Source organism: Corallococcus interemptor, from assembly GCF_003668875.1.
GTDB classification, from domain to species: Bacteria; Myxococcota; Myxococcia; order Myxococcales; family Myxococcaceae; genus Corallococcus; species Corallococcus interemptor.
Genome location: NZ_RAWM01000045.1, coordinates 1 through 57671, shown reverse-complemented (window position 1 = coordinate 57671; position 57671 = coordinate 1). Strand labels below are relative to the sequence as shown.

Sequence of the window (57671 nt, the reverse complement as noted above, 5' to 3'; positions counted from 1 at the left end):
GGCGCCGCCGCGTGGCTCGCCCGCAAGCCCATCGAGTCCTTCGACGCACCCTCCCGGCCGTTCATCCAGCTGGGCCTCGTGGGCGCCACGCTCATCATGGGCCTGGCCTCCCTGGCCGCGCGCATGGGCGCCCCGGCGGTGTGGCTCAACGCCCTGCCGTGCATCCTCTTCTTCCTGCTGTCGAGCAAGGCCACCGCCACGCCCCGGAAGGGCGGTGCGCTCGCCTTCGCCATCGCCGCGCCCCTGTTCCTCACGGCGATGTTCGCCATCCGGTTGCACCTGGCCCTGGGCGCCGCCGGCACCGCCGTTCCTCCTGGCACCTACGCGCCCTTCGCGGCGTTCCTGCTCGCCACCTGCCTGCGCTTCCGCACGCTCGATGAGAAGCGCGCCGCGGATCCGCTCGCGGTCCTCACCATCGCGCTCCAGGTGGCCTGCCTCGCGGGCGCCATCGTCGGCACCAAGCCCGCCTTCTTCTTCACCGCCGCCATCTTCACCGGCACGCTCGTGTCGCTGTCTCGCGGCCCGCTGAACCGCCTGCCGTGGCTCTACCCGGCGTACGCGGGCGCGTACTTCAGCTACGCGACCAGCGCGCAGCTGATTCCCCATGCGCTCACCCTGATCATCAATGCCATCAAGACGCGCATGGGCTACCCACCCTCGGCGCCGCTGCCCTTCCAGTACGGCGCGCTGACGGCCCTCCCGTTCGTGCTCGCGGGCCTGGTGCTCGCGTACTTCTCCCAGCGGCGCGGCGAGCGCACCGGTGACGCCCGCTCCCTGGGCATCGCGGATGTGCTGCTGCGCGCCACCACCTGGGCCGCGCCCGCGTTCGCGCTCTTCTCCCACCTGGGCCCTGACTCGCGGCCCTCCTTCCCCGCCACGCTCGCCCTGGCCGTGATGTCCCTGGGCGCGGGCCTGCTGTTCAAGCGCTTCCCGCTGTCCGCCGTGGGCTCGGTGCTCTTCGGCCTGCTGCCCTTCAGCGCCTTCCGCGTCTATGGCGCGGGCCCCGCGGCCGTCGTGTCCGGCGCCCTCGCCCTGGGCCTCGCGGTCCTCGTGTGGCGGCTCACGGACGAGCGCACGCGGCGCTTCATCTCCGCCGTGGTGGGCGTCATCGCGACGTGCGGGTTCGCCATCGCGCTCGGCACGACGCCTGTCACCGCACCCGTCGTGGGCATGACGCTGGGGGCCGCGGGCGTGCTGGTGGCCGCGTTCCAGTTGCGCGACGAGCGCTTCCTGGCCTACGGCGCCTTCCTCGCGGGCGCCATCCTGCCGAAGCTGGCCTCGGCGCATTCCTCGCAGGCGCTGGTCGCGGCGATGGTGGGCGGCTCGCTGGTGCTGGCGCTCCTGGGCGAGCGCGGTGGCCTGCTCAAGCGCTTCGGCGTGCCGGGCCTGCTGTACGCGGGGCTCGCGGTGCCGTGGGGCCTGATTGACATGACGTTCATGGGCCCCGTGTTCCTCACCGCCGCCGCGACGGTGGCGGTGGCCTCCCGCACCTTCCCGGGCGTGCGGCCGGTCGCGGTCGTGTTCGTGGGCCTCTCGCTGCTGCCGGACGTGCCCCACGTCTTCACGTCGTGGGGGCTGTCGCCGGGGCTGTCGCTGGTGCTGCTCGTCGCTGGTTCTCTGCTGGGCTCCGTCGTCGCCGCGCGCAAGGGCAGGAGCGCGAGCACCACCACCGCGGGCGTCCTCGCGCTCATCCTGCCGCTGGTGACGGTGGCGCTGGCTCCCCGGAGCGAGCAGTCCGTGTTCCTGCTGGGCGCGGCGCTGGCGGCGCTCCTCACCGCTCGCACGCTGCCCGTGACACTGGGCATGCTGCTGGCCACCCTCGAGGCGCTGGGGGCACTGCACGCGTCCGGCCCGCTGCCCCTGCTGGGGCTCGCCGCGTTCCTCAGCGTCCTGGCCCTGCTGGACGAAGTGCCCGCCGTGCGGCGCGTCGCCACGGGCGGCGAGTCCTTCGTCAGCGTCTCCACGCTGGGCGCGATGGCGGCGCTGGGGTTCGCCTCCTTCGCGTGGCACGAGCACGCGCTGTCCACCAGCGCCATTCCGCTCGCGCTCATCGGGCCCGTGCTGCTGCCGCTGTTGTGGACGCGCGCGCTGCGCCAGCCCTTCGTCGCGGCGCTGATGGTGCCCTACAGCGCGTTGACGCTGGCGGCCTGGAACCTGCCCGCATGGACCGCGCTGCTGCCGCTGCTGCCGCTGCTCGTGGTGCGCGCCGTGGAGCACGTGCCCGCCGTGGCCTCGCTGCTCTTGCGCTCGCAGGACGAAGGCCCGCGCCATGAGCTGTCCAAGTGGATGCAGGTGGCGGTCGCGTGCCTGGGCGGATTGGTGCTGCTGGTGCCGGAGTACCCGCTCAGCCAGCGCACGGCCCTCTTCTGCGCCATCGCGCTGGTGCTCATGACGGGCCCGCTGCCCTCCGTGCGCGTCATCGCCGCGTCGCTGCTGCTGCTGTTCATCCCGGAATCGCGGCCCTGGGCCACCGGCCTGCTGCTGGCCCTGGCGCTGGCGGAGCACCACGCGCCCCAGGCACTGGCGTCCTTCTTCCGCGGCCCACGTGACACGGCGCTGCGCGCCTCCGCCACGGGCTCGGCGCTGACCCTGGCGGCGCTGTCCACGCTGCTGTCGCCGACGCCGGGCGCGCTGACCGTGCTAGGCGCGGTGGTCCTGATGTCCGCGTTCCTGCTGTCGCAGCGCTGGCTGCTCACGGCGGCGGTGGCGGCGTTCGCGCTGGCGCCGCTGGGCCAGACGGCGGACCTGCCGGTGGGCACGTGGCGTCCGGAGGCCGGCGTGCTCGTCGCGGCCGTGGGCCTGGCCGCCGCGCTGCTGTCCGCGCTGTGCCAGTCCGGCGCCGTGCAGCGCAGGCTGACGGACGTCACCGCGCGCCTGACGCCCGGCATCGAGGGCACCTGGAGCGAGCCCCTGTGGGCCGGCGGCGCGGGCACCGTGGCGCTGCTCGTGGGCGTGCGGCTCCTGGACGCGGGCCCGGGTGCGCTGCCCCTGTCCGTGGCGCTCATCGCGGGCATCGCGTCGCTGACGCTGATGGTGACGCGCGAGCGCTGGATGGCGAATGCCGCCACGGCGCTGCTCGGCGCGGTGCTTGTCGCCGCCGTTCCTCCGCTGTGGGCTCCGGCGGTGCTGGCGGCCACGGGCCTGCTGCTGGCCGTCGTGGGCTTCGCGCTGGAGACGCGCGGCGTGGAGGTGGGCGCGGCGCTGCACCACAGTGGCGCGCTGCTGGCGCTGCTGTCGCTGGCGGGCCTGCGCTCGCTGAAGCACCCGGGCATGCCGCTGTGCGTGTTCTTCGCGTGGGTGACGGCGTGGGTGGTGGTGCTGCGCCGCCGCGACCGCGAGTGGATGGGGTGGCTGGCGTCGCTCTTCGCCGTGCACGCCTTCATCCTCCACTACGGCGCGACGCACTCCACCGGCCGGGGCGCGGAGTTCATCGTCCCGTACTTCGGCGCGGCGACGGCGCTGCTGGCCACGCTGGTGCTGTCCGTGGCGGGCAAGGCCGTGCGCGGGCGCATGGGGCGCGCGTTCTCCATCGTCGCGCTCACGGAGGTGCTGTTCGCGGTGCTGGCGGTGCGCCTGCCCGGCGGCGCGGCGCGCGAGGCGTGGGTGGCGTGCGGCGGGCTCGTGTTCCTGCTGTTCGCCCTGGTGCGCCACGCGGCGCGCGAGAAGGACGAAGGCGCAGCGTGGCTCGCGCAGGCGGTGGTGGCGGCGGGCTACTTCAGCGTGCGCTTCATCGGCCTGAACGCGAGCCCCGACGCCGCGGACAGCCTCGCGTCCATCTTCGGTGGCGCGGTCTTCATCGGCCTATACCTCTTCGTGCGGCGCGAGGGCTCGGGCCTGGAGGTCTTCCGCCGTCCCGCCGTGGCGGGCGCGTGGCTCTTCCCGCTGGCGGGCCTGTTGACGGTGCCGTGGAGCCAGCCCTCCGTGGCCATCGCGCTGCTCGTGGGCTACGCGGCGCACTTCGCGGCGCTGGGGGCGTTCACGAAGCAGCGGGGCGCGGCGTCCACGATGTCCGTCGCCGCGTTCAACACGGCGCTGTACCTCGTATGGCTGAGCACCGGCTCCGGCGAGCCGCAGTTCTACGTCATCCCCGCGGGCCTCTCCCTGCTCCTGCTCCTGCGCGTCTTCCGCAAGAGCCTGTCCCGGGACGCCTACGCGCAGCTGCGCGCCCTGGCGGTGACGGGCATCTACGTGGCCGGCGCGTGGAAGCCGCTGCTCTTCAACGACGGCGGGGCCATGCTCCTGTGCGTGTTCCTCTGCCTGGTGGGCGTGGGAGCGGGCATCGCGCTGCGGATCCGCTCCTACGTGTACCTGGGCTCGGCGTTCCTGGTGACGGCGGTGGCCGCCAACCTGGTGCGCTTCGGCATGCGCGACCACCGCATCGGCGCGCTCTTCCTGTCGCTCCTGGGCCTGGGGGTGGTGGGATTCATGGTGGTGCTCAGCGCCCACCGCGCCGCCCTGCTCCAGAAGTACTCCCGGGTGCGCGACCTGCTCGCGACCTGGGAGGGATGATCGCTGTTTGACGTAAAACGAATCCGGGGTTGAATGCGCACGCGTTCACCCCCGGAGGACTTGTTGCTGCTGCGCCGTTCGTCGCTCGTCACCCTGATGTCGCTGGGCTGTCTGGTGGGTTGTGCGCACGTCCCGGACGGCGCGCCCCGTATGGCGGTGGAACTCCCGAACGGGGCGCCTGTCACGCGGCCTGCCGTTGAAACAGCAAGCGTCGCGCAGGTGGGCGCGGCGGGCGCACTGGGCGTGAAGGCGGAAGCGCCTCCGCCGCTGGCCTTCGTGACGCCGGAGGGCAGCGAAGGGCTGGCGGCGCTGCTGGAGGCGGATCCGCATCCGATGCGGGAGGAGGCGGGCGTCATCGCGGCGGCGCTGGAGGCCGCGGCGCTGCTCACCGGGTCCTCGCAGGGGCCGGGCGGGTTCTGGGACGAGCTGCTTCCTCCGCCGTCGAAGCAGGCGCGCGGCATCGTGGCGCGCGCGGCGCAGCTGGTGGGCGCGCGGCGGTTGGACCGCTCGGTGCCCAATGACTGTTCGGGGCTGGTGCGGCTGGCGTACCTGCAGGCCGGCATCGACCTGGTGGCGCACGGCTTCCTCGCGGGCGAGAACGCGGTGACGGGCATCTTCCGTCGCGCGCAGGCGGCGGGCGCGGTGCACCGGCTGAACCCGCGTCCGGGCGACCTGGCGTTCTTCAAGGAGACGTACGACCGCAACCGCGACGGCAAGCGCAACGACGGCATGACGCACATCGCGGTGGTGGAGGCGGTGGCGCCGGACGGCACCGTGACGTTCATCCACCGAGGCGGCAAGGGCGTGGCGCGCAGCCGCATGAACCTGGCCTTCCCCACGGTGCACCGGCTGAACTCCGGTGCGCTGCTCAACGATTTCATCCGACCGGCGAGCAAGGGGATGCGCGCGTACCTCGCGGGCGAGCTGTTCGTCGCGTTCGCTTCACCTGGAGGTTTGTAGTCTCACGGCAGTCCGCCGCAATGGCTCGCACCGCGAGCGCGTTTGAATCCCTGCGCGGGTGTGGCGTCATCTCGCGCATGAGATTGCCCCTGCTCCTGGGAAGCCTGTTGCTGTCGTCCGGCTGCATCGTCGCGGAGACGCGTCCCTCGCATCCGCACCGGCCGCCCCCGAGGCCGCCGCCCTCGCGTCCCGTGGCGATGGGGTACGACGAAGCGGTGCGGCGCGGCTTCGACCAGTGCCGCGCGCGCGGCTACCGCTGCGAGTTGAAGGAGGCGCACCTCACCGGCAACGACGTGTGGAAGGTGAAGTTCCGCGTGGACGGCCGGGGTGAGAAGGGCCACCTGCACCTGGACTACGACGCCTACTCGCGCAACCTCATCAAGGTGAACGACAAGGTGAAGGACAAGGGCGGCCGGGGCTGGGACGGCGACGACTGGGACGGCCCGGGGCGTGGCAAGAAGAAGGGCCACGCGCGCCGGGACGACTGAGCTTCAGCGCGACGTCTGCTTCAGCAGGGCCTCGGTGTGGTCGAGCAGCTCCAGCCCACCGGGCTGCTCGTGACCGGGGATGATGATGCGAGCGTTGGGGAAGTGCTCGCGCTCGCGCTGGAGGCTTGAGGGCCACGCGGCGACATCCGCGTCCTCGAGGTTGCCCAGGCTCTTAGCGTGGGCGTCCTTGATGAAGCAGCCTCCATAGAGGATGCCCGACGCCGGGTGCATGACGACGAGGTTGTCGGGCGAGTGCCCCGCGCCGGGGAAGAACACCGACAGCGGCCCGAAGTCCTGCGCGTCCGACAGCCGCTTCGAGGGCACGGGGTTGCCCTGCTTGCTCGCACGCAGCGCGGTGTCTTCACGCGCGTGGACGGGGATGCCCTGCGCGTCGAGCGTGGGGATGCCGCCGGTCCGGTCCAGGTGGAAGTGCGTCACCACCGCTGCGCGCACGGGGTGGTGGAGTGTGTCGCGGGCCCAGGTGAGCAAGGCCTTGGAGTGCTCCGGAGTCCACCCGGTGTCGACGAGGATGGACGCGTCACCGTCCTCCACGAGGAGCCCGTTCGCGGTCACGCCCGCCCAGTCTCCGCCCGCTTCCGTGACATGCATCCACACGCCAGGCGCCAGGCGCCGCACCCGCACGTCCTTCGCGAGCACGAACTCCTCCTGGGATGGCGGAGGAGGCACGGAGGGAGCGGAGGCACAGGCCGTGAGGAGAAGCAGGAGGGCGGAGGTTCTGAGGGAAGTCATGGGGAGGGCGAGTGCAAGATGGATGCACGGCGGATCCGCGGCCCTCGTGACACACGCGCGTCCATGGAGCCACGTTACGGCGCGGTCTTCTTCTTCAGCTCTTCCAGGGCCCGGTTGAACGCCTGCGGGTTGCAGCCCTTGCCGCCGGGAGGATTCTCCGCCGCGCGCGTGAGGGCGGGCAGGGCGGCGGCGTCACCCAGGCTCGCCAGCCGCTGGGCTGCCTTCGTGCGCACGCCGCAGTCGCTGGACTCCAACGACCGGGAGTAGAGCCCCACCAGGTCCAGGCCCGCGGTGTCCTTCGCGTCCAGATAGCGCAGCGCGCCCCACTGCTTCACCGAGGGTGCTTCCCGGGCCAGCGACTCCAGACGGGAGCGCACCGTCGCGGGGGGCAGCGCCTCCAGGGCCCGGCGCGCGGAGAGGTCCTTCTCGTTGTTCCCGAAGTCCTCGGCCAGCCCGTCCATGAGTCGCGGCTCCGGTGCCTTCCGGCCCTCCTCGTCGAGGCCCAGGATGAGGCCGTGCTCCTCGTTGTGCCGGTTCAGCGCGTGCTTCACCACCGCGCGAAGCCGCGTCGCTTCCGCGTCGTTCGGCGCGTCGGGCGCCTCCAACCGCTGGAGCGCCTCCTTGGGCTTGTCGTCATCCAGCAGCCCGCGCGCCTGCACCAGCGGATCATTCGCGTGCACCATCCAGGCGCCACCCGCCAGCACCAGCGCCGCCAGAGCTCCCGCGGCGCCCGCCGCCACGCGCGGACGCTGCCGCAGGAACGCGATGCCCTGACTCGCCTTCGTGCGCAGGGCGTCCAGCGGTGAGGACTTCCCGGAGTCGGGGATGCCCAGCGCCGCGCCGAAGGGTGAGCCCTCCGTCGCGCGCGTCACCCGGTACAGCTGCACCTTCTCGTCGCGGCCGGGCAGGGGGATGGCGCCGCAGGGCTCGGCGGTGGCCTCGGCGCGGTTGCGCACCATGTTCACGGCTTCGGTGAAGGTCACCTCGTCCGCGGCGGCCACGTGCTCCACCGCCTTCACGACCTCCATCGGCTCGCCGAGCACCGAGTCGTTCGTCACCAGCACCTCGCCCGCGTGCAGGCACACGCGGACGTGGAGCTGCTGCTCCTCCGGCACCGTCTGGTTGTAGCGCCACAGCGCCTGCTGCATCGCCATGCCGCAGCGGATGGAGGCGGAAGGTGCGCGGAAGATGGCCAGCAGCGCATCGCCGCGCTTCTGCACCAGCTTCCCGTCGTACTCGCGCACCAGCGGCGTCAGCAGCCGGTCGTGCGTGTCCAGCATCCGCGCGTTCTCCTCGTGCGTCTGCCGGCTCATCCGGTCGGTGAAGCCCTGGATGTCGGTGAGCATCACCGTCACGTTCTGCGCCTTCGCCACCCCCGCGCCGCCCGTCACCGCCGGGCCACCCGTCAGCCGGACCGTGCCGAACGCCGCCGTGCCCGTGCGCGGCTGCGCCTGCACCGGAGGCGCCGTCACGGAAGGGACCACCGGCGCCGGCGCCACGCCGAACGCCGCCGTGCCCGAGCCCGGACCCGGGGGCGCGGGGTTCACACCGAACGCCGCCGTGCCTGAACCCGCGGGAGCCGCCGGGTCCACCCCGAAGGCCGCCGTGCCGTTGGAGGGCGTCGCGTTCGCATGGACGATGGGCGTGCCCTGGCTCGGCGTGAACGCCATCAGCGCCGCGTGCGCCAGGCCCAGCGCGTCCGCCAGCTCCTTCGCCGTCTGGAGCCGCTTCGCCGGGTCCTTGTCCAACAGCCGCATCACCAGCGCCAGCAGCCCCACGTAGCGCGACAGCTGCGGCGCCGCGCGGTCCAGCGGCAGCGGCGCGTGCGAGGCGTGCTGCGACAGGAAGTGGCGCGGCGTGGGGCCGTCGAACGGCAGCCGCCCGGACAGCACGCGGTAGGCCAGCACTCCAAAGGAGTACAGGTCGCTGCGCGTGTCCACCTTCGCGCCCACGGCCTGCTCCGGGGACAGGTACTCCGGCGTGCCCAGCACCACGCCCACCTGGCTGAGCGCGCTGCCCGCCTCCGGCTCCACCAGCCGCGCGATGCCGAAGTCCAACAGCCGCGCCTGTTCCCCGCGCGCGGACGGGGAGATGAGGACGTTCTCCGGCTTCAGGTCGCGGTGGATGATGCCCTTGTCGTGGATGGCCGCCAGGCCCTCCGCCAGCTGCTGGAGCAGCGCCAGCGCCCGGGGCGCGAGCAGCGGGCCGCCCTGGAGCGCGTCATAGAGGCTCTGCCCCTCCACGAACTCCATGACCAGGCACGCGGCGTCGCCGGACTGGCCGAAGTCCACGATGCGCACCACCGCCGGGTGCTCTACCGCCGAGAGGAGGCGGGCCTCGCGCTTGAAGCGCTCGGCCATGCCGGCCTGGGCGTGCAGGTCGTGGTGGAGGACCTTGATGGCGACCTTGCGGCCCAGGGAGACCTGTTCGCCCAGGTACACCTCACCCATGCCCCCGGAGCCCAGGGGCTTGAGAACCCGGAAACGACCATCGAGGACCAGTGCGTCGGGGGCCAGCACGGCGCGGCATATTGCACGGCTTCCCCATTGGGCGCATGACGTTCCTCCAGGACGGAATCGCCTGGACAACGCCTGGGTGCGCCGTGCCCCTCCGCCTGCCTCCCAGCCAAGGGTTTGCCTAAAAATTCCAGGGCTTAGGGGTCATGGTAGCCTCCCCACCCTCCACCGATGGCCACCGACAGCGAGTCCCCCAAGCCCGTCGCGCCCGCATCCGGCGCCGCCCCCGAGCTGCGCCTGCTGGATCGGCGTGCGTTCGTGGGCTTTCCGGCCTTGGAGGTCCAGCCCGGGCTGCGCATCGCCGACTTCGCGCTCCAGATTCCGGACGTCAGCTTCCCGTTCAACGTCAGCGCGGGCGCCACGCGCTACCAGCGCAAGAAGCTGCTCTTCGGCTTCCTGGAGCTGACGGTCGACGCGGACCTCGTCACGCGCAAGGTGGCGGAGCTGGCCGGGCGGCTCGCGGGCGTGGAGGAGCTGCGGCTGCACTTCCGCCCCGGCTACCTGGAGGGCCAGGGCCGGCTGCCCGCGCCGGAGCGCACGCCCTTCACCTTCAAAATCGCCTTCGACGCGGATGGGGACCGGCTGGCCGTCTACGTCTACGACGTGCGGCTGTATGGCTTCTCCGCCACGCCGTCGGTGCAGCTGCCGGGCCTGTTGTCGGAGGCCGTGGGCGCGCTGGGCCTCTTGCCGGACGTGGAGGTGCGCGGCGCCACCGGCTTCTCCACCCGCGTGCTGCCCGCGCTGTGTGAGCTGGCCGCGCTGAGCCGTGGCTACAAGGTGCCCACGCTGGACACCGCGCGCCTGTCCGCGGCGGAGGTCTCCAGCACGGGCCTGCGCCTGCGCTTCGCCGCCGGAGGGCTGCCCCCGCCCGCCGCGCCGGACGAGGAGCTGATGCTGGCGCTGGAGGGTGCCCGGGCCTTCGCGGACGCGGAAGGTCTGGTCGCGCAGGGACGGCTCGCGGAGGCGCGGCAGGCGTACCTCCAGGCCGGAGACGCGCAGGACGCGCACCCGTTCGCGGCGGAGCGGCTCTTGGCGCTGCTGGTCGCGGATCCGCAGGCGCACGACCTGGCCCTGGACGTGGCGGCCACGCTGTCGCGGCGTCGCGACCGCAGTCCTGCCGCGCTGTGGGGCGAGGCCGTGGTGCGCGAGCGCCGGGGCGAGGGTGCCCGCGCGGCCGAGCGTTACCTGGCGCTGTGCGCGCTGGCTCGGCGCACGTCGGAAGAGGCCGCCGCGTTCTTCGCCGCCGAGGCCGCCGCGCGCTCCTCGCGAGACACCGCGCCCCAGGTGGCGGTGAAGGCGCTGCATGAGCTGCTGGGCCTCAAGCCGGACCACCTGCCGTCGTTGAAGGCGCTGGCGCGCGCGTCGGACCAGGCTCGGGACCGGGCGGGCGCGGTGCGGGCGTACCGGCGGCTCGCGGCGCTGGCGCGCGATCCGTTGGAGGCCGCGGACGCGCACGTGCACCTGGCGCGGCTGTGCGCGCAGACGGAGGACGACATCGCGGGGGCCCGGCTGCACTGCGAGGCCGCGCTGCGCCTGTCGCCGGACCAGCCGGACGCGCTGCTGTTGCTCGGCGAGCTGTGCCACCGAGGTGGTGAGCACCTGCGCGCGCTGAAGGCGCTGGACCGGCTGCGCGAAGTGTCCATGGCGCGCCATGAGCTGGACCGCGTGGGACAGGCGGACCTGCTCGCGGGCCGCGTGTGGGAAGAGGGCCTGAAGCAGCCGGAGAACGCGCTGCTGCGCTACCGCGAGGCGGTGTCGCTGCTGCCCGGTGAGCCGGAGCCGCTGTTCGCCTCCGCGCGCGTGGCGGAAGGCCTGGGCCGGTTGCAGGAGGCCCTGAGCGGCTACCAGCAGGCGCTGGAGCTGGCGGGGCCGGCGCCGCGCTCGGAGAGCGTCCGTCACGCCGCGCACGAGAGCCACCACGCGCTGGCGCGGCTGTCGCGCACGAAGCTGGGCGACCCGGCGCGGGCGCGCGAGCACCTGGAAGCGGCGCTCGCGTTGGATCCGCGCGATGCCGTGGCGCTGGAGGAGCTGATTCCGTACTTCCGCGTCACCGGCCGCTCGCAGGAGCTGGCCGAGGCGCTGGAGAAGGCCGCCGCGCTCAAGGAGGAGCCGAAGGCCCGCGCCGCGCTGTGGGCCGAAGCCGGTGAGCTGTACCGGGGCAAGCTCCAGCAGGCGGACAAGGCCGACAAGCTGCTCACGCTCGCGCTGGAGGCGGACGGCGACCACCGGCCCGCGCTGGAGTCGTTGCTGGCGCTGGCCGAGGCCCGCCGCGACGGCGCGCAGCTCACCCGGTGCCTGGCGGCGCTGGCGCGGCTGACGACGGAGCCGAAGGAGCGGGCGCAGAAGTACCGCCGCCTCGCGGTGGCCGCGCGCGACCTGGCGTTCGACCTGGACCTCGCCGTGCACGCGCTGCAGGAGGTGCTGCGCGCGGAGCCGGACGACCTGCCGGCGCTGGGCGAACTGTGCGCGTTGCAGCGCAAGCGCTCCGACCTGGCGGGCCTGGCCACGGCGCTGGAGGACCGCGCGCGCGTGGCCGAGGCGCAGGGCGACAAGCGGCTGGCGGCGGCGGCGCTGCGCGAACTGGCCGGCGTGCTGGAGGCGCGGCTGGGTCGCGTGGGCGACGCGCTGGTGGCGCTGGAGAAGGCCGCGCGGCTGGCGCCGGACGCGGCGGTGCTGCTGGACCTGGCGGACCTGAGCCTGCGCTGCGAGCGGCCCGAGCACGCCCGGCGCGCGCTGGAGTCGCTGCTGGCCACGCTGCCGCGCACCGCGGCGCCGGAGAAGCTGGCGGACGTGCGCGCCCGGCTGGGCCGCGCGTGTGAACTGCTGGGCGACCGCGAGGGCGCCATCGCCGCGTACGCGCAGGCGTTCCCGCTGCGGCGGCTGGACGACGTGCTGGCCACGCGGCTGGAGGCCCTCTACACGGAGGCCGGCGAGACGCAGGCGCTGGCCGAGCTGTGGGCCACGCGCGCGCAGGCGCTGGCGGGCGCGGACCGGGCGGAGGAGGCGGCGCCGCTGTTCCTCCAGAGCGCTCGTGCCCTGCTGGAGCGTGGAGAGAAGGCCGCCGCGCTGATGCGCCTGGCCTCCGCGCTGGAGGCGAGCCCCGAGGGCCCGCTCGCCGCCGAGGTGCTGGAGGCGCTGGCCGAGCTGGAGCTGGAGCGCGGCGAGAAGCTGGAGGCGGCGCGGCTGTACGCGCGGCGGGCCACGCTGGTGCCGGATGCCCGGGCGGGCGCGAAGCTGCTCTTCCGCGCGTCGCTGCTGGCCGCGGGCACGAGCCGCGAGGAGGCCTTCCTCGCCGACGCGCTGGAGCGCGACGCGACGTTCGCGCCCGCGCGCATCCGCCGGGGTGAGCTGCGGCTGCCCACGGATGCCCGCGCCGCGCTGGAGGACTTCGAGGCGGTGCTGGGCCTGCCGCCCGCGGACGTGGATGCCCCGCGCGAAGCGGAGCGCGTGGCCCTCACGCGCAAGGCCGCCACCGCCGCCGTGCGCGCCAACCGCACGGACGCGGCGCGCCGGCTGCTCGCGGAGTTCTGCGCGCGCGTGCCGGAGGACCTGGACGCGCGGCTGGAGCTGGCCGCGCTGCACCGCAAGGCCGGCGCCCGCGAGGCCCTGGCGGACCTGCTGGTGGAGCTGTGGCCGCGCCTCTCCGGAGACGCCCGCCGTCAGGCCCGCCGCGAGCTGGCCGAGCTGTGCCTCGCCCTGGGCCGCGCGAGCGCGTCCGCGGATTCGCTGCGCAGCCTGCTGGCGGAGGAGCCGCAGGACGCGTGGGCGGCGCAGGCGCTGCTGGACCTGCTGCCTCCGCCCGGCACGGGCACGCCGGAAGAAGAGTCCGAACGGCTGGAGCTGCTGGGCACGCTGGTGTCCGCCGCGTCGGGTGAGGCTCGCGCCGAGCTGCTCGCGCGCCGGGCCACGCTGCACCGGAGCGCCGGCCGTATGGGGCCCGCGCGCGATGACTGCGCCCAGGCCGCGAAGCTGTCGCGCCGTCCCGCGCCGCTGCTCCTGATGCTGGCGGAGCTGGCGCGCGAGGCGTCGGATGCGCCCGCCGAGCTGGATGCGTGGCGCCGCGCCGTGGCCGCCGATGCCACCCTGGGCGCCCGCGCCCGGGAGCGGCTGCTGGCCCTGGCAACCGTGCTGCTGGAGAAGGACGAGCGCGCCTCCGCCGGGGATGCGCTGCGTGCCGCCATCGCGCTGGAGCTGCCCGCCGACGCGCGGTGCGATGCCTTCTTCCAGCTCGCGGAGCTGGCCCGCCGCGACGGCAAGCCCGCCGACGAAGCCGCCGCGCTGGCCGAGGCCGCGCGCCAGGGGCCCACCGCCCGCCGCGTGGAAGCGCTGCTCATGCGCGCCACGCTGCTCGAAGGGCAGGAGGACCGCGAGGCCGCCGCGAGCGACCTGGAGGCCGCGCTCTCCCTGGCGCCGCGCCACGAGGAAGCGACGCTCGCGTTGCAGCGCGTGCTGCGCGACCTGGAGGACTGGGCCCGGCTCGCGGAGTTGCTCGCCGCCGAGGCGCCCCACGCGCAGCCCGCCGCCGCCGCGTCGCTCTACTCGGAACTCGCGAGCCTCTACCTCGACCGGTTGGGGCAGGGCGCGCCCGCCGAGGCCGCGCTGCGACAGGCGCTGCGGCTGACCCCCGCGGACGCGTCGGTGCGCCGCCGGCTGGTGTCGCTGGTCGCTGACCGTGGCGAGCTGCTGGAGGCCGCGGGCCTGCTGGAGGCCGCGGCGGAGGACGCCGACGCCGCCGAGGCCGCTGCATTGCTGCGCGAGGGTGTCACCTACGCGCGGCAGGCCCAGGAGCTGGACCGGGCGCTGGCCCTGGCGCGTCGCGCGCATCAGCGCGTGCCCGCGAAGGGCGAGGACCTGGCCACGCTGGCGGACCTGCTCTACCTGCGCGGCGCGGTGCGCGAAGCCCTGCCGTTGCAGGAGGCCCTGGTCCAGGCGGCGGACTTCCGCGCGGCCCCGGAAGCGGCGGAGGCCACCAGCCTGCGCCTGGGCGACCTGGCCGAACAGTCCGGCGACGTGAAGCGCGCGGTGGCCGCGTACCGGTACCTGCTCACGCAGCGTCCGCTGTGCGAGCGCGCCGTGGAGCGGCTGTCCGCGCTGCTGGAGCGCGATGATCCGCGCGGTGCCTTCGAGGTGCGCGTCGCCCACGCGCGCGTGCTGGCGCCGTCCGAGGACACCGTCGCGCGGCTGGTGTCGCTGGCGGAGCGGGCGCGCGAGGCGCTGGCGGACGCGGCCATCGCCGCGTCGCTCCTGTCGCACGCGGCGCAGATGGCGAAGGAGCCCCTGCCGCTGCGCCGCCGGCTCGTCGCCCTCTACCGTGAGACGGGCCGCACGTCGGAGCTGCTGGCGGAGCTCCAGCCGGTGGCCGCGCTCAGCCTCGAAGCGGGAGACGTGGACGCCGCGCTCGCGGCCTGGGACGAAGAGTCCCGGCTCGCGGAGTCGCTGGGCCGCGCGGACGAAGCGCTGCGGGCGCTCGCGAACGCGCGGGACCTGCTCGCCGACGAGGAGCGCAACGCCGAGGCCGCCGCGTGCGAGCGCCGCCGCGCGGAGCTGCTGCGCGACGTGAAGCTGGACCTGAACGCGGCGGAGGCCTCGCTGGAGCGCGCCTTCGGATTGGCCGCGGAGCTGGACACCGCCCGCATGGGCGCGGCCCTGGCCGAGCGCCGCGACGACGCTGCCGCCGAGGCCCGGTGGTGGGAGCGCGGGCTGCCCCGGATGACGGGCACGCGCGAGGGCGCGGCGGTGCTGCTGCGCCTGGCCCGCCTGCACCTGGGCGAGCTCGCGGACGCGCCGAAGGCAGAGGGCTTCCTGCGCCAGGCCCTGCGTCAGGACCGCTGGCTGAAGGAAGCCGAGGACCTGCTCGCGGAGCTGCTGGAGCGCGACGGCCGGCTCGCGGAGCTGGCCGCCTGGTACGAGGAGTGCGCGGAGTCGGAGCTCGACGCCGACCGTCACGCGGCGCTGCTGTACCAGGCCGCGGTCCTCTACCGCGACCGCGCGAACAAGCCGGAGGCCGCCGCCGCCGCGCTCATCGCCGCGCGCGCCGCGAAGCCGGACGACCTCAACCTGACCGCGCAGGCCGCGGAGCTGCTGCACCAGGTGCGCCGCCCCGCGGACGCCGCGGAGTTCGACGCCATCCTGTTGGAGGCGGACCCCTTCCGCGAGCCCGTCTTCACGCGCCACCGCGCCTTCCTGGAGGAGAGCGGCGAGCGCCAGGCCCTGGCCGAGCTGATGCTCCGCCGCGCCGAGCGCCAGACGCCCGCCGAGGCCGCCGCGAGCTACCTGGCCGCCGCGAACGCCTTCCGCGAAGAGGGCGCCCGCGAGCGCGCCATCCTCTGCGAGGACCGCGCCTTCGAGCTGGACCCCGCCAACGCGGAGGCCTTCCAGCACGTGCGCGAGCGCGCCGCCGGAGACGTGCGCCGGCTGGCGGACCTGCTGGGTCAGCGCGCGGAGGCGGTGACCCCCGACGAAGCGCTGCCCCTGCTGCGTGAGCGGGCCCAGCGCCTGCTGGACGCGGGCGAAGCGCTCAAGGCCGCCGAGGCCTTCGACGACTACCTGGGCCGCGCGGGCGGCGACGTGGATGCGCTCTGCGCACGCGCGGAGCTGGCCGCCCAGGGCGGAGGCCCCGCCGCCGCGCAGCCGTACGACCGCCGGGTGCTGGCGCTGGGCGGTGACTCGCTGCCGGTGCCGGTGCGCGTGCGCACGTGGCTGCGTTTGGGCCATGCGTCGCTCGCGTCGGGCGCGTTCCACGACGCGGCGGATGCCTTTGAAGCCGTGGTGTCGCTGGAGCCAGAGGGCGCGCGCGGCGGTGAGGCGCTGTCGCTGCTCGCGGAGGTGCACTCGCGCACGGGCAACGGCCCTGGCCTGTACCGGGCGTCGTTGCAGCTGGCGCGCAGGGCCCAGGACGCGGCGACGGAAGAGGTGCTGCTGCGCCGCGCGGCCGACCTCTTCGATGATCCGCGCGAGGCCATCGACGCGCTGGTTCCGCTGGCCCGGCTGCGCCCGGCGGACGCGGGCGTCATCGACCGTGCGGTGGAGGGCCTGCGCGCCCTGGGCCGCCACGGCGACCTGCTGGGCATCTACGAAGCGGGCGCGGAGGCCGCGGGAGGCTCGCGCGCCGCGGAGCTGCTGCTCGCCGCCGCATCCGTGGCGAACGAGTCGCTGTCGGACGCGGACACGGCGTGGGCCCTCACGCGCCGCGCGGCGGAAGCGGATCCTGAGAACCCGGCCGCCCTGCGCGCGCTGGTGGACGGCCTGCGCGCGCGCAAGGAGTCCACGGAGCTGCTCGCCGCGCTGGAGCGGCTGATTCCGCTCACGGACGACGCGGACGAGTCCGCCGTCCTCCGGCTGGAGTGCGCGGCGCTGGCGAAGGACGCGGGCCGCGAGGACGCCGCGCGCGACGCGTTGGAGGCCGTGGTGGCGCGGGGCGCTTCCGGTGCTGGCTACGCCGACGCGCTGGAGGCCCTGGAGCCACTGCTCGGTGACGCGCACGCGCGCCGCGCGGAGGTCCGTGTGGCCCGCGCGGAGCTCGCGTCGGGCGAACAGCGCGTGTCCCTGCTGGTGGCCGCCGCGCGCGCCTTCGAGAAGGCCGGCCTGCTGGAAGACGCGCTGAAGGCCGCGAAGTCCGCCGTCGCCACGGAGCCGGATCTGCGCGCCGCGCTGCTCGTCGCGCACCTGCACCGTGCGTCCGGAGACGCGCCCCGCGCGGCCCGTGCGCTGCTCCAGGCGGCCCGGCTCGCCGCGCCGGAAGAGCGTCCGCCGCTGCTGCTGGAGGCCGCCGGCCTGTGGGAGAAGGCCGGAGAGATGGGCGAGGCGCTGGAGGTCGTCGAGCGCATCGCCACCGACGCACCGGAGATGCTGTCCGCGTCGGAGCTGGCCGAGCGCTTCGCCCGCCTGGGCGCCTTCGCGCGCGCGCTGGACGTGGGCTTCGCGCCCGCCATGGCCGCGGGCGAATACACCGACGCGCTGGCCATGGCCGCGCAGGCGGGCGACGTGCCCCGCACGCGCGTGGCCCTCTGGGCGCTGTGCGCGATGCCGGACGCGGACCCCGCCCACGCCGCCGCGCTGGCGGACGGGCTGCGCGAGGACGCGGAGTGGGAAGGCCTGCTGGAGCTGGCGGCCCTGTCCCACGAGCGCGACACCGCCTTCGCCGTGGCGCTGCGCGACGAGGTGCTGCGCGCGCGTCCCGCGCCGGTGCTCTCGCGCCTGCGGGCCCTGGCGGAGCTGACCGGGGAGCCCGGCCTCGCCGCGCGCCTGATGCTCCTGTTGCCGGAGCTGGGCCTGGAGCCGGAGTCCCTGGCCGAAGCGGTCCTCACCCAGGTGCGCGCGCTGCCGGAGCCCGCGCGGCTGGAGTCCCTGGCCTTCGCCGCGGACGGCTGGCCCGCGCGCCGCGAGGAGCTGCTGCGCGAGCGCTACACCCTGGAGCGCGAGCTGGGCCGCCTGGAGTCCGCCGAGCGCACGCTGGCGCTCATCGCCCAGGACACCCAGGACGCGAAGGCGCGCGCGCTGCTGCACCTGGAGCGCGGTGAGCTGCTGCAAGGCCCGCTGGCCCAGCCCGCCGAGGCGCGCGAGGCCTTCGAGGCAGCCCTCGCCGACGACGCGGACAGCCTGGCCGCCGTGCACGCGCTGCTCGCGCTGGTGGACGAGGCGCGCGAGTCCACGGTGTTCCTCACGCTGGCGGACACCCTCGCGAAGCTCGCGGGCGCGGACGCGTGGGCGCCGTACCGCGAGCGTCTGGCGGACGCCTACGAAGCGCAGCAGCGCTGGGCCGAAGCGGCCACGCAGCTGGAGCAGCTGCCGGACACGGACGAGCGTCTGTCCCGCCGCGTGAAGCTCGCGGAAGCGCGCGGCCTGGTGGGCGAAGCGCTGCGGCTGCGCGAGCGCCTGACGCAGGACCCGGCCGAGCTGGAGGTCATCCTGCGCGGCTACCTGGACGCGCAGCTCGTGGGCCCGGCGGTGCGCCTGGCGGAGCGGCTCGCGGACGCGCAGCAGCTGACGCCCGCGCTGACGCGCTGGGTGACCGAGCGCTTCTCTCCGACGCCGGACGGCGCGGTGCTCGCGGTGCGCTTCTGGCCCGCGCTCCTGCGTGAGAAGTGGCCGGACGTGGACGGCTGGACGCTCTACGCGGAGGCGCTGCACGCCCTGGGACGTCCGGAGGCGGAGCGCACGGATGGCATCGGCGCCGCGCTCGTGGGCAGCGACGCCCCCGCGCCGCGCGCTCCTGTCTCCAAGCTCGCGCGTCCCGAGCAGGACTTCCAGCACCCGGAGCCGGACGGTCTGGTGCCGGTGTCGGAAGCCAGCCTCGCGCGGCTGCACGTCGCGCTGAAGCCGGTGCTCGAAGCGCTGGGGGCCGAAGCCGTGCGCGTGTCCGTGGATCCGCGTGGCGGCGTGGAGGCGTACCTCACGTCGCCGGACGCGCTGGTGCTGGGCGCGGGCGCGCTCGGCTGCTTCGGCGCGGTGGAGCTGGGCTGGCTGTGCGCGCTGGCGCTGGCGCTGGGCTCGGAAGGCGTGGAGCTCACCCGTCCCGGCGCGGTGCTGGCGTGGGAGGACGCGGCGGTGGCGGCCTGGCGCGCGATGCCCGCGTCGCTGGCGGCGGGGCGCGTGCTGGCGCGGCTGGACTCGGACGTGCGCGGCGGTGACCCGGCGGGCGTGGATGTGGGCGCGGTGCTCTCCCGCAGCGAGGCCTTCCGCCAACTGGCCCTGGCTTCGCTGGACGCCTAACCTGGGGCGCGTCATGCACCTGAAGCGACTGGCAGTGGCGCTCTTCCCCGCGGCGGCCGTGGCCGTGGCGGTGGGCTGTTTCTCCGACCCTGTCTACCCGGGCAACCAGGTGATGGGGACGTTCCGCTTCCAGGCGAAGCTGGACGCGGCGCGCACCACGTGCGACGCGGGCTCGCGGGACTTCGCGCAGCTGGACGACGCGGGCAGCTTCTTCTTCGAGGGCACCTTCTCCCGCGACACCGACGCGGGCACGGGCTTCTTCACCGTGCAGGGCTTCTCCCGCGACGCCGGCTACACCGGCCAGAGCGTGTCCTCCACCCACCGCGCCATCGCGCGCCGCGACTCGTGCGGCACCGGCTGCGAGGACTCCGAAATCGAGGAGGCCATGAACGTCATGCTCCTGAGCGACAGCCAGGCGCGCAACGTGGCCCGCGACTGCAAGCGCCTGGACGGCGGCGTGCCGGAGGGGGACATCCCCGCGCCCACGGAGAACGGCTACGACGTGTCGCTCGCGTGCGGCACGCTCACGGACGTCTTCCTGCCCAGCAAGAGCGGGAGCGCGAGCTGTAAATGCAACCCGTCCACCTGCACCACCGTGTACACGGTGAGCGGCGACCGCATCGACTGAAACACCCGGGGCCTGGCTTCCGTCGTGTAACGTGCGCCGCCCCGAAGTGGAGGATGGAATGGCGAAGCGTGCGGTGGTGCTCCTGTCCGGAGGCCTGGACTCAACGACGTGCCTGGCGATGGCGAAGGCGGACGGCTTCGAGCCGGTGTGCCTGTCCATCGCCTACGGACAGCGCCACTTGGTGGAACTGGAGCGGGCCAGGAAGGTCGCCACCACCATGGGCGTGCGCGACGTGCGCGTGGTGACGGTGGACTTGAGGCAGGTGGGCGGCTCCGCCCTCACGGATGACATCCCGGTGCCCAAGGACCGCACCGAGGACGCCATGTCCCACGACGTCCCCGTCACCTACGTGCCCGCGCGCAACGCGCTGTTCCTCTCCATGGCGCTGGGGCTGGCGGAGGTGGTGGGCGCCACGGACCTGTACATCGGCGTCAACGCGGTGGACTACAGCGGCTACCCGGACTGCCGCCCGGAGTTCATCCGCTCCTTCGAGGCCATGGCCCAGCTGGCCACCAAGGCGGGCGTGGAGGGCGCGACCTTCAAGGTGCACGCGCCGCTGTCCGGCCTCACCAAGGCGCAGATCATCCAGGCCGGCGTGAAGCTGGGCGTGGACTACGGGATGACGCACTCCTGCTACGACCCGGACGCCCAGGGCCGCGCGTGTGGCCGCTGCGACAGCTGCCTCCTGCGTGCGAAGGGCTTCCAGGAGGCGGGCGTGCCGGACCCCACCGTGTACACGAACGGGGTGCGCTGATGCTCCCGGCCGCGGGCCTCACGCTGACCCTGGCACTGCTCGGAGGCGCGCCGAAGGCCGAGCTGGTGGACGCCACCACCGTCATCCCGGACCTGGTGCTGGACCTGCGCTACGCGACGAAGGACAACTTCCTCAAGCGGCAGGTGTACCCGGACGGCGCGCGGTGTCTGTTGTTGCCGGACTCGGTGAAGCGCCTGAAGCAGGCCGCGGACGTGCTGCGCCCCCAGGGCTACCGGCTGAAGGTCTACGACTGCTACCGCCCTCGCGCGGTGCAGTACGAGATGTGGAAGATATTGCCCAAGCCCGGCTACGTGGCGGACCCGCGCAAGGGCTCCAACCACAACCGGGGCGGGGCGGTGGACCTGACCCTGGTGACGAAGGACGGGGCGGAGGTGGAGATGCCCACCCCCTTCGACGACTTCACCTCCAAGGCGCACCACGGCTACACCGGCGGCACCCCCGCCTCGCGTGAGCACCGGGAGGTGCTGCGCAAGGCCATGGAGGGCGCCGGCTTCAAGCGCAACCGGATGGAGTGGTGGCATTACGACCTGCCCGGCGCTACGAAATTGCCGGTGCTGGATGTGCCCTTCACCCCCGAGGGGTGACGCCTGGTCGCCTGCCGGCCCAGTGGTTTCGCGCGGTTGCGTCAAGGACTGCGCGTAAGTGGGCGCGCGCGGGGAGTGCCTGCTATTCCTGGCGTCCCATGAGTCAATCGCTCGCGGCCGGCCTGGAAAACACGCTCATTTCTCCGAACTCGGGGGCGCAGCAACTGGCGCCCACGCTCGCGCCCGGTGGCGCCACGACCCAGCGGCGCAACACGGTGCTGCCGCGCGTGGAGTGGAAGGGCCAGCAGCCCAGCGTGATTCCGCTCCAGCGCGAGCGCTTCGAGGAGGTCCGCCCGCTGGGGCAGGGCGGCATGGGTGAGGTGGTGCTCATCCGCGACCACGACATCGAGCGGGAGGTCGCGCTCAAGCGGCTGCCTCCGGGCGCGGACCTGGACCGCGTGCTGCGCTTCGTGGAGGAGATCCGCACGGTGGGCATGCTGGACCACCCGAACATCGCGCCCGTGCACGACGTGGGCGTGGATGAGCAGGGCCGGTACTACTTCCTGATGAAGCACCTGAAGGGCGAGACGCTGGAGTCCATCATCGCCCGGCTGCGCCAATCGGAGCTGGACGCGCTGGTGCGCTATCCGTTCCAGGTGCGGGTGCAGATCTTCCTGGGCGTGCTGCACGCGGTGGCGTACGCGCACGGCAAGGGCTTCATCCACCGCGACCTGAAGCCCGCGAACATCATGGTGGGCCCCTTTGGTGAGGTGACGGTGCTGGACTGGGGCCTCGCGCGCCGCGTGGGTGCGTCCGCGTCCAGGGCGCTCCCGGCTGGCGCGCAGACGGACCTGCACTCGGCCCGGCCGCTGCACACGGAGCTGGGCTCCGTGGTGGGCACGCCGCTCTACATGTCCCCGGAGCAGGCGCGCGGCGAGCACGACACGATGGACGCGCGCAGCGACGTCTACAGCCTGTCCGTCCTCTTCCACGAACTCCTGTCGCTGACGCACTACCTGGAGGGCATCCAGTCCGTGCCGGACATCATGACGGCGGTGCAGACGCGCACGCTGGACATGGGGTCCATGCACAAGAACAGCGCGCAGGGCCCGGTGCCCGCGGAGCTGATGTGGTTCGTGAAGAAGGGGATGAGCAAGGACCCCAAGGACCGCTTCGAATCCGTGGACGACATGGTGAGCCAGCTCCACGCCGCGCTGGAGGGCCGCATCCACGTGCAGTGCCAGCGCACGATGCTGAAGAAGACCCTGCACCAGGGCCTGCGCATCGCGGACCGCAACCCCGTGGCGCTCACGGCGGCGGGCGTGGTGGGCGCGGGCCTGGTCATCGCGTCGGCGGTGAACCTGGGCCTGTCGCTCTTCGGCGCGCTGCTGCACTGAGGCGGACGCGGCGCTGGTGTGATGGAGTGGCGGCGTGCAACGCGTCCGTCGCCCCCTCATGGCCTTCGTCCTCATCCTTGGCATGCTGTACTTCGCGCTGTGCGCCATCGCCTTCGCCGCGCAGCGCTCGCTCATCTACCCCGCGCCCCGCACGGAGCCCGCGAGACTGCGGGACCAGCCCGGCTTCGGCGTGGTGCCGCTGGCCACCGGCCTGAACGTGGACCGCTTCTATCTGCCAGCGCCCCCGGGAGCGCCCACCGTGGTGCACTTCCACGGCAACGGCGAGCAGCTGCTGGGGCAGCGGGGCTTTGGCCAGGCGCTGGGAGACGTGGGGCTGGGCTTCCTCGCGGTGGAGTACCCGGGCTACGGCGCGTCGCCGGGCAGCCCGACGGAGGCGGGGCTGTACGCGTCCGCGGAGGCCGCGCTCCAGTTCCTGCGCGAGCAGGGCGTGAAGCCGGAGGACATCGTGCTCAGCGGGCGCAGCCTGGGCACCGGCGTCGCGGTGGAGATGGCCCGGCGCGGCTACGGCGCGCGCATGGTGCTGGTGTCCCCGTACACGTCCATGGTCGCCATGGGCCAGCGCACGCTGCCGTTCCTGCCCGCGTCGCTGCTGATGCGGGACCGGTACCCGTCGCTCGACAAGGCGAAGGACATCCCCATCCCCGTCCTCATCATCCACGGCGAAGAGGACGAGGTGGTCCCCGTGGACATGGGCCGCACGCTGGGCCAGCGCTTCCCGCATGCCCGCGTGGTGACCGTGCCGGGCGCCCACCACAACGACGTGCTGGAGGGGAACGGTCAGCAGGAGTTCGCGCGGCTGGCCACGTTCGCGCTCGACGGCACATGAACCACCGGGGAACCGTGTGACGTCCTGCGTCGCGTTCCCTTGCGCCTACCGTCGACCCCCGGATTATGCTCCGTGTCATCAACGCGATGTTTCATCGCGTCCTCACGCTCCCCCGAGGGATGGATGAACGTCGACCCGGTCCCCGCCGCGACCCTGTCCGAAGCGGCCCGTGAAATCGTCGAAGTGGGCCGCTTCCTGAGCGTGCGCAACTTCGTGCCCGCCACCAGCGGCAACTTCTCTCGCAGGCTGGATGCCCGCACCTGCGCCGTCACCCGCTCCGGCGTGGACAAGGGAGAGCTGGTGGAGGCGGACATCCTGGTCGCGGACATCCACGCGCCGCCGCCCAAGGGCTCCTCCGCGGAGACGCCGCTGCACCTGCAGCTGTACCGGGACTGCCCGGAGGCGCAGGCCGTGCTGCACACGCACTCCGTGGTGGCCGCGCTCCTGTCGAACCTGCGCCTGCCGGAAGGCGAGCTGGTGCTCCAGGACTTCGAACTGCTCAAGGCCCTGGGCGACACGCGCACGCACGAGACGGCGGTGTCCATCCCCATCTTCCCCAATGATCAGGACATCCCCCGGCTCGCGGAGAAGGTGACCGCGATGCTCGCGAAGCGCACGGACCTGGTCGCGTATCTCATTGCCGGCCACGGGCTTTACACCTGGGGCCGGAGCATGGCCGAGGCGCGCCGCCACGTGGTGGCGCTGGAACACCTGCTGACGTACGAACTCGAGAAGATGAAGGTGCGGCGATGAGCAAGCTGATTGTCTACAACGACCACCAGCCGGAGACGCCGCTGGGCGTCTACACCGAGCCCGAGGACATCCGTCGCGAGCTGAGGCCCGCGGGCGTGCGCTTCGAGCGCGTGAACGCGTCCGTGGACCTGCCGGACGGCGCGGGCCAGGAAGAGGTTCTCGCGGCCTACAAGCACATCGTGGACGCGGAGATGAAGGCCCACGGGTACAACACGGTGGACGTGGCGCGCATCAAGCCGGACGCCCCCAACGTGGAGGCGGCCCGCGCGAAGTTCCTCTCCGAGCACGCCCACACCGAGGACGAGTCGCGCATCATGGTGGAGGGCAGCGGCTGCTTCTACCTGCACGCGGGCGACAAGGTCTTCCAGGTGGAGTGCACGCGCGGCGACCTCATCAGCGTGCCGGAAGGCATGAAGCACTGGTTCGACATGGGGGAGAAGCCCCGCTTCGCCGCCATCCGCTTCTTCATCCGCCCGGACGGCTGGGTGGGCCACTTCACCGGCGAGACCATCGCCGAGCGCTTCCCGAAGTACGCGCCGTGAGTGCTCCCAAGGCCGTCGTCACGGACATCGAAGGCACCACCAGCTCCATCGCCTTCGTGAAGGACGTGCTCTTCCCCTTCGCCCGGAAGCACCTGGCAGAGTACGTCGCCACGCACGGCCAGGAGGCCGCCGTGCGCCAGTGCCTGTCTGACGCGCGCACGCTCGCGGGCGAGCCGGCACTGGGCGACGTGGGCACCGTGGCCCTGCTCCAGCGCTGGCTGGATGAAGACCGCAAGGCCACGCCCCTCAAGACACTCCAGGGGCTCATCTGGGCGGACGGCTACGCGCGCGGTGAGCTCAAAGGCCACGTCCACGCGGACGCGGCGAAGGCCCTGCGCGAATGGCACGCCAAGGGCCTGCGTTTGTATGTCTATTCCTCCGGCAGCATCGCCGCGCAGAAGCTGATCTTCGGCTACAGCGTGGAGGGGGACCTGACGCTGGTGTTCTCCGGCTACTTCGACACCACCACCGGGCCCAAGGTGGAGTCAGCGTCGTACACGAAGATTGCCCAGGCGCTGGAGCTTGCGCCCGGTGACATCCTGTTCCTCTCCGACAACACGGCGGAGCTGGACGCGGCGAAGCAGGCGGGCCTGCGCACCGCGGCCCTGGACCGGGGCGAGGTGGCCCTGCCGCCGGGCCACGGGCACCCGGTGTTCCATGACTTCACGTCGCTGAATCCGTTCGCGCACGTGTCCTGAAATCCCTAGCGGAGTCTCCCCATGTCGAGTTCCAACAAGCCCGTGCTGGGCATCATCGGCGGCAGCGGCCTGTATCAGATTGACGGCCTGACGGACGTGTCGTGGCGCCGGGTGTCGTCGCCCTTCGGCGAGACGTCGGACGAGTTCTGCTTCGGCCGCATCGGCGACCAGCCGGTGGTGTTCCTGCCGCGCCACGGCCGGGGGCACAAGATTCCGCCGTCGGAGCTGAACTTCCGCGCCAACATCGACGCGCTCAAGCGCAGCGGCGTCACGGACATCCTCTCCGTCTCCGCGGTGGGCAGCCTGCGCGAGGACCTGCCGCCGGGCACCTTCGTGGTGGTGGATCAGTTCGTGGACCGCACGTTCGCGCGCACGAAGAGCTTCTTCTCGCAGGGGCTGGTGGCGCACGTGTCCATGGCGAAGCCCACGTGCTCGCGCCTGGGCGACGCGGTGATGGCCGCGTGCGAGGGCCTGGACCTCAAGGTCGTGCGCGGCGGCACGTACCTGGTGATGGAGGGCCCGCAGTTCTCCACGCTGGCGGAGAGCAAGCTGTACCGGCAGTGGGGCTGCGACGTGATTGGCATGACCAACATGCCGGAGGCCAAGCTCGCCCGTGAAGCGGAGATCTGCTACGCGAGCGTGTCGATGGTCACGGATTACGACTGCTGGCATCCGGACCACGACGCGGTGACGGTGGACCAGGTGGTCGCGGTGCTGCTGGGCAACGCGGGCAAGGCGCGCGGGCTGGTGAAGAACATCGCGCCGCTCGTGAGCCAGCACTCGGCCCTGTGCAAGGCCGGCTGCCAGACGGCGCTGGAGCACGCCATCATGACGTCGCCCGACGCGCGCGACCCGGCCATGGTGGAGAAGCTCTCCGCGGTGGCGGGCCGCGTCCTCAAGCGCTGAACGCACGGAACAAGGAAGACACGGCGATGAAAGTCCAAGGCGTTCCGATGCGCTCCATCTGGGTCGAGTCCGACGGCTGGAGCGTCGGCGTCATCGACCAGACGCGCCTGCCGCACGCGTTCGTGAAGGTGAAGCTGTCCACGGCGGATGAGGCGGGCCACGCCATCCGCAGCATGCTGGTGCGCGGCGCGCCGCTCATCGGCGCCACGGCGGCGTACGGCGTGTGCCTGGCCATGCGGCAGGACGCGTCCGATGGCGCGCTGGAGAAGGCGCTGACCATGCTCCGGGCCACGCGGCCCACGGCGGTGAACCTGCACTGGGCGCTGGACGGGATGCGCCAGGTGCTCGCGCCGCTGAAGCCCTCCGAGCGCGTGGCGGCGGCCTACAAACAGGCGGCGGCGCTGTGCGACGAGGACGTGGCCATCAACCGCGCCATCGGCGAGCACGCGCTCAAGCTGTTCCAGGAGGCGTGGGACAAGAAGGGCCGCAAGGGGCGGCTCAACGTCCTCACCCACTGCAACGCCGGCTGGCTGGCCACGGTGGACTGGGGCACGGCGCTGGCGCCCATGTACCTGGCGCACGACGCGGGCCTGCCGCTGCACGTCTGGGTGGATGAGACGCGCCCTCGCAACCAGGGCGCGGTGCTGACGGCGTGGGAGCTGGGACAGCACGGCGTCCCGCACACCGTCATCGCGGACAACGTCGGCGGCCACCTGATGCAGCACGGGGAGGTGGACCTGTGCATCGTCGGCACGGACCGCACGACCGCGCGCGGGGACGTGGCGAACAAGATTGGCACGTACCTCAAGGCGCTGGCCGCGAAGGACAACGGCGTGCCTTTCTATGTCGCGTTGCCTTCGCCCACCATCGACTGGACCCTCCAGGACGGCGTGAAGGAGATCCCCATCGAGCAGCGCGAAGGCACGGAGCTCAGCGACGTGACGGGCCGGCTGCCTTCGGGGGACATCGCCACGGTGCGGATTACGCCGCCGGGCAGCCCCGCCGCGAACTACGCCTTCGACGTGACGCCCGCGCGGCTCGTGACGGCGCTCATCACGGAGCGCGGCGTGTGTCCGGCCACGGAGGAGGGGATGCTGTCGCTCTTCCCGGAGCGGCGCGCCCCGCGGAGCGCGGCGAAGTGAGCGGAGCCGGAGGCCACCAGGCGCTGCGCGAGGCGATGGTGGCCACCGCGCGGCGGATGAACACGTCCGGGCTGAACCAGGGCACGTCCGGCAACCTGAGCCAGCGCGTGGAGGGCGGCTTCCTCCTCACGCCGTCCGGGATGAACTACGAGACGATGACGCCGGAGGACCTGGTCCTCATGCGCTTCGACGGCTCGCACCAGGGCTCCCGCAGGCCGTCCACCGAGTGGCAGCTGCACCGGGACATCCTCCAGGCCCGGCCGGAGGTGGGCGCGGTGCTGCACGCGCACAGCATGTTCAGCACCACGCTGGCGTGCCTGCGCCGGGGCATCCCCGCGTTCCACTACATGGTGTCCGCCGCGGGCGGCACGGACATCCGGTGCGCGGAGTACGCGACGTTCGGCACGCCGGAGCTGGCGCGGCACATGATGGTGGCCCTGGAGGGCCGCAAGGCGTGCCTGCTGGCCAACCACGGCATGGTGGCCGTGGGCGCGGACCTGCCAGCGGCCTGGAAGCTGGCGGTGGAGGTGGAGACGCTGGCCGCCATGTACTGGCGGGCGCTCCAGATTGGGGAGCCCGTGGTGCTGGACGACGCCGAGATGGAGCGCGTCTTCCAGCAATTCCGGGGGTATGGGCAGTAGGAAGTGCGTCGCGCACACGTTCCTGCATGATTCCGTGGGTCCCTGCCTCTAAGTCGGGAAGGGGCGGCCCGGGTGGGTCATCCCCGGTCCTCAGGAGGAGTCGGCATGCGGTGGGTTCTCGGGTGCATGGTGATGATGGCACTGGGATGTGCCTCGCTCATGCCGGCGGGGCGCGAGCCCACGGACCCCCGGCTGAAGGACGCGCTCCAGGCCTTCGAGCAGGCCGCGACGCTCTACGACGAGGGCCGGTACGCCGAGGCCCTGGCGCCCGGTGAGCAGGCCCTGGCGCTGCGGGAGGCCGTGCTCGGGGCGTCGCACCCGGACGTCGCCTACTGCCTGAACCTGCTGGGAGAGCTGTACCGGCTCCAGGGGGACCTGGCCCGGGCGGGCGTCCTCCACGAGCGCGCGCTGGCCATCCGGGAAGCGGTGGTGAACGACGACGCGGCGAAGAACGTCACGGTGGCCCGGCTGCTCGGCTTCGCCGCTTCACCCATGATGGAGCCGGACCGGCAGGCCGGCGGTTTCTACGACCACGGACACGCGCTGTCCCGCCGGACGAACAACCTGTTCAGCATGGACAAGCGCCGCCGCATGGGCGCGTTCGCCAGCCAGGAAGCGGTCCTCAGCGAGAACCAGTCCGCCTACGCCGAGTCCCTCAACAACCTGGCCAACCTCTACCAGCAGCAGGGGCTCTACAGCCGCGCGGAGCCGCTCTACTCGCGCGCGTTGGATCTGCGGGAGACGGTGCTCGGCAAGCATCACCTGACCGTCGCGGACTCGCTCAACAACCTGGCGCTGCTCTACCGGGAGCAGGGGCTCTACCACCGGGCGGAGCCGCTCTACGTGCGGGCGCTCGGCCTGCGGGAGTCCGCGCTGGGCAAGGAGGATCCGCTGATCGCGGACACGCTGGACACGCTGGCCACGCTCTACCAGGACCAGGGGCAGTACGGCCGCGCGGAGCCGCTGGGCCTGCGCGCGCTGTCCATCCGCGAGTCCGCGCTGGGCAGGACGCACCCGCTGGTGGCGGACTCGCTCAACAACCTGGCCAATCTCTATCAGGACCAGGGGCTGTATGACCGGGCGGAGCCCCTGTACGCGCGCGCGCTCGCCATCCGGGAGGCGGCGTCCACCCCGAGCGCGTCGGACCTGGCCACCGCGCTCAACAACCTGGCCACGCTCTACCAGGCGCAGGGGAAGTACGCGCGGGCGGAGCCGCTGTACGCGCGGGCGCTGGGCCTCTGGGAGAAGGCTTTCGGCAAGAAGCATCCGCACGTGGCCGCGCTGCTCAACAACCTGGCCACGCTGTACCGGAAGCAGGGGCGGTACGGCCAGGCGGAGGTGCTGTATGCGCGCGCGCTGTCCATCTGGGAGGCCGTGCTGGGCCACAACCACCCGGACGTCGCGGGGTCGCTCAACAACCTGGCCAACCTCTACCGGGACCAGGGGAAGTACAGCGAGGCGGAGCCGCTGTACGCGCGCGCGCTGGCCATCCGGGAGGCCGTGCTGGGCAGGAACCATCCGGACCTCGCGACGTCGCTCAACAACCTGGCGCTCCTGCGTCTGGCGCAGCACCGCGTGGACGAAGCGGTGCCCCTGTTCACGCGGGCCTTCGGCGTGTCCGAGCAGCGCCTGCGCCGCGAGGCGCTCGAGTTCTCCGAGGCGCGGCTGTCCAGCTTCCTCCAGCACCTGCGCGCGGACGAGGAGCAGCTCTACGCGCTCGTGCGAGCGCACCCGGACTCCGCGGACATCCGGCGGTTGGCCTTGAGCGCCGCGCTGCTGCTCAAGGGCCGCTCCGTGGAGGAGACCGCGGACATCTCGCGCGCGGTCTACCGGAGCCTGGGCGCGGAGGAGCGCGGCACCTTCGAGCAGCTGCGCAAGCTGCGCACCCAGCTGGCCAGCCTCTCGCTGCACGGGCCCGGCGCGCTCACGCCCTCCGCGTATCAGCAGCAGCTCATGGCGCTGACGGCGCAGGGCGACGCGCTGGAGGCGACGCTCGCCAGCCGCTCCGCGCCGCTGCGCGCGTTGGCCGCGCTGCCCTCGCCGGATGACATCGTCGGCCGTGTCGCCAAGGCCCTGCCGGGCGACGGCGCCCTGGTGGAGTTCATCACCTACGAGGACCGTCCGTTGGTGCCGGGGACCCGTGAGCCCCAGCTGCGGTGTCTGGCGTTGGTGCTGCTGCCGCGCGGGGACATCCGCGCGTTGGACCTGGGGCCCGCGGCGCCCATCGAAGCGGCGGCCTCCAGCCTGCGGGACGCGCTGGCCCGCCGGGACGCGGCTTTCGAGGACCCGGCCCAGGCGCTCTACCGGCTCGCCTTCCAGCCGCTGCTGCCGCTGTTGGGGAAGGCCCGCCGGCTCTTCCTCTCACCGGATGGTCAGCTGGCGCTGGTGCCCTTCGCGGCGCTGCACGACGGGAAGCAGTACCTGGTGGACGCCTACGACTTCACCTACGTCACCTCCGGCAAGGACCTGCTGCCGCGTCCCCAGCAACCGGCGCCCGCGTCCTCGGTGGTGGTGCTGGCGGATCCGGCCTTCAACACGGGCATGCAGGCCACCACGGGAAGCGCGCCCGTGGTGGCTGAGCGTTCACCTTCGCCTTCCCTGCGGCGCGAGGACCTGGTGGCGCGCGACTGGGCGCCGGTTCCGCTGCCGGGCTCGCGCGAGGAGGCGGAGGCCATCCAGCGGCTGTTCCCGCAGGCGCAGCTGTTCCTGGGGTCGAAGGCGACGAAGGACCGGCTGCTGCACCTGCGCACGCCGGGCATCCTGCACCTGGCGACGCACGGCTTCTTCCTGGAGGACGCCGCCGCGCCGGAGAACACGCGGGCGGTCGCGACCTTCGGAGCGCTGGGAGAGGATCCGCAGGCCGCGCGTCCGCCGGATCCGCTGCTGCGCTCCGGCCTGTTGCTGGCGGGGGAGACGGCGAAGACGAGCGCGTCCGACAGCACGCTGGTGACGGCGCTGGAGCTGGCGGGCCTGGACCTGTGGGGCACGCAGCTGGTGGTCCTGTCCGCATGTGACACGGGCCGTGGCGCGGTCCGCCGGGGCCAGGGCGTCTACGGTCTGCGCCGGGCCTTCCTGGTGGCGGGGGCGGAGACGGTGGTGATGAGCCTCTGGAAGGTGGACGACGCGACGACGCGCACGTTGATGGAGACCTACTACCGCCACCTGCTCGGAGGCGAAGGCCTGGCCACGGCGCTGCGCGAAGCGATGCGGGAGCTGCGCAAGGCACAGCCCCATCCGCACTACTGGGCGCCCTTCATCGCCATGGGGCGCGACACGCCGCTGCGGCTGCTGGATCAGGCCGGCGGAGGGTAGATGTCCTCGAGGATTCCGGAGCGCTCGGGGTACAGCTGCTCGAACGCGGCCAGCGCCTCCGGGCCGCCGTCGAGCGCGCGCATGTACTCGGACCAGGCCTCCGCGAAGTCCTCCGTGTAGACGCCGGAGTCGTTGAAGCTGTCCTCCGTGTAGTCGTTGAGGTGGTTGCCGTCCGCCGCGGCGGCCTCCGCCCAGCCTTCGGGGATGGGAGGGGGCTCGCCCCTGAGCCTCTCGAAGAAGCCGGACAGGAAGCTGTCGTTGGCATCCTCCACCTGGCGGCCGATGAGGTGGCCAATCTCGTGATGGAAGATGTCGTCCGTCACGGTGGCTTCGCCGTCATAGAACGTGATGGTGCCGTCTCCAGCCCGCGCGGCGGCGTTGTCCGGATCCGGATCCTTCTTGATGACGACGCGCTCGAGCGAGCCCCGCAGGTCCTCCGGCGTCTCGCTGTACGAATCGACGAGCTGGCTCAGCACGTTCGCCGCGTCCACGTCACCGCCCCGCTCGATGGAGACGGTGAACGTGTCGTCACCGACGCGCACGGCGTAGATGTCGTTGTCGCCGAAGGGCACGGGCACGGGCGTGATGGAGACCTGCTCCGTCTTCCCGTCCGTGTTGGTGAAGGGCACCGTGTTGCCCGTCTCCAGGGCCTCCGTCACGGCGGCGCGGCGGGGGTTGATGAGCTTCCCGAGGTCGCCGGGCCCCAGGGGCGGAAGCGGGGGCAGGAGGGGCTTCGCGGGCCGGACCGACTCGAAGCCGCTGGCGCCCTGGAACGCGCGCACCGCCGTGTTCTGGATGGGAGCCTTCGTCGGGAGCGCGGCGGGGACCACGGGCTTCGGGGCCGGAGCCAGCGTGAGGGGGCGGGACAGAAGCTTCGTGAGCATGGGGCAGTCTCCTTGCCCCCCTGTACGAAATGCTCCCGGACCCGGTTACACCCTCAGGCGCTTCGCAGCGTGAGCAGGGTCACCTCGGGCGGGACGCCGATGCGGAAGGGGAGCCAGTGCCCCGTGCCGCCGGAGACGTAGAGGTGGCTGTCGCGGAAGCGGTAGCGGCCCAGCATGTGCTTGAAGGCGAAGCCGAACAGCGGCACTCCCAGGAAGGCCACCTGTCCGCCGTGCGTGTGGCCCGCGAGCGTGAGGCGCGCGCCGCGCTCGGCGGCGTAGGGGAAGAAGTCCGGGTGGTGGGAGAGGCAGAGCACCACGTCGTCCGGGTGTCCGTCCTTGAAGGCCATCTCCGCGGAGTGCTGCCAGCGCCGGTCGCGTCCAGCGCGGCTGGGACCGGACATGGGGAAGTCCACGCCCACCACGCGCACGCGCTGACCGCCGTGCTCCAGCACGTGGGTTTCATCCACCAGCAGCCGGACCGGAGCGCCGCGCTCGGCCAGCTGCGCGTAGCCGCCCAGGACTTCCTCCAGCCCGCGCCAGTGCTCATGGTTGCCGAGCACCGCGAGCATGCCGTGGCGGGCCGTCGTGGAGGCCAGCGCGGCCATGGTCTCATCGATTTGATTCACGTCGTCGATGAGGTCCCCGGTCATCACCTGGAGGTCCACGCCGGCGGTGTTCATCACCTCCACGGCGCCGCGCAGGTACTCGGGCGAGATGAACGGGCCCACGTGCACGTCGGTGATCTGCCCGATGCGGAAGCCGTCGAGCGCGGCGGGGAGGCCGCGCAGCTTCACCTCCACCTCGCGCACGGTGAAGCCCAGGCTGCCGTTCACGACGCCCACGGCGCTGGTGCCCATGGCGAGGATGGGCATGGCCTGACCGGCCTTCATCAAGAGGTCCCGGCGTCCCAGGTCCACACCCGGAGGCGCGGCCTGCTGACGGCGTTCCCTGCGCAGCTTGAGGATGAGGAACGGAGGGCCCATCAGCATCACCATCAGCGCGGCGATGCTCCACACGACGGCGAACAGCTTCACCGGCACGAGCAGCGGAGGCGTGTGATGCAGGCCGTAGCCGGTGACGGCGGGCACGGTCCACGCAGCGAACGCGAAGACGGACAGGCCCACCAACACGCCATGGCGCCAGCCCCGGGTGACGGCGGGCAACAGCCTGCGCAGCACGAGATACGCGCCCAGGTAGACGAACAGCAGGACCAGCAGCCTTCCCATGGTGTGCGCGCTCTCGGTGTCGTGAGGAGCCCCCAGGATAACGGACCCCCTGACCGCGCGCCGTGTCCCGGCACCGGGCTGCTCGCCTCCTGGGCTTCACGGAACTTAACGTGTAATAGCCGCAAAATGAGACGAACCTCCGGAGCCGGTCTCCGCGTCGTGTGCCTGTGGCTGGCGTTGTTGCTGGGGTGTGCCTCCGCACCCGTGCGAACGGAGTGTGAGGCCAGCCACGAGGACCAGTGCCTCACGCAAGTCTGCGAGGACGACGTCTGCGCGCTGTTCCGGTGCGAGGACCTGGCACCCAAGCGCATCGTGCGGACGCGAGGGGCGATGCCCGTGGCGCCCATCTTCGTTGCGCCCGGCAGCGGGCCGCAGCGGACGTGGGGAAGTGCGCAGGGCCTGCCAGGCGATGCCGTGCCCGTCATGGTCTTCCGCTGGCACCGGCGGGAGAAGCTGCCCAGCGAGCTGCGCCGCGAAAAGGCGCTACAAGAGTGGTCGAAGCGGCCGAAGGAGCGGCACCACATCTTCCCTCAGGCGTTCAAGAAGCACTTCGAGGACAAGGGGATTGAGATCCACAAGTACGTCTTGATGATCGATGCGGAAGTTCACGCACGCATCCATCGTGGCGCGTTGGGCGGACCCTGGAATCGAGATTGGAATACCTTCATCGAACTTCAAGGAGTCGAGGCTGACATTCCGGATCATTTCGAGCACGCCGCATGGATGATTCGAAAATATGAACTTTTCGGTCTTCCGATGACGTATTGGCAGCAGGTCGACCTGCTGCCCGTGCCCTTCGAGGATTGAGCCATGCGCTATTTCGAAGTTCGTGGCCCGCCTGACGGTGTGGAACCGCAATGGAGCGGTGAGTACCGGGCCGAGCACCGATGGCACCTGTCCGGCGTTGACTGTCCCAGGTTCGGCCCCTGGGCATGGATGGATGCCTTTCCATCCGTGGACCTCTCCTCTTTGCAGGAACCGGTGCTGGCCGAGTCCAAGGGGCCTATGTCCGTCGCGGAGTACAGCCGGCTGGTGGCTCTCATTCGCCCCTTTGTTCCTCCTGAGCTTCCCATCAGAGCAGGGGGCTCGTTCGGGCCCATGGTTGGAACGGCAAGAGGAAGGTTCGGTCCGATCACCTGCTGGCCCACATGGCGGGTGCTCCTCCGCGAGGACGCGGTGGACCTGCTCAAGGCCGAAGGACTGCGGGGCATCATCGCGGTCCGCATGGAACTCCGGTCCCGCCGCAGCACGATGCCCGCGCTCTACGAACTCGAAGCCCGGCCCCTGGCCCGGCTGCATCCCGACTGCATCGGCGAATTCAAGACGCCCGCGTGTGAGCTCTGCGGCAAGCCGGAGTCGTTCTCCCTGCCGCCGAAGCGCTGGCTGCTGCGGTCTTCGATTCCGGAAGGGCTCGATGTCTTCGGCATCGACGGAGCCAACCCGCGCGTCGTCAGCGAGCGCTTCGTCGAAACCGTGCAGCGCCTGGGCCCCAGCGACGTGCACTACCGCGAGCTTCCCGCCGCCGACTGATTACATCCCTCCACCCGGGCTCGCGAGCCGCAGGTGTGAGTGCAGCGTCTCCGCTCGCAGGTACAGGAACTGCGCATCCCCGAAGGCCAGCGCGTCCCCGTCCGTGAGCATCCGCTCCTCGCCTTCGCCCAGCGCCGCGGCGTTCAGCCAGGTTCCGTTCATGGACCCCAGGTCCTTCACGGAGCACGTGCCCTGCGCCGCGTTCCAGCGCAAGAGCGCGTGCTGCTTCGACACGGACGGGTCATGCACCATCAACGCGCACCCCTCCGTCCGCCCCACCCGCAGCTCCTGCCCGTCCCGCTCCGGCCCCAGGAAGTGGACCTCCAGCGAGTCGAACGCCTGGAGCATGACGAGCAGCCGGTCCACCAACCGCGACCGGTGCGCCATGCCCACCGTGCGCGCCTCCGCCAGCCGCAGCGCCACCTGCTGGAACACCGGCTCCGGTGGCTGCTGGATCAACACCACCGGTCCGGAGGCTTGCAGGAACGCGTGCACGGGCGCGTACGCGAACGGGCGGAGCTGTTGAACGGAAGGCATCACGCCCCCACGTTACCCCCAGCCCCGCCGGTGCGCGAGCCGCCGCACTCCCAGTGTCGGGTGCACGGCGATTCCATCCATCACTTCAGGACGCGACAGACGCCTTCATCAAGTGGTCGCCGTAGTCCTCCCTCAGCTTCATCTTCAGGAACTTCCCCGTCGACGTGCGCGGAATCTGCTGCACGAAGAGGATGTCATCCGGCAGCCACCACTTCGCGAACTGCTTCTCCAGGTGCGCCGTCAGCTCCGCCTTCGTCGCCTGCTGTCCCGGCTTGAACACCACCGCCGCCAGCGGGCGCTCGTCCCACTTCGGATGCCGCCCCGCGAACACGGCAGCCTCCAGCACGGACGGATGCGCCATCAGCGCGTTCTCCAGCGCCACGGAGCTGATCCACTCGCCGCCGGACTTGATGACGTCCTTGCTGCGGTCGGTGATGTGCAGGTAGCCCGCCGGGTCGATGGTCACCACGTCGCCCGTCTTGAACCAGCCATCCTTCGTGAACCGGTCCTTGCCCTCGTCGCCGTAGTACGACGCCGCCACCATGGGTCCGCGCACCTCCAGCTCGCCCATGGCCTTGCCATCCCAGGGAAGAATCTCCCCCGTGTCGCTCACGTGGCGCGTCTCCACGAACGGCACCGAGTACCCCTGCGACGCGTACGCATCCAGCTGCGTCTCCGGCGACGCCGTGTGCAGGTCTCCCTTGAGCCGCGCGAGCGTGCCCACCGGGTTCATCTCCGTCATGCCCCACGCGTGCAGCACGTTCTGCCCGTGGCGCTTGCGGAAGCCGTCAATCAGCGCCGGCGGCGCCGCGGAGCCGCCAATCACCATGTGCCGCATCCGGCCCAGGTCCCACTTGCCCGGCTCGCGGTCCAGCTGCGCCAGGATGCCCAGCCAGATGGTGGGCACGCCGCCCGCCACCGTGACCTTCTCGTTCTGCATCAGCTCCAAGAGCGACTGCGGATCCAGGTGCGGCCCGGGCAGCACCTGCTTCGCCCCCGTCAAGAGCGCGTCGAACGGCAGGCCCCACGCCGCCGCGTGGAACATGGGCACCACCGCCAGCACCGTGTCGGACTCCTTCAGCCCCAGCACCTCCGGCAGACAGCACACCAGCGTGTGCAACACGATGGAGCGGTGGCTGAAGAGCACGCCCTTCGGGTTGCCCGTCGTGCCGGACGTGTAGCAGAGCATCGCCGCGCTGTTCTCATCCAGGCGCGGGAACTCGAACGCGGGCGGCTCCGCCGCCAGCAGCTTCTCGTAGTCCAGCCGCCCCTCCGGCACCGGCCCGTCATCCGGGATGACGATGACGTGCTTGAGGCTCCCGGCGGCCTTCTCGAACTTCTCCACCAGCGGCAACAGCGAGCGGTCCACCACGATGACCGTGTCCTCCGCGTGGCGCGCGATGTAGCCCAGGTCGTTGGGGTGCAGCCGCAGGTTGAGCGTGTGCATCACCGCGCCCATCGCCGGCACGCCGAAGTACACCTCCAGGTGCTGGTGGTGGTTCCAGCTCAACGACGCCACGCGGTCCCCGGGCTTCACCCCCAGCCGCGTGAGCGCGTTCGCCAATTGGCAGACACGTTTGTGGAAGTCCGCGTACGTGTAGCGGTGCAGGGACTTGTCCGGCTTGCGGCTGACGATCTCCTGCGCGCCGTAATAGGAGCGCGCGCGCTCCAGGAAGTGCGTCAGGGTGAGCGGGAAGTCCATCATGCGACCGGTGAGCATCGACACCATCCCTTCGGGAGAGGGGGAAGGGCCGGATGCTAGCGGATGCACGGCGCCATGCCCGCCACTCGCGGTGGGGGCAGGCATGGCGCACTACGTCAATGTCAGCCGAAGAAAACCTGCGCGACCTTGAAGAACTCCTCGGGGACGCGCTTGAGCTCGCGGGTGGCCTCGGCCAGCTCCTCGCTGACGATTTCGTTGCCGCGCAGGGCGGCCATCTTGCCGAACTCGCCGCGAGCGACCATGTCGCACGCATGCACGCCAAACCGGGTGGCGAGCACGCGGTCGTGCGCCGTGGGGGCGCCGCCGCGCTGGATGTGGCCGAGCACGGAGACGCGCGTCTCGAAGCCGGTGCGCCGCTCAATCTCCGCGGCGACGATGTTGCCCACGCCGCCCAGGCGCGGCCGGCCCGCTTCGTCCAGCGCGCCCGTGGTGACCAGCTGCTCGTTCTGCTCCGCGGACAGCTTGATGCGCGTGCCCTCCGCCACCACCACGATGGAGAAGGTGCGCCCGCCCGCGTTGCGGCGCACCAGGTGCTGCGCGACGGCCTCCAGGTCCGCGGGAATCTCCGGGACGAGGATGACGTCCGCGCCGCCCGCGATGCCCGCGTAGGTGGCGATCCAGCCAACGTGCCGGCCCATCACTTCACAGACGATGACGCGCTTGTGGGACTCGGCGGTGGAGTGCAGCCGGTCCACGGCCTCCGTGGCGATGTGGACCGCGGTGTCGAAGCCGAAGGTGAAGTCCGTGCCGTTGAGGTCGTTGTCGATGGTTTTGGGCACGCCGACGATGCGCAGCCCCTCCTGGGACATGCGCGTGGCGGCGGACAGGGTGCCCTCGCCGCCAATGGCGATGACGGCGTGGATGCCGTTGCGCTCGATGGCGCGCTTCACGCGCTCCAGGCCGTTCTCCACCTTGAACGGGTTGACGCGTGAGGTGCCCAGGATGGTGCCACCCCGGTGGAGGATGCCGGAGGTGGTCTCCCGCGTGAGGCGGAAGTGGTTGTCGTCCAGCAGGCCCTTCCATCCATCACGCAGGCCCATCATCTCGAAGCCGTGCTCGCTGGCACGGCGGACGATGGCGCGGATGACCGCATTGAGGCCGGGGCAATCACCCCCGCCGGTGAGCACGGCGACTTTCATGTGACAGGTTCTAGCGCGACCCGGCCTCCGCGCGTGAGAACGGATTGCAGGGAACGCCCGGGGGACAACCTTCCCGGTCCCCAGGCGTGCGGGGGACCAGGGCTGTCAATCGCGGGCGCTGTTCACGTGTAATTCCCGGAGGCGGGCGTCATGCCGCGCGGCGCCACGTACGCAGGGGCTGGGGGGCTGAGCGGCCGGGGCAGGGCGGCATATGCTGGCCGGCCCATGAACCTACGGGTGTTCCAGACGGAACAGGAGGCGGCCTCCTCCTGCGCGGCGCGCATCGCCGAGGCCGTGCGTCACTCACCGGAGCTGGTGCTGGGGCTCGTCACGGGGCGCTCGCCGCTCAACGTGTACCGGAACCTGGTGGAGCTGGCGGGCCGGGGGGCGCTGGACCTGTCGCGGGCGACCACGTTCAACGTGGACGAGTTCCTGGGGCTGCCACCGGAGGACGCGGGCAGCTTCCGCGCGTACATGGACCGGCACCTGTTCCGGCATGTGAATCTGTCAACGGAGCGGATCCACTTCTTCGACGGGTGCGCGCCGGACGCGGAGGCGGAATGCGCGCGCTATGACGCGGCGCTCGCGGCGGCCGGGGGGCTGGACCTGCTGCTGCTGGGCGTGGGGCCCAACGGGCACATCGCGTTCAACGAACCCGGCGAGGTGCTGACCGCGACGAGCCACCGCGCGCGCCTGTCGCGGGAGACGCGGCTGTCGCACGTGATGGCCTTTGGGGATGATCCGTCCAAGGTGCCCATGGCGGCGCTGACGCTGGGCATGGCGGCGGTGCTCCAGGCGCGCAAGGTGGTGGTGCTGGCCTTCGGCGTGAACAAGGCCGCGGCGGTGACGGAGATGGTGCACGGGCCGCTCACGCCCCGGTGCCCCGCGTCGTTCCTCCAGCTCCACCGCGACGCGGAGCTGTGGCTGGACACCGGCGCGGCCAGCGGCCTTCAAGGGCGCAGGCTGGTGGACGCCCGGGGTGCCTGACCCCATGTGACTTGATTGGCGAGCCTCGCGGGGGGCTTGCTGCTGGCGGCCGGACGGGACGCGGGCTTCGCGGGGGCTTTCGCCTTCGGTGCGGCGGCCGGGCGCTTCGCCGCGACGGGCGCCTTGGGCTTCGTGTGCTCATAGGCCGCGAGCACCTTGGCCACGTAGAACTCCGTCTCCCCGTTGTGCGGCACGCGCCCGTTCACCGACCCGGGCCCCGCGTTGTACGCGGCCACGGCCAGCCGCACGTCGCGGAAGCGGCGCAGCTGTTCGGCCAGGTAGCGGCCGCTCCCGTCCACGGTCGTCGCAGGGTCGAAGGGGTCCTCCACCCGCATCAGCGCCGCGGTGTCCGGCATGAGCTGCCCGGGCCCCATGGCCCCCGCGGGGGAGATGCGGTGCACCCGCGTCTCCGACTCCACCTGGATGAGCGCCCTCAGGAGCCCCGGCGGAATCCCGTGGCGGCGCTCCGCGTCCGCGATGAGCGGCTCCAGCGGCGGATGGTCATCCAGCACGCACGCGGGCCGGTGCGCCACGTAGGCCCCCAGGGCGCGCGCCTTCGTCTGGAGGAAGGAGAAGGACAGGGGCGACACCTGCGTCTCGCCCAGCCAGGCCACGCCCAGGTTGAGCAGCACCACGGGCACCAGCGCGCACGGCACCAGCCACGCCCATCCCGGAATCTCGATGCCGCCCGCGGCCCGCTTGCGTCCCACCCTCCCCACTTAAGGGCGCTCCGGGTCCCCGTCCAGCTTCCGGCCCGTCCCGGCGTCCTTCCGCCGGGACGGGGGAGACTTCTTCAGAACAGCAGGCCGAAGTAGTTGGCGCTCGCCTTGGCGCCCACGCAGACCTGGACGTCCGCGGTCCACGCCTGCGTGGGGGGCGCCCCCGTGGCCTGGAAGCGGAACTCCAGCTCCTCCTGCCTGGCCAGGTCCAGCACGTCCACCGGGCCGCTGCTGGTGAGCTCCAGCGTGTTCGTGGGGCTCCCGCTGCCGGTGCGCCGGAACTCGCCCAGCACCACGTACTCCAGGGAGCCCGGCTTGCGCACGGCGAGGCTGGCGCGCTCGATGCCGCTGATGTCCGTGCTGGCGGTGGCGTTGAAGAGCTTCAGCCGCAGCTCCGTCTCCACGTCGGCGTCCTCGGGCAGCGCGCTGGCGAAGTCACCCAGCGGAATCGTGAAGGACTGCTCCACGGACCCGGCGATGGGCGGCGAGGCGGGGAAGGACAGGTCGTTCTCGGTCTTGCAGATGCGCTCGGCCTCCACCTCGACGGTGAAGAGCGAATCACAGCCCGTGCCCATCAGGGCCACGGCGCCAGCGAGCAGGAGGGTGCGGAAGGATTGCGTTCGCATGGTGGATGGGGCTCCTGGCTCAGAAGAAGTAGACGATGAAGCCCAGCTTCACCGACGGGATGGTGGCGCGCACGTGCAGCGGTCCGGACGTGACGCTGTCGTCGCCGGAGGCGTCCTGGATGAGCGGCGTGGGGTCCGGCACGGTCATCGCCACGTAGCTCAGGCCCACGTTGAGGAAGAAGCTGAAGCGGCTCTTCGTGCCCACCTCCAGGCCCAGGCTGCCCGTCACGTAGTTGTAGGTGACGTCGCGGATGGCCTCCGACGCGGCGCTCGGCTCACGGCCCAGCCAGTCCAGCACCTCGCTGTACTCCGAACCGAAGTAGTGCCCGGCCTCCGCGTTGATGGACGGCGCGATGAAGGTGTCCATGGGCAGGATGCTCAGGCCACCGCGCACGCCGACGCTGAGCGTGTTCGTGGTGGGGCCCGCGTGCAGCCGCAGCCAGTTCGTGGGGCGCACCACCGCGGACAGGCCGATGCCGTGCGGCGCGCCCGCGTCCAGCAAGAGGCCCACCTTGTGGGGCGCGTCGTCCTGGGCGAGCGCCGGGGTGGCGGTGCCCAACACCGCCAGGCACCCCAGGGCGATGCCCGAGGAGAGAAGAGAAGGGTGTCGTCGTCTCAAGGAAGAGGAGTCCATCGTCATGACGAAAGTTCCACGGTGAATGCCGGCCCAGCGGCCATTCTTCGCGGAAGGCGAGGGGGAAATGAAGCGGTTCACGCAAAACCCGTACGGGCTTTCCGGGATGCCGCGACACACGGTGAGACGACTGCCCGGTTCCCGACACGCTGCGTGGTCCATCGTGACCTGGAAATGCGTGCAATCCCTGTCAAATCACTGACGTCCTGTTCAATCCACTGGGTGATGTGCAGCCAAAACCACCCATGCGAGCGTATGATGGAGAGACACGGCGGCATGGCGTCGCGGGCCGGGAACCGGGGGGCCAAGGATGCTCGACGAAGTCGATCTGCGCATGAAAGCGTGGGTGGGACGCATTGCCACGGATGCGCCCGTGTACCTGGGCGTGCCTGACCGTGAGTCCCTGGAAAAGGGTGTCTGTCTTTACCTCCTGGAGCTGGGGCCCGCGCCCCTGACCCGGGCGGGGAAGCGGGCCGGCCTGCAGTTCACCGTCTGCTATCTGGTGACGGTGGGCGCGGAGACGCCCGAGCGCGCGCACCGGCTCCTGGGAGACCTGGTCTTCGCGGCCATGAGCGACAAGGAATTGGAGGTGGACCTGAGCCCGGTGCCAGCGGCGCTGTGGGCGGGTCTTCGCTCGGTGCCGCGGCCCGCGTTCCGGCTGCGGGTGCAGGTGCGCAAGGAGCAACCCCTGGCGGAGGTGCGGTGTCTGTCATTGGTGGGCGGGGCGTCCAGGCAGACCCCCCTGCTGGGGCAGGTGGTGGGCCCCGGTGACGTGCCCATCCCGGACGCGTGGGTGGCGCTGCCCGCGCTGCACCTGAGCACGCGCACGGACGCGCAGGGGCACTTCCACTTCCCCCGTCCGGCGCACGGAGAGACGTTGGGCCGGCTGGAGGTGCGCGCGGAAGGGGAGCTGCTGTCGGTGGAGTCGGAGGGGCTGGCCACGGGGACCTCGCCGTGGATCATCCGGATGCCGGTGAAGGAGGAGTGACGATGGGCGCGGGTCCGCCAGCCGAGGCCGTGCAGGCGCGGCCTCGCGAGCGGCGGCACCTGGCCTGGGTGCTGTCCCTGGCCCGGTGGGTGAAGACCTGGGCGGAGCGGGTGCTGGCGGAGCACGCCGCCGCGGTGGCGAAGGCAGCGGTGGTGCCGGGCGGCGCGCGGGTGCTCTCGCTGCCCCTGCGCGAGCCGGCCGTGGTGCTGCTGCCGGTGCCCCTGTGGCCTCCCAGGGAGGCGCCCGTGATTCCGGAGGCGCCCACGCCCCGCTTGAACACGCTGCGGTGCATTCCAAGCGAGGGGGACGTGCCGGAGGCGGAGCCCGGCATGGCGCCCCGGGTGCCCTTCGGGTTCGGCCCGGAGGACCTGCTCCCCGTGGAGCCGGGGGCGGTGGTGGCCCCGCCGCCCTCGCTCGCGCTGCTGCTCCAGTCCGCCGCGCTGCCGGACAAGGACCCTCCGGCGCGGGCGGTGACCTCGTTTCCCAGGGACCCGGCCCGGGAGCTCATCGTGCTCCTGAAGGAATCGCTGCAGACGCCGGCCCCGCCCTCCGTGCCCTGGTCGGAGCCGGTGCCCTCCTCGCTGGGAGAGCCCGCCGACGCGGAGGAGATGCTGCGCCAGTGCGAGCGGTTGGAGCTGGAGCCGCCGGTGGAGTAGCCAGGGGGCTATGCTGCCCGGCGAGATGGCCGAGCGGTCACGTCCCAGCGCCGTGCTTCCAGACCTCACGGGGGCGGACGTCGCGCGCCAGCTGGAGGGCCGCGCGGAGACGCTCGCCGCGGCTCGGCGGCCGCACGCGGAATTGGAGATGGTGCTGTCCGGACGGCGGTGGCGGCGCGCGCTGCTCCGGCGTCCGGAGCTGGTGCCCGCGCTCGTGGCCGGAGCGCAGGCGGTGCGGGAGGCGCTGGAGCGCGTCCAACGCCGGGCGGCGCAGGAGGCCTGGCCGGACGACCTGCCCGTGTGGAAGGAGGCCCGGGAGCTGTCCGCGCGCCGCGAGCGGCTGACGCGGCTGGCCCGGCGCAGGCTGGACGTGTTGACGGTGGCGCCGGAGGGCCTGTCGCTGGAGGACGCGCTGACGCGGCTGGATGCGCTGGTGCGCCAGAAGATGGCCTGGACCCTGAAGCCGGGCGAGGTGCTCGTCTTCGATGACGACACCCCGCGAAGCTCGGACTCGAGCCTCGTGCCCAGGGCCCTGAAGCAGGAGGTGTCACCCCGGCTGATGTTCTCCTGGGGCGGGCTGACCGCGCTGTGCTTCCTGCTGTTGCTCGTCGCTCCCAAATCAATGGAGGTCCCGCTGGTGGCCGGCCTGGTGACGGGGACCGTGGGCCTCCTGTTCTCACAGGTCCTGCGCGGGGGCCGGCTCCGGCTCACCAGCGAGCGGCTCATCTGGGCGCCGCTGTTCGGCGAGCCGCAGGAGGTGCGGCTGGGCTCCATCCCCCCGGACGGCTTCCGGCTGGAGCAGGACGTGGACCTCCAGGTGGAGGGAGACCGGCGGCTCCATGCGCGCTCCGTGCGCGGAGCCACGGAGATCGCGCTGCTCGTGGAGCTGCACCGCCAGCCGCCGCTGCGTGGCGCGGCCCGGGCGGGCGTGCGGCTGGACTCCGTGGCGGTGTTCCCCGCGAAGCTGGGCTCGCGGCAGGGCTTCTGTGTGCTGGGGCCCCAGGGACTCTCCTTCATCCCGGAGGGGAGGGGCCCCCAGGCCCTGACGGCCGTCACCGGCAGGCCGACGGCGCTGCGTGGCTTCGAGTCCGACCGGGTGCTGGACGCGCTGCGCTGGCTGCCGGAGGCGGAGTTCGACGCCTGCGTGACGCGCGTCGTGGAGGCCACCGGAGGCACGGCCTGGGCCCGCCTGGACGCGCGCTACGTCCCGGGCCCGCCGGTGTGGCAGCGCATCGCCATCCAGCACGGAGGCCAGACGCTGACCGGCCGCGTGCGGTGGGACCAGCAGGATGCCGCCGAACGGCTCCTGCGCGACTGGCCCCGCTGAAAGGCGTTTCCAACCAGGCAGCGTCCTTCGCTGCGTACACACAGGGCTCCAACCCCCGTTCCCCGAGAGACATCATGAAAGCCAGACACCCGGACGTGCGCCGGTTCTTCCAGCGCACCGCGTCCGCCGCGACGCTGTTGTTGGGCCTTGCCATGGGCAGCCCGTCCCAGGCGCAGCACTTCACCGTCTTTGAAAGTGGCCAGGTGCGTCCCCTGGCCCTGTCCCCCAACGGCCAGTGGCTCTACGCCGTCAACACGCCCGACAACCGGTTGGAGATCTTCCAGGTGGGCAGCAGCGGCCTCACGCACAAGGGCTCCGTGCCCGTGGGCCTGGAGCCGGTGGCCGTCGCCGCGCGCACCAACAACGAGGTCTGGGTGGTCAACCACCTGTCCGACAGCGTCAGCATCGTGAAGGTGGACGCGAACGGGCAGGGCGGCAGCGTGAGCCGGACGCTGCTCGTGGGGGATGAGCCCCGCGACATCGTCTTCGCGGGCACGGGCAGGAAGCGCGCGTTCATCACCGCCGCGCACCGGGGACAGAACACCGGGTTCGACCCGCGGCTGACCACGCCGGGCGTGGGCCGCGCGGACGTCTGGGTGTTCGACTCGGACAACCTGGGCACGACGCTGGGCGGCACGCCGCTCACGCGCCTCGGGCTGTTCGGTGACACGCCTCGCGCGCTCACGGCTACTCCGGACGGCAGCCGGGTGTACGCGGCGGCGTTCCACTCCGGCAACCGCACCACCGTGGTCCACGAGAGCCTGGTGCCCAACGGCGGCGAGTCCGTGGGCGGCGTCCCCGGCCCCAACGTGAACCACCAGGGCATCCCCGCCCCGGAGGTCTCCGTCATCGTGAAGTACAACGGCCAGGATTGGGTGGACGTGCTCAACCGCCCGTGGACGGATTACGTCCGCTTCTCGCTGCCGGACAAGGACGTGTTCGCCATCTCCGCCAACGCGAACCCGCCCGTGCAGGTGTCCGGCGCGGCGGGCACCTACGCGGGCGTGGGCACCATCCTGTTCAACATGGCCGTCAACCCGGTGAGCGGGAAGGTCTACGTGAGCAACACCGAAGCGCGGAACGACCTGCGCTTCGAGGGCCCCGGCACCCTGACGGGCAACACCCTGCGAGGCCACCTGCACGAGAGCCGCATCACCGTGCTGGGCGGCCCCAGCGCCCCCACCGTCACGCCCCGCCACCTCAACACGCACATCAACTACGCGGCCTGCTGCGCGCCCACGCCCAACGCGGAGAGCGAGAAGAGCCTCGCGCAGCCCACGGGCATGGCCGTGACGTCCGACGGCGCCACGCTGTACGTCGCCGCGTTCGGTTCATCCAAGCTGGGCGTGTACGCGACGTCGCAGCTGGAGGCCGGCACCTTCACGCCCTCCACCGCGAACCAGGTGACGCTGACGGGCGGCGGGCCCACCGGCCTGGTGCTGGATGAGGCCCGGGGCCGCGCGTACGTGCTGACCCGCTTCGACAACGCCATCTCCGTGGTGGACACCGCGACGAAGACGGAGGTCGCGCACCTGCCCATGTTCAACCCGGAGCCGGCCAGCGTGGTGCAGGGGCGTCCGTTCCTCTACGACGCGCGCAACAGCTCCAGCCACGGTGACTCGTCCTGCGGCAGCTGCCACATCTTCGGCGACTTCGACAGCACCACGTGGGACCTGGGCAACCCGGATGGTGACGTGAAGGTGAGCTACAACCCGGTGGTGCCGGTGCTGCCGGAGTTCGGCACGGACCCCACGTTCGGGCAGGACACGTCCTTCCATCCGCTGAAGGGCCCGCTGTCCACGCAGAGCCTGCGCGGCATGGCCAACCAGGGCCCCATGCACTGGCGCGGCGACCGCACGGGGGGCGACAGCGCTCCCAGCGTGCAGCCCAACGGCGGCACGTTCGACGAGGTCGCGGCGTTCAAGCAGTTCAACCCCGCGTTCAAGGACCTGCTGGGCCGCAGCTCGCAGCTGACGGAGGCGGAGATGCAGAAGTTCTCCGACTTCATCCTCCAGGTCGTCTATCCGCCCAACCCCATCCGCAAGCTGGACAACTCGCTCACGGCTTCGCAGCAGGCGGGCAAGGACTTCTTCACGAACACCACGAGCTTCTTCCAGGGCTCGTGCGAGTCCTGCCACCGCGTGGACGTGAACGCGAACCCGGGCGAGGGCCCCTTCAAGGGCTTCTTCGGCACGGACGGCCGCAGCTCGTTCGACGCGGAGCCGCTGTTCCCCAAGGTCCCGCACCTGCGGAACATGTACCAGAAGGTCGGCATGTTCGGAGCGGCCTTCCCCTTCGGCAACACGCCGGCGGATCCGTTCCTGGGGGACCAGGTGCGCGGCACGGGCTTCAACAGCGACGGCGCCATCCCGACGCTGTTCCTCTTCAACAGCGGCTTCGACTTCCACCCCGTCTTCAACCAGGTGGGCATCCCGGACACGCCGGCGGGCTTCCAGGCGAAGAAGGACATGGAGGAGTACATGTTCGCCTTCGAGACCAACCTGGCGCCCATCGTCGGCCAGCAGGTGACGCTCACCGCGACGAACGCGGCGGTGGTGGGCTCGCGCATCGGCCTGTTGATGGCGCGCGCGGACGCGGGCGAGTGCGACCTGGTGGCGAAGGGCCGCGCGGGCACGACGGAGATGGGCTTCCGCTACCTGGGCAGCGGGCAGTTCAAGGCGGACCGTGCGGCGCTGCCGCTGGTGCCGTCCGCGTCGCTGCGCTCGGGCGTGGCCGCGAGCCAGGGCGTGCTGACGTACACGTGCACGCCGCCGGGCTCCGGTCAGCGCGTGGGCATCGACCGGGACCTGGACGGGTTCCTGGACGGGGATGAGCGCGCCGCGGGCACGAATCCGGCGGACCCCGCGAGTCATCCGTAGCAAAGCAAGACATCGGAGGGGCGCTTCGTGATGTCGCCGGGGAGCTCAAGGGCTTCTCGCGACTTCACGAAGCGCCGCGGCTCCCGGACGCCACGCATGGCACGAACGTCCAGGGGTGGCGCTGACACCGCCTGGGGATGGGCTGGGCCTTTCAAAAACACGTCATGGGAATAACTCCGGACGCGGACGTAACAGCAGGGCAACGCCCACCCTTTGAGAGGTTTCACAACATGATGAAGCGACTGTCCCTGTTCGCGGCACTGACCCTCCTGTTGACGACCCCGGGCTGCGGCCCCGCCGATGAGGTGGGTTCCGAATCCGGGTTCGGGCTCGCGCAGGTGGAGCAGGAGGCGACGCAATCCGCGGGCACCACGTCGGAGGAGCTGCCGCCCATCAACTGTCCCAGCAGGATGGTGGCCTACCAGTTCGGGTGCAGTGGCACCGGCTGCGACAACGTGTCGATGGGCTGCCGGGACATTCCCAGCAGCGCCGGGGTGGGCGTCACGAGCTGGACGCAGGCGTTCTCCGAAGAGACCCAGACACCCACCGTCTGCCCTACAGGCTACTGGGTGACAGGCGTGTCCTGCACGGGAGGCTTCTGCGACAACGTCTCGTTGCAGTGCACGCGTATCACCGGGCCCACCGCGGTGGACTGCTTCTGGTCTGGCTGGATCTCCGACGAGACCGCCCCCTTCCAGGCTCCCGAGAACTACTTCATCCGGGGCGCGAAGTGCCGGGGCTGGTACTGCGACGACATGAGCTTCCAGTACTGCAGAATGGGCTGATTCCCGGCGGACCCAGCCCAACGCCATCGCGCGAGCAGCGACGCAGGCGGCCCGGGCCCCCGTGGCCCGGGCCGTCCGTCGTCAGATACAGTTCCGCCTGAAACGCCATGGCCTACCGTGAACTTGCAGCCGCGCTGAGCGTGAGTGCCCTTGTGGGGCTCGCGCTTTCCATCCCACTCGCATCGCTCGCGGTGACTCCAGGCGTGTCGCCCCTCGCTTGCGTGGGCTTCGCGCTCGGCGCAGGGGCCTCGCTCGCGGTCGTGGGGTTCGCGGCGTGGCGTGACACAGGCCTTTTCTGCAAGCACATGTGCATCGCGAGTCTTTTCGCGCTGGGGGCCTGCGGGTTCGGCTGGCTCATTTCGGATGCTGGCGAAAAGCCGGTCCTCGCCACCGCGATAACCGGGGCGGTGATTGTTTTGCTCCTCGTCGCTCAAGAGGCGTTACGGCGGCGCAGTGGGCCGGTGCCTCACATCCTCCTGTCCCAGCCGCAGGCAGGACAGGTCTTGGAGTACGAGGGCATTCATCTCGCCTTCACGCAAACGCCTGTCCTGAGCTCCGGGCGGAGCAGCCGGGTCAGCCTCGTGCTGGAGAACTGCTGGAGCGGACCTCGCGACGTGAGGGTGGAGTTCATTCCGGAGGAGGGCCCCTCCAAGGACCCGCTGCGAGTCGTCCGCCACGTCGGGACCCGGCTGGAGGGCGCGGAGGTGCGCCGAGCCGATTTCGAGGTGCAAGCTCCCGCGGGGATTCAGGGCACATACGTGCTGAGGGTGCACATCACGGTGCAGGGCCTGCGGGGCCGGAGAATCCGGGCCAGGCGCGCCCTCGAATTCCAGAACCGTGTCTCCGAGGGGAAACAGGCCGCGTATCTGCTCGCGGGCACATTCATCTGGGGCGGAGGATTGCGCTTGCGGATGCAGGCGGAGCCGACGGGAGCACAGACGGCGGGTCCGTGGCAGGACACCGTGACCTGGCACCGGAACGGTGAAGAGCCTCGGCACTGAGGGGCAATGCCCGGCTCCGGGGGTGATGCGCACCGTCACACCCCATGACCAGCGAAGAAACGCAGAGGGGACGCATCTCCGGCAGCTTCCTCACCACGCGCGACGGCACGCAGCTGTACTTCAAGGACTGGGGCCCGAAGGACGGACAGCCCGTCGTCTTCTCGCACGGCTGGCCGCTCACGTCCGACGCCTTCGAGGACCAGATGCTGTTCCTGTCCGAGCGCGGCTACCGCACCATCGCCCATGACCGCCGGGGACACGGCCGCTCCTCCCAGCCGTGGGACGGCCACGACATGGACACCTATGCGGACGACCTGGCGGAGCTGACGTCCGCGCTGGGGCTGCGCAAGGCCGTCCACGTGGGCCACTCGACGGGCGGCGGCGAGGTGGCGCGCTACATCGGGCGCCACGGCACCGGGCGCGTGGCGAAGGCGGTGCTCATCAGCGCGGTGCCGCCCATCATGCTCAAGACGGACTGGCACCCCCATGGCCTGCCCATGAAGGTCTTCGACGACATCCGCGCGGGCGTGCGCGGGGACCGCTCCAGCTTCTACAAGGAGCTGAGCCTCGCGTTCTACGGCTTCAACCGGCCCGGCGCGAAGGTGTCGGAAGGGCTGCGCGAGAGCTTCCTCCTCCAGGGCCTCATGGGCAGCCTCAAGGCCGAGTACGACTGCGTGAAGGCCTTCTCCGAGACGGACTTCCGCGCCGACCTGGCCCGCATCGACGTGCCCACGCTGGTGCTGCACGGCGATGATGATCAGATCGTCCCCATCGACGGAGCGGCGCGCCTCAGCGCCACGGCGGTGAAGGGCGCGGCGCTCCAGGTCTTCCCGGGGTTCAGCCACGGCATGTGCTCCGTCAACAAGGACGTCATCAACGAAGCACTGCTGGCCTTCCTCAAGGGCTAAGGGCTCACAGGTCCAGGATGAGGCTCAGCTCTTCGTCAGCGGCCTCGTCCGTCTGGACGGCGGCGTCGCTGTCATCCGAGTCATCCCCGTACCGCGACCAGCCGGCCACCGCCGACGCGCCAATGCACGTCATCTGCCGGGGCGCGGCGCCGACGCCGTCCGCGTCCTGGTCGCGGTAGAGCATGGTCCACTGGTAGCGGCCCGTGTCCGCGTCGTCGCAGTCGTTGCCCACGGCCTGGAGGAAGTAGGGCAGGGGCAGCATCTTCCCGGTGCAGAGGCGCTGCTGGGGAATGGGCGTGGTGAAGCCGTCCCCATCGCGGTCCGCGTGGGCCGCCACCAGCTCCTGCCAGCGCGTCGCGTCCTGCGCGTCGCAGTCCGTGCCCGTGGCGGACCAGGGGCTGGGGACCTGGCCACCGGTGCAGAGGACCGTGGACGCTCCCGCCCCCACGCCGTCTCCGTCCGTGTCCGCGAAGGCCGTCACGTCCCGGAAGGCCGCGGCGTTCGTGTCGTCGCAGTCCAGGCCCGACAGCGCCTGGGTGGCGTAGCCCGGGGGCAGGGCCGTGCCCGCGCACAGCTCGCCGCTCTGGGCCACGGTGTACGTGTCGCCGTCGGCGTCGCGGTGGGTGAAGCCCAGCATCCGCCACACGGTGGCGTCCTGGGGCGCGCAGTCCGTGGACGACGTGGAGTAGCCCGGGGGCACCGTCGCGGCGCCACAGAGGGAAGTCGCCACGCCGGAGCCCACGCCGTCCCCGTCCGCGTCCGCGTGGACGCTCCAGGCCCGGAACACCGTCGCGTCCGCGTCATCACAGTCATCCTGGCGGACCTCCGAGGAATAGCCCTGGGGAAGCCAGAAGCCGCTGCACACCTCGCCCGTCGCCGGGGACAGGCGGCCGTCGCCATCCGCATCCCGCGAGGCGTAGGCCAGGGGCTGCCAGCGGGTGCCGTCGCCGGGCGCGCAGTCGCCGCCCCGGAAGGTCTCTCTTGGCGAGGACTCACCCGGCCCCTTGCAGAGGAGCAACGGCGCTCCGTCGCCGTAGCCGTCCCCGTCCGGATCCGGCCAGCGCTCGACCAGGACCGTGCGGTTCGCGTAGCGGTCGTCGCAGTCCTCCGGGCCGGACACGGTGGCGTAGCCCGGCGGCAGCGCTTCGCCCGAGCACACCGTGCCCTCCCGCGCCACGGTGAAGCCGTCCCGGTCCTCATCCCGGTGGCTGAAGGGGAGCATCCGCCAGAAGCGTGTGTCCCCGGGCGCGCAGTCCCCGGAGGTGAGCACGTAGCCCTTGGGAGGTGCACGCCCCCGGCTCGGGCACCAGGTGATGGCCAGCCCCGCGCCCACGCCGTCCAGGTCCGTGTCCGCCCACGCCTCCACCAGGGCCGACACCGCCGCGTCCCCGTCATCGCAGTCCGGCGGGCCCGCCTGCCGCAGATAGCCCGCGAGCGTGGCCCCCACGCAGCCCGTCACCGGACCCGCGCCCGTGGCCCCGTCACCGTCCGCGTCCGGATACAGGCCCGGCACCCGGCGCCAACGGGTGGGGTCCGCGGGAGCGCAGTCGCCCGCCTCCTGCGTCCAGCCCTTCGTCGTGTCGCCCACGCAGGTGACGGACGTGCCGTCCTCGCCGAAGCCGTCTCCGTCCGTGTCCGCGTAGGCCGTGACGGACCGCCACACGGTGGGGTTCGCGTCATCACAGTCCAGCTCCGCCGGATGGCCGTCGCTGTCCAGGTCCCGGGGGCCCACGCCGCCACCGCAGCCCAGCTGGAGTCCCAGGGCCAGCCACACCCATGCCCGCATCATGCGCACCCGCGTCTTCATGAGAGGCGCCGGGGCTACTGACGGGTCAGCGTGCAGACCGGGAAATAACCGCCGGCCTGTCTGAACCAGCTGAAGTGGAAGCGCCCGGGCCGGGTCATGGTGAGCAGGGCCAACCGGTCACACCGCGACGCCTCCTCGGCCCGGTCGCTGCCCGGGCCCGGGAATTCGATGGTGCGCACGTTGCTCTCACCCACCAGGGTCCCGGTGACGATGAGCGATGACCCGACCACTGAGTAGGCATCCACGGTCGCGAAGACGTAGTTCACCCCCGAGAGGGCGTCCTCCGGCTCCGCCAGGGCCGAAGCCGGGACAAGGGTCAGGGTGGCCAGCAGGGCGAGTGCGCGGAACGACGACATGGGGCCTCGGGAGGAAAGGGCCGCGACGGGAACGCGGCGTCCGAGCCCTATACGGAGCAGGCGGAACTCCTTGGCTCGGTTTCCTACCTCCGCGTGCCCAGGAACGCCTCGGTCAGCTGATGGGTGGCCATGCCATATCCTCCGCCGCCCGGGGAGGTGCTCCTGCACGACTGTTCGAGGATGAGGACCCAGTTCAGGGACAGGTTGCCCTGCCTGTCCCAGCGCCCGAATCCCGGCGGCGCTCCATCCAACTCATTGAGGAAGTACTGCTCCCAGCAATACTTGTCACGGCCCCGGAGCGGGCTGGTCATCAAGGGAAAGGTCAGCGTTCCGTCCTCCAGGACCTCGAGCGTGACTCCCTGGGGGAACCCCAGCCCCAGGTAGCCGTAACTCCAGAGCTGGACCTGGGAGTCGCTCACTCGGGAGAGCGTGACGGACGTCTCCTGGAGATAGTCCCGGGGCTCCAGGGGCCCGGTGGCGGTGGTGATCTCGTCGTGGGTGGAGCGGGGGCCCCAGTAGGTGCCCTCCATCAGCGCCGCGGGGAGGGCCTGGGAGACGGTCAGGGTGAAGGTCGCGGTCTTCGACGGGTCCATCAGGGACACCGCCTGGATGGTCACGGTCAGCTCCTCCTGGGCGAAGGGGGCCGTGTAGGTGACGGACGCGCCGACCGCGTTGGACAGAAAGCCCTCCCCGGACAGCAGGTACCAGTCCACGTCGGAGACGTAGGTCCCCGTGCCCTCCACGTCGGCGGTCAGGACGGTGCTGCTCTCGGAGGCGATCCGGTTCTCCCCCTTCACCGTCACGCGGGAGACCGCGTCGGGAGGAGGCGGCGGCTGTTCGCTCCCTCCACAACCCAGCATCGTCACCAGCGTCAACAGCAAGAGTCGGTTCATGGGGCAGGCCTCCCGGATGCGCGGACAGCCAGGATACGGACCGGACCTGCGTGCGTGGCTGTTGTCCTCCGGTGCACCACCGGGCTTGTCATGCCCCGGGGCGTGCAATACGCCTTGGAGCCATGTCCACCGCCGCGCTGCCCGCCGACTTCCTCCGCGCCATCGCCGAGTCCTTCCCCGCCGACTTCCTCACCCGGGAGCCCGCGGAGCTCCAGGAGTACGGCCGCGACTGGACGCGCGTGTACGCCCCGGCGCCGGGCGCCGTCGTCTTCCCGCGCACCACGGAGGAGGTCGCCCGCTTCGTGGCGCTGTGCCACCAGCACCGCGTCGCCGTGGTGCCCTCCGGCGGGCGCACGGGCCTGGCGGGCGGGGCGGTGGCCATGCACGGCGAGGTGGTGCTGTCGCTCAAGCGGATGACCCGCATGGAGCCCGTGGACCTGCTGGGCAACACGGTGCGCGTGCAGGCCGGCGCGGTGACGGAGGCCGTGCACCAGCACTGCGCGCCGCACGGGCTCACCTGGCCGGTGGACTTCGCGTCCAAGGGCAGCAGCACGGTGGGCGGCAACATCGCCACCAACGCGGGCGGCGTGAAGGTCATCCGCTACGGCCTCACCCGGCAGTGGGTGCTGGGCCTGCAGGTGGTGACGGCGCAGGGCCAGGTGCTGGAGCTCAACGGCGCGCTGGAGAAGAACAACACCGGCGCGGACCTGCGCCAGCTCTTCATCGGCAGCGAGGGCACGCTGGGCGTCATCACGGAGGCCACGCTCAAGCTGACGCGGCTTCCCGGCAAGCAGGACGTCTTCCTCTTCGCGGTGCCGGACGTGGCCGCGGTGCTGCGGCTGTTCCGCGACGCGCGCCAGGCCCCGCTGGTGCTGTCCGCCTACGAGTTCTTCACCGACAAGTGCCTGGCCCGCGTGCAGCGCCACCGCAAGCTGCGCTCGCCCTTCGAGGCCCCCAGCGGCTGCTACGTCCTGCTGGAGTCCGAGGGCGGCGACCCGGCGGCGGTGGAGGCGTGGTTGGCCTCGCTGTTCGAGCGCGGGCTCGTCACGGACGGCACGCAGGCGCAAGGGGCCGCGCAGGCGCAGGAGCTGTGGTCGCTGCGCGAGTCCATCAGCGAAAGCCTCTCCGCCACGGGCGTGCTGCACAAGAACGACATCTCATTGCCGGTGGCGAACCTGGAGGCGTTCTGCTCGGAGCTGGATGCCATCTTCGCCAGCCGGTATCCGGGCTGGGAGATCTGCCTCTTCGGCCACATTGGCGACGGCAACCTGCACGTCAACGTGATGAAGCCGGACGGGGTGGAGAAGGCGGACTTCTTCGCCCACGCGAAGCAGTCCGACCACGCCATGTTCGACCTCGTGCGCAAGCACGGCGGCAGCATCTCCGCCGAGCACGGCATCGGTCTGCTCAAGAAGGACTACCTGGACTACACGCGCGCGCCCGGGGAGCTGGAATTGCTGCGCACCCTCAAGCGCGCCATGGACCCCGCGGGCATCCTGAACCCGGGGAAGATCCTGGATGCCTAGGACACGATGCGCGTCTTGATGTCCGTCTCCAGCCCGGCGATGGCCTCGCACACCTGGCGGGACACGTCCTGGTCCAGGTCCATCACCAGGTAGCCCACGTTGGCGTCCGTGCTCAGCACCTGCGCGTGGATGTTGGCGTTCAGGTCGGACACGATGCGGTTGATGTCACGGAGCACGCCCGGCGTGTTGCGGTGCACGTTGATGATGCGGTGGGTGCCCGGGTTGATGGGCGCCTCCACGTTGGGGAAGTTCACCGCGCCCGTCGTCGCGCCGCCCTTCACGAACTTGAGCAGCGACGTGGCCACCTCCTTGCCAATGGACGCCTGCGCCTCCTCCGTGGAGCCGCCGATGTGCGGCGTCAGCACCACGTTGGGCAGCCCCTGCAGCTCCGTCATGAAGCCGTCCGAGTTGCCCTCCGGCTCCTCCGGGTACACGTCCACCGCCGCGCCGCCCAGGTGCTTGGAGCGCAGGGCCTGCGCCAGCGCCGGGATGTCCACCACGGTGCCTCGGCTGGCGTTGATGAGGCACGCGCCCGGCTTCATCGCCGCCAGCTGCTCCGCGCCCATCAGCAGGTGCGTGGAGGCCAGCGCCGGCACGTGCAGCGTCACGAAGTCGGACTCCGCCAGCAGCGCGTTCAGCGTGGGCACCGACCGTGAGTTGCCCAGAGGCAGCTTCGTCATCACGTCGTAGTAGAGGACGCGCATGCCCAGGGACTCCGCCAGCACGCCCAGCTGCGAGCCGATGTGCCCGTAGCCCACGATGCCCAGCGTCTTGCCGCGCACCTCGTGGCTGCCCGTGGCCACCTTGCGCCACTGCCCCGCGTGCACCTCCCGGCTGCGGTCGAAGAGCTGGCGCGTCAGCACCACCACCTCCGCCAGCACCATCTCCGCCACGCTGCGCGTGTTGCTGAACGGCGCGTTGAACACCGGCACGCCGTGCACGCTGGAGGCGAGCAGGTCCACCTGGTTGGTGCCGATGCAGAAGGCGCCAATCGCCAGCAGGTCGTCCGCGTACTTCAGCGCCTCCTCCGGCACCGTCGTCTTGCTGCGGATGCCCAACAGGTGCACGCCCCTGAGCCGCTCCGCCAGGTCCTCCGGCTTGAGCGCGGCGGACAGCCGCTCCACCTCGAAGCCCTCTGCCCTCAACATCTCCTGGGCCGAGGCGTGGATGTTCTCCAGCAGCAGGACTCGCAACGGGCCCTCGTTGTTCACGGGGCGGCGGGGCGACGGCGGGAAGCGGGGTGTGCTCATGGCGCCTTGCGTTAGACCTCGCCCTCCATGGTGTCAAGGGGCGGGTGAGAGGGGGGAGACTCCGGCAACGTGAAGGTGAACGTCGCGCCGGTGCCTTCGTCGCTGTCCACCCAGAGTCTGCCCCCGTGGGCGGTGACGATGCCGCGGGCGATGTAGAGCCCCAGGCCGCTGCCCTGGTGGGCGGTGTCACGCGCCTGCCAGTGGCGCTGGAAGAGCCGGGCCTGCTGGGCCTTGGGGATGCCGATGCCGGGGCCGGTGTCGCGCACGCTCCCCCGCACGCGGCCCGCGTCCCGGCCCGCTTCCCCTGCCTGCCTTCCACGCGGGGCGGCCGGAAAGACACCGGGCCCGCCGCTTCCCCGGACTGGAGGGAAGAGACGGGCCCGGTAGGACAGCAGGGAAGCAGGGGGCTACTGGATGGTCCAGGCCACCGTGCCGCTGCACGCCTCGCTGCCGAAGCAGCCCACGCGGATCTGGTACGTGCCGCCCGCGCCCGCCGGAGCGGTGTAGGCCGCGCGGGACAGCGAGCCGCACCCGGCGGCGTCGTCGTTGGACGTCACCTGCTGGCCGGCCGCGTTGAACAGGCGCACCACCGTGTCACCCGTGCCGGACGCGCCCGCCACGCCGCAGCTGCCGAAGGTCAGCGTCTGGCCGGACGTGAGGTTCACGTTCATGTTGAACGTGTTGCGCGTGGCGTTGGCGGTGTCGCTGGCGTCGAAGGTCATGTTGCCGCCCGCGGGCGGGGTCGTGCCGCCGGAGGCAATCTCCCAGGCCACCGTGCCGGCGCAGGCGCCGTTCTGGTAGCAGCCGGCGCGGACCTCATAGGTGCCCGCGACGGTGGCCGTGTAGGTCAGCTTCGAACCGAAGCCGCTGGCGCAGCCGTCGTCGTTGGAGGCGACCTCCGTGCCGGACGGACCGCGCACGCGCAGGAAGGAGTCGCCGCTGGTGAGGGCCGAGCCGCTGACGCCGCAGGTGCCCACGGTGAGCTTGTCGCCCGCCTTGAGCGTCACCGTGCCGTTGACGGTGTTGCGCGTGGCGCTGGAGGTGTTGGTCGCGCTGAAGTCGAACTTCGTCGCCGGGGGCGGCGTGGTGTTGCACAGGCGCACGTTGGTGTTGGCCGCGCAGAACGCCGTGATGGCCTGGGCCACGTAGGTGATCTCCTCACCGCCGCAACCCGTCTCGCTGCACACGTTGACCTCGTTGCAGTTCTGGCCCACGCGCTCCACGTAGTCCAAGTCGCCGCGCACCAGGATGCCCGCCACGGTGTAGGTGTCCGTCTCGTACACGCCGGAGCCGGAGTTGCCCCCGAAGGTGTCCGTCGTGGCGACGAAGTAGTCCTTCAGGCCGGAGTTGTTCGTGCGCACGGAGCCGCCCGAATCAATCTTGAACGGGATGCCGCTGCCGCTGCCGATGACGGCCACGTTCTGGCCCACCGTCATGGGGTTGTTGCCCGGACGCACCGGGGCGGGGGTGAAGCGCGGCGTCGCCGGACGGTCCAGCCGGATGATGGCGAAGTCGATGTCGCCAGCGCTGGTGGACGACAGCTTGCGCGCCACGATGCTCTTGCAGGAGAAGACGTCCTGGCTGGTGATGGTCTGCAGCTGGCCTTCCGCCGTCTTGTAGAAGTTGAAGACGAAGCGCGCGTCCTTGCACTCGATGAAGTCGTCGTTCGGCGTCGCGGGCCCCACGCAGTGGCCGGCGGTGAGCACCAGGTCATCGTCGATGAGCGTGCCGGAGCAGAGGCCCGGGGTCGGATCATCGTAGAAGCGCTGGTCCGTGCAGAGGCCCTCCAGTTCGCCCACCGTCAGCGGGTCCACCTGGACGTCGTTCGGGTTCGTCATGTCGATGAGCTCCGGCACCGTCAGCATCACGGTGGCCTGCCGGGCCCGGTCCCGCAGGGTCGCGTCGGGGTGCGCGTAGACGTCGAAGCGGTCGTCCTTGCCGTAGACGACCGGCGCGCTGGACTCGTTCAGCGCGGGCTGCTGCTCGGGCGTGCCCGATTCAGGGGCCGGACCACAGGCCATGGCGGTGAGGGTGCAGAACAGGGTGCCGAGCAGCTTCGCGCGGCGGGCGGGGACGGACATGGACATGCGGGGTGACTCCTGACGGGTACGGCGACAGACACAGCGAAGAATGGGGGTGTTACTGGAAGACGTGGGCGGACCCGGGCGGTCGCATGAAAGGACCGGGGGGT

General features: G+C 71.7%; 43 protein-coding genes (1 of these 43 running past the window's edge). 27 read left to right on the top strand and 16 right to left on the bottom strand.

All coding sequences use genetic code 11. The features are described 5' to 3' along the window. The 3 genes in view from D7X96_RS18455 to D7X96_RS18445 are tightly spaced (at most 33 nt apart) and all read left to right on the top strand, a layout consistent with a single transcriptional unit that may run on beyond the window. A protein-coding gene (locus D7X96_RS18455; protein WP_121770327.1) for a hypothetical protein crosses the window boundary here: on the top strand, positions 1-4509 show its 3' portion. It extends 960 nt beyond the left edge of the window; the window shows 4509 of its 5469 coding nt (coding positions 961-5469); its start codon lies off the left edge, out of view; the stop codon is at positions 4507-4509. 33 nt (positions 4510-4542) lie between these two features. Continuing rightward, a complete protein-coding gene (locus tag D7X96_RS18450) occupies positions 4543-5469 on the top strand; it encodes a CHAP domain-containing protein (RefSeq protein ID WP_244219638.1) in 927 nt (308 codons plus the stop codon). 20 nt (positions 5470-5489) lie between these two features. Next, on the top strand, positions 5490-5957 hold the full coding sequence (locus D7X96_RS18445; protein ID WP_244219637.1) for a hypothetical protein: 468 nt from the start codon (positions 5490-5492) through the stop codon (positions 5955-5957). Positions 5958-5960: 3 nt separating this feature from the next. Here the strand turns inward: D7X96_RS18445 and blaCOR are convergent, their stop codons facing one another. Next, complete coding sequence (gene blaCOR, locus D7X96_RS18440; RefSeq protein WP_121770326.1) at positions 5961-6707, bottom strand: COR family subclass B1 metallo-beta-lactamase; 747 nt, start codon at positions 6705-6707, stop codon at positions 5961-5963. Positions 6708-6781: 74 nt separating this feature from the next. Next, positions 6782-9226, bottom strand: a complete 2445-nt coding sequence (locus tag D7X96_RS18435; protein WP_279637398.1) for a protein kinase domain-containing protein — start codon at positions 9224-9226, stop codon at positions 6782-6784. A gap of 168 nt (positions 9227-9394) precedes the next feature. On the opposite strand from D7X96_RS18435, the gene D7X96_RS18430 reads away from it, so the two are divergent. The 13 genes from D7X96_RS18430 (at position 9395) to D7X96_RS18370 (ending at position 31099) form a co-directional block, all read left to right on the top strand. After that, a complete protein-coding gene (locus D7X96_RS18430; protein ID WP_121770324.1) occupies positions 9395-18934 on the top strand; it encodes a flagellar hook-length control protein FliK in 9540 nt (3179 codons plus the stop codon). A gap of 13 nt (positions 18935-18947) precedes the next feature. After that, complete coding sequence (locus D7X96_RS18425) at positions 18948-19562, top strand: hypothetical protein (protein WP_120548467.1); 615 nt, start codon at positions 18948-18950, stop codon at positions 19560-19562. Between the two features lie 58 nt (positions 19563-19620). Beyond that, on the top strand, positions 19621-20316 hold the full coding sequence (gene queC / locus D7X96_RS18420; RefSeq protein WP_121770329.1) for a 7-cyano-7-deazaguanine synthase QueC: 696 nt from the start codon (positions 19621-19623) through the stop codon (positions 20314-20316). Beyond that, positions 20316-20921 (top strand): D-alanyl-D-alanine dipeptidase, encoded by a 606-nt coding sequence (gene ddpX / locus D7X96_RS18415; RefSeq protein WP_120548465.1) that lies wholly within the window; start codon positions 20316-20318, stop codon positions 20919-20921. The genes queC and ddpX overlap by 1 nt, the downstream gene beginning before the upstream one ends. Positions 20922-21019: 98 nt before the next feature. Further along, positions 21020-22258 carry a serine/threonine-protein kinase gene (locus tag D7X96_RS18410; protein ID WP_121770323.1) on the top strand — a complete coding sequence of 413 codons (1239 nt, stop codon included), beginning with the start codon at positions 21020-21022 and terminating at the stop codon, positions 22256-22258. Positions 22259-22292: 34 nt separating this feature from the next. Beyond that, a complete protein-coding gene (locus D7X96_RS18405; RefSeq protein ID WP_121770322.1) occupies positions 22293-23105 on the top strand; it encodes an alpha/beta hydrolase in 813 nt (270 codons plus the stop codon). 123 nt (positions 23106-23228) lie between these two features. Next, positions 23229-23858 (top strand): methylthioribulose 1-phosphate dehydratase, encoded by a 630-nt coding sequence (locus D7X96_RS18400; RefSeq protein ID WP_121770321.1) that lies wholly within the window; start codon positions 23229-23231, stop codon positions 23856-23858. Then, positions 23855-24400 (top strand): 1,2-dihydroxy-3-keto-5-methylthiopentene dioxygenase, encoded by a 546-nt coding sequence (locus D7X96_RS18395; protein ID WP_121770320.1) that lies wholly within the window; start codon positions 23855-23857, stop codon positions 24398-24400. The genes D7X96_RS18400 and D7X96_RS18395 overlap by 4 nt, the downstream gene beginning before the upstream one ends. Then, positions 24397-25098, top strand: a complete 702-nt coding sequence (gene mtnC, locus D7X96_RS18390; protein ID WP_121770319.1) for an acireductone synthase — start codon at positions 24397-24399, stop codon at positions 25096-25098. Before D7X96_RS18395 ends, mtnC begins: the two co-directional genes overlap by 4 nt. A 21-nt stretch (positions 25099-25119) precedes the next feature. Then, complete coding sequence (locus D7X96_RS18385) at positions 25120-26004, top strand: S-methyl-5'-thioadenosine phosphorylase (RefSeq protein ID WP_121770318.1); 885 nt, start codon at positions 25120-25122, stop codon at positions 26002-26004. 26 nt (positions 26005-26030) lie between these two features. Continuing rightward, positions 26031-27146 carry an S-methyl-5-thioribose-1-phosphate isomerase gene (mtnA, locus tag D7X96_RS18380; protein WP_120548458.1) on the top strand — a complete coding sequence of 372 codons (1116 nt, stop codon included), beginning with the start codon at positions 26031-26033 and terminating at the stop codon, positions 27144-27146. Further along, positions 27143-27787 carry a class II aldolase/adducin family protein gene (locus D7X96_RS18375; RefSeq protein ID WP_121770317.1) on the top strand — a complete coding sequence of 215 codons (645 nt, stop codon included), beginning with the start codon at positions 27143-27145 and terminating at the stop codon, positions 27785-27787. Before mtnA ends, D7X96_RS18375 begins: the two co-directional genes overlap by 4 nt. 105 nt (positions 27788-27892) lie before the next feature. Next, positions 27893-31099 (top strand): CHAT domain-containing tetratricopeptide repeat protein, encoded by a 3207-nt coding sequence (locus D7X96_RS18370; RefSeq protein WP_121770316.1) that lies wholly within the window; start codon positions 27893-27895, stop codon positions 31097-31099. On the opposite strand, the gene D7X96_RS18365 is transcribed toward D7X96_RS18370, so the two are convergent. Together D7X96_RS18365 and D7X96_RS18360 are read right to left on the bottom strand one after the other, a co-directional pair. Continuing rightward, positions 31081-31983, bottom strand: coding sequence for a hypothetical protein (locus D7X96_RS18365; protein ID WP_121770315.1), 903 nt, complete (start codon positions 31981-31983; stop codon positions 31081-31083). The two genes, D7X96_RS18370 and D7X96_RS18365, sit on opposite strands and share 19 nt — an antisense overlap. A 53-nt stretch (positions 31984-32036) precedes the next feature. Next, positions 32037-33209: a metallophosphoesterase gene (locus D7X96_RS18360; protein WP_121770314.1), complete on the bottom strand. Its 1173-nt coding sequence runs from the start codon at positions 33207-33209 to the stop codon at positions 32037-32039. A gap of 126 nt (positions 33210-33335) precedes the next feature. Between D7X96_RS18360 and sitA6 the strand changes: the two genes are divergently transcribed. Both sitA6 and sitI6 read left to right on the top strand, forming a co-directional pair. Continuing rightward, positions 33336-34016, top strand: a complete 681-nt coding sequence (gene sitA6, locus D7X96_RS18355; protein ID WP_244219635.1) for a SitA6 family polymorphic toxin lipoprotein — start codon at positions 33336-33338, stop codon at positions 34014-34016. 3 nt (positions 34017-34019) lie between these two features. After that, a complete protein-coding gene (gene sitI6 / locus D7X96_RS18350) occupies positions 34020-34739 on the top strand; it encodes a SitI6 family double-CXXCG motif immunity protein (RefSeq protein ID WP_121721916.1) in 720 nt (239 codons plus the stop codon). Here sitI6 and D7X96_RS18345 read toward each other — a convergent pair whose 3' ends face one another. From D7X96_RS18345 to D7X96_RS18335, 3 genes are all read right to left on the bottom strand, one after another. Beyond that, a complete protein-coding gene (locus tag D7X96_RS18345) occupies positions 34740-35276 on the bottom strand; it encodes an FHA domain-containing protein (protein ID WP_121770312.1) in 537 nt (178 codons plus the stop codon). Between the two features lie 85 nt (positions 35277-35361). Then, positions 35362-36996 (bottom strand): long-chain fatty acid--CoA ligase, encoded by a 1635-nt coding sequence (locus tag D7X96_RS18340; protein ID WP_121721930.1) that lies wholly within the window; start codon positions 36994-36996, stop codon positions 35362-35364. A gap of 104 nt (positions 36997-37100) precedes the next feature. Next, a complete protein-coding gene (locus D7X96_RS18335; RefSeq protein WP_120548450.1) occupies positions 37101-38138 on the bottom strand; it encodes a 6-phosphofructokinase in 1038 nt (345 codons plus the stop codon). A 225-nt stretch (positions 38139-38363) separates the two neighbouring features. Here D7X96_RS18335 and D7X96_RS18330 point away from each other — a divergent pair, with 225 nt between their 5' ends. Further along, on the top strand, positions 38364-39125 hold the full coding sequence (locus D7X96_RS18330) for a glucosamine-6-phosphate deaminase (protein ID WP_121721917.1): 762 nt from the start codon (positions 38364-38366) through the stop codon (positions 39123-39125). Here the strand turns inward: D7X96_RS18330 and D7X96_RS18325 are convergent. The 3 genes from D7X96_RS18325 to D7X96_RS18315 form a co-directional block, all read right to left on the bottom strand. Continuing rightward, positions 39089-39835: a lytic transglycosylase domain-containing protein gene (locus D7X96_RS18325; protein WP_121721918.1), complete on the bottom strand. Its 747-nt coding sequence runs from the start codon at positions 39833-39835 to the stop codon at positions 39089-39091. The genes D7X96_RS18330 and D7X96_RS18325 overlap by 37 nt on opposite strands. An 83-nt stretch (positions 39836-39918) precedes the next feature. Beyond that, complete coding sequence (locus D7X96_RS18320; RefSeq protein WP_120548447.1) at positions 39919-40470, bottom strand: hypothetical protein; 552 nt, start codon at positions 40468-40470, stop codon at positions 39919-39921. A gap of 19 nt (positions 40471-40489) precedes the next feature. Beyond that, entirely contained in the window at positions 40490-41089 is a 600-nt protein-coding gene (locus tag D7X96_RS18315; RefSeq protein ID WP_233609443.1) for a hypothetical protein, read from the bottom strand. Between the two features lie 361 nt (positions 41090-41450). Here D7X96_RS18315 and D7X96_RS18310 point away from each other — a divergent pair, with 361 nt between their 5' ends. From D7X96_RS18310 to D7X96_RS18280, 7 genes are all read left to right on the top strand, one after another. After that, the gene (locus D7X96_RS18310; RefSeq protein ID WP_244219634.1) at positions 41451-42092 is read left to right on the top strand and encodes a carboxypeptidase regulatory-like domain-containing protein; all 642 of its coding nucleotides are present in this window, start codon (positions 41451-41453) and stop codon (positions 42090-42092) included. A 2-nt stretch (positions 42093-42094) separates the two neighbouring features. Further along, on the top strand, positions 42095-42748 hold the full coding sequence (locus D7X96_RS18305) for a hypothetical protein (RefSeq protein ID WP_120548444.1): 654 nt from the start codon (positions 42095-42097) through the stop codon (positions 42746-42748). A gap of 10 nt (positions 42749-42758) precedes the next feature. Next, entirely contained in the window at positions 42759-44075 is a 1317-nt protein-coding gene (locus D7X96_RS40010; RefSeq protein ID WP_158626597.1) for a hypothetical protein, read from the top strand. 74 nt (positions 44076-44149) lie between these two features. After that, complete coding sequence (locus D7X96_RS18295) at positions 44150-46954, top strand: hypothetical protein (RefSeq protein WP_121770309.1); 2805 nt, start codon at positions 44150-44152, stop codon at positions 46952-46954. Between the two features lie 230 nt (positions 46955-47184). Next, positions 47185-47739: a hypothetical protein gene (locus D7X96_RS18290; RefSeq protein WP_120552408.1), complete on the top strand. Its 555-nt coding sequence runs from the start codon at positions 47185-47187 to the stop codon at positions 47737-47739. Positions 47740-47846: 107 nt separating this feature from the next. After that, positions 47847-48740 (top strand): hypothetical protein, encoded by an 894-nt coding sequence (locus D7X96_RS18285; protein ID WP_121770308.1) that lies wholly within the window; start codon positions 47847-47849, stop codon positions 48738-48740. Positions 48741-48784: 44 nt separating this feature from the next. Further along, positions 48785-49648, top strand: coding sequence for an alpha/beta fold hydrolase (locus D7X96_RS18280; RefSeq protein WP_121721924.1), 864 nt, complete (start codon positions 48785-48787; stop codon positions 49646-49648). Between the two features lie 4 nt (positions 49649-49652). On the opposite strand, the gene D7X96_RS18275 is transcribed toward D7X96_RS18280, so the two are convergent. The 3 genes from D7X96_RS18275 to D7X96_RS18265 all read right to left on the bottom strand — a co-directional run bounded on the left by D7X96_RS18275 (position 49653) and on the right by D7X96_RS18265 (position 52704). Then, positions 49653-51455, bottom strand: coding sequence for a hypothetical protein (locus D7X96_RS18275; RefSeq protein ID WP_244219633.1), 1803 nt, complete (start codon positions 51453-51455; stop codon positions 49653-49655). 14 nt (positions 51456-51469) lie between these two features. After that, positions 51470-51811 carry a hypothetical protein gene (locus D7X96_RS18270; RefSeq protein WP_120552404.1) on the bottom strand — a complete coding sequence of 114 codons (342 nt, stop codon included), beginning with the start codon at positions 51809-51811 and terminating at the stop codon, positions 51470-51472. Positions 51812-51894: 83 nt separating this feature from the next. Beyond that, on the bottom strand, positions 51895-52704 hold the full coding sequence (locus D7X96_RS18265; RefSeq protein WP_147468344.1) for a hypothetical protein: 810 nt from the start codon (positions 52702-52704) through the stop codon (positions 51895-51897). A gap of 122 nt (positions 52705-52826) precedes the next feature. Between D7X96_RS18265 and D7X96_RS18260 the strand changes: the two genes are divergently transcribed. Beyond that, positions 52827-54230 (top strand): FAD-binding oxidoreductase, encoded by a 1404-nt coding sequence (locus D7X96_RS18260; protein WP_120552403.1) that lies wholly within the window; start codon positions 52827-52829, stop codon positions 54228-54230. Here the strand turns inward: D7X96_RS18260 and serA are convergent. From serA to D7X96_RS18245, 3 genes are all read right to left on the bottom strand, one after another. Beyond that, positions 54227-55480: a phosphoglycerate dehydrogenase gene (gene serA / locus D7X96_RS18255; RefSeq protein WP_120552402.1), complete on the bottom strand. Its 1254-nt coding sequence runs from the start codon at positions 55478-55480 to the stop codon at positions 54227-54229. The genes D7X96_RS18260 and serA overlap by 4 nt on opposite strands. Positions 55481-55491: 11 nt before the next feature. Further along, positions 55492-55758: a sensor histidine kinase gene (locus D7X96_RS18250; protein WP_279637397.1), complete on the bottom strand. Its 267-nt coding sequence runs from the start codon at positions 55756-55758 to the stop codon at positions 55492-55494. Positions 55759-55887: 129 nt separating this feature from the next. Then, positions 55888-57567, bottom strand: coding sequence for a serine protease (locus D7X96_RS18245; protein ID WP_244219631.1), 1680 nt, complete (start codon positions 57565-57567; stop codon positions 55888-55890). Positions 57568-57671 lie beyond the last annotated feature (104 nt).

What these genes read in the sequence shown, in the direction of transcription:
- D7X96_RS18450 (WP_244219638.1), top strand. Translation starts at nt 4,543, where the DNA reads ATGCGCACGCGTTCACCCCCGGAGGACTTGTTGCTGCTGCGCCGTTCG.
- D7X96_RS18445 (WP_244219637.1), top strand. Translation starts at nt 5,490, where the DNA reads ATGGCTCGCACCGCGAGCGCGTTTGAATCCCTGCGCGGGTGTGGCGTC.
- blaCOR (WP_121770326.1), bottom strand. Translation starts at nt 6,707, where the DNA reads ATGACTTCCCTCAGAACCTCCGCCCTCCTGCTTCTCCTCACGGCCTGT.
- D7X96_RS18430 (WP_121770324.1), top strand. Translation starts at nt 9,395, where the DNA reads ATGGCCACCGACAGCGAGTCCCCCAAGCCCGTCGCGCCCGCATCCGGC.
- D7X96_RS18425 (WP_120548467.1), top strand. Translation starts at nt 18,948, where the DNA reads ATGCACCTGAAGCGACTGGCAGTGGCGCTCTTCCCCGCGGCGGCCGTG.
- queC (WP_121770329.1), top strand. Translation starts at nt 19,621, where the DNA reads ATGGCGAAGCGTGCGGTGGTGCTCCTGTCCGGAGGCCTGGACTCAACG.
- ddpX (WP_120548465.1), top strand. Translation starts at nt 20,316, where the DNA reads ATGCTCCCGGCCGCGGGCCTCACGCTGACCCTGGCACTGCTCGGAGGC.
- D7X96_RS18410 (WP_121770323.1), top strand. Translation starts at nt 21,020, where the DNA reads ATGAGTCAATCGCTCGCGGCCGGCCTGGAAAACACGCTCATTTCTCCG.
- D7X96_RS18400 (WP_121770321.1), top strand. Translation starts at nt 23,229, where the DNA reads ATGAACGTCGACCCGGTCCCCGCCGCGACCCTGTCCGAAGCGGCCCGT.
- D7X96_RS18395 (WP_121770320.1), top strand. Translation starts at nt 23,855, where the DNA reads ATGAGCAAGCTGATTGTCTACAACGACCACCAGCCGGAGACGCCGCTG.
- D7X96_RS18385 (WP_121770318.1), top strand. Translation starts at nt 25,120, where the DNA reads ATGTCGAGTTCCAACAAGCCCGTGCTGGGCATCATCGGCGGCAGCGGC.
- mtnA (WP_120548458.1), top strand. Translation starts at nt 26,031, where the DNA reads ATGAAAGTCCAAGGCGTTCCGATGCGCTCCATCTGGGTCGAGTCCGAC.
- D7X96_RS18370 (WP_121770316.1), top strand. Translation starts at nt 27,893, where the DNA reads ATGCGGTGGGTTCTCGGGTGCATGGTGATGATGGCACTGGGATGTGCC.
- D7X96_RS18365 (WP_121770315.1), bottom strand. Translation starts at nt 31,983, where the DNA reads ATGCTCACGAAGCTTCTGTCCCGCCCCCTCACGCTGGCTCCGGCCCCG.
- D7X96_RS18360 (WP_121770314.1), bottom strand. Translation starts at nt 33,209, where the DNA reads ATGGGAAGGCTGCTGGTCCTGCTGTTCGTCTACCTGGGCGCGTATCTC.
- sitA6 (WP_244219635.1), top strand. Translation starts at nt 33,336, where the DNA reads ATGAGACGAACCTCCGGAGCCGGTCTCCGCGTCGTGTGCCTGTGGCTG.
- sitI6 (WP_121721916.1), top strand. Translation starts at nt 34,020, where the DNA reads ATGCGCTATTTCGAAGTTCGTGGCCCGCCTGACGGTGTGGAACCGCAA.
- D7X96_RS18345 (WP_121770312.1), bottom strand. Translation starts at nt 35,276, where the DNA reads ATGCCTTCCGTTCAACAGCTCCGCCCGTTCGCGTACGCGCCCGTGCAC.
- D7X96_RS18340 (WP_121721930.1), bottom strand. Translation starts at nt 36,996, where the DNA reads ATGCTCACCGGTCGCATGATGGACTTCCCGCTCACCCTGACGCACTTC.
- D7X96_RS18335 (WP_120548450.1), bottom strand. Translation starts at nt 38,138, where the DNA reads ATGAAAGTCGCCGTGCTCACCGGCGGGGGTGATTGCCCCGGCCTCAAT.
- D7X96_RS18330 (WP_121721917.1), top strand. Translation starts at nt 38,364, where the DNA reads ATGAACCTACGGGTGTTCCAGACGGAACAGGAGGCGGCCTCCTCCTGC.
- D7X96_RS18320 (WP_120548447.1), bottom strand. Translation starts at nt 40,470, where the DNA reads ATGCGAACGCAATCCTTCCGCACCCTCCTGCTCGCTGGCGCCGTGGCC.
- D7X96_RS18305 (WP_120548444.1), top strand. Translation starts at nt 42,095, where the DNA reads ATGGGCGCGGGTCCGCCAGCCGAGGCCGTGCAGGCGCGGCCTCGCGAG.
- D7X96_RS40010 (WP_158626597.1), top strand. Translation starts at nt 42,759, where the DNA reads ATGCTGCCCGGCGAGATGGCCGAGCGGTCACGTCCCAGCGCCGTGCTT.
- D7X96_RS18295 (WP_121770309.1), top strand. Translation starts at nt 44,150, where the DNA reads ATGAAAGCCAGACACCCGGACGTGCGCCGGTTCTTCCAGCGCACCGCG.
- D7X96_RS18290 (WP_120552408.1), top strand. Translation starts at nt 47,185, where the DNA reads ATGATGAAGCGACTGTCCCTGTTCGCGGCACTGACCCTCCTGTTGACG.
- D7X96_RS18285 (WP_121770308.1), top strand. Translation starts at nt 47,847, where the DNA reads ATGGCCTACCGTGAACTTGCAGCCGCGCTGAGCGTGAGTGCCCTTGTG.
- D7X96_RS18280 (WP_121721924.1), top strand. Translation starts at nt 48,785, where the DNA reads ATGACCAGCGAAGAAACGCAGAGGGGACGCATCTCCGGCAGCTTCCTC.
- D7X96_RS18275 (WP_244219633.1), bottom strand. Translation starts at nt 51,455, where the DNA reads ATGAAGACGCGGGTGCGCATGATGCGGGCATGGGTGTGGCTGGCCCTG.
- D7X96_RS18270 (WP_120552404.1), bottom strand. Translation starts at nt 51,811, where the DNA reads ATGTCGTCGTTCCGCGCACTCGCCCTGCTGGCCACCCTGACCCTTGTC.
- D7X96_RS18265 (WP_147468344.1), bottom strand. Translation starts at nt 52,704, where the DNA reads ATGAACCGACTCTTGCTGTTGACGCTGGTGACGATGCTGGGTTGTGGA.
- D7X96_RS18260 (WP_120552403.1), top strand. Translation starts at nt 52,827, where the DNA reads ATGTCCACCGCCGCGCTGCCCGCCGACTTCCTCCGCGCCATCGCCGAG.
- serA (WP_120552402.1), bottom strand. Translation starts at nt 55,480, where the DNA reads ATGAGCACACCCCGCTTCCCGCCGTCGCCCCGCCGCCCCGTGAACAAC.
- D7X96_RS18245 (WP_244219631.1), bottom strand. Translation starts at nt 57,567, where the DNA reads ATGTCCATGTCCGTCCCCGCCCGCCGCGCGAAGCTGCTCGGCACCCTG.